The following is a 55,952-nucleotide window of genomic DNA, read 5'->3' on the forward strand; positions in this document are numbered from 1 at the left end:
CCGCAGCGGGGCCCGGCCCCTCGCCCGGGCGGGGGCGGGAGGGGGGGGGCGGGGGACGCCCCCCACAAGGCGCTGGAGGGGAAAACCGAGCCCCCGGGGGGGGGGGGGGGGGGGGGGCGGGGGGGAAGACCCCCCGGAAGCCCGGCGCAGCCGGGGCCGCTTGCGCGGCGGCGCCGCACCCGAAGCCCGTCCAGCCCCCGGCAGGGCCTGGCGGGACAGACCCCCGTCCAGTCCCGCCCGGCCCGGGCCGTACCGACCCTACGGCCGCGCAACACCCCCGGATGTGCCTGGTGCGCACGGCCCGTTGACGTTGCGCGCAAGCGAAAGGGCCTCCCGAACCGCCCGGTGCCGGAACTCGGTGGGGCTCGTCCCGTACGCCTCCCGGAACGCCCTGCTGAACACGGACGCGTTGGTGAACCCCCACCGCCGCGCCACGGTGTGGACGGGTTCGTCGACCAGCCCGGGGTTCCCGAGATCCGCCCGGCACCGCTCCAGCCGGCGCCGCCGGATCCCGGCCGCCACCGTTTCGCCCCGGTCCCGGAAGAGCTGCTGGAGACGGCGCAGCGAGATGCCGTGCCGGGCGGCCACGGCCGACGGAGTCAGCTCCGGATCGCCGAGGTTGTGGTCGACGAAGACCTCGATGCGCTCCAGCAGGGCGCGGGTGCGGGCTTCGGGCGAGAGCTTGTCCTGCACGCCGAGTTGCCCGGCCAGACAGGCGCCGACCAGGTCGTGGGCGACCGTTCCCAGCCGGTTCAGCTCCGCCGGCCCGCAGTCGGCCGCGTGCGCCGCCAGCGACTTCATGTACTGGGCGAGGATGGCCCCCATGCCGTGCCCGCCCGCGATCCGGTGGGCCAGCAGCCGTTCGACCCGGGCGCCGCGCAGCGGCATCGCCTCGCGGGGGAAGGACAGGATGATCGCCCGGACCCGGCCCCCCTCCCCGTCGGGGACGGCGTCCGACTCCATCGGCAGCGAGGTGTCCCAGAGCACCAGGTCCCCGGTGAACAGGCCCGATTCGCCCCGGTTCTGCGCGAGCGACATGGCCCCGGTGGTCACGAGCCCCAGCTGGTACTGCTCGGGATCGCTGCGCCGCACGTGGGCCGCGGTGCGCTGCGAGCGCAGCGAGCTGAACTCGAACGACGACACCTGCACGCCGCCGAGATCCAGGACGGAGGCCTCGGCCCAGAAGTCCCGGACGCGTTCACTGCGGATCGCCGTGGGCACGAGCTCCTGCGCGATCACGTCGGTGAACCAGTCGAGCCGCTCCGGCGCCGGTACCGCGGCAGCCGACATCCTTGCCCACACCCCGAGTACCCCCTTCTCCTGCTCTGCGTTGGCCCGCCCATGACAGGGACGTGACATCGACAGGAGCGGTTCTCGGCCGCAGTGAGGGACGAGCGGGGCGAGCGGGGAGGGGGCGTGGACCGCGCCTAGGGGGTGACGGCGAAGTTGGCCAGGATGGCCGCGGCCAGCTCCGGGTCGCCCTCCGTCTTGACCCGGTCGGCCACGGCGTGGGGCCGGACCCGCCCCGCCGCGAGGCGTACGTACGTCTCCCAGTCCGTCGTCAACGTCACCGCCGGGCCCAGCGACGGCGTCCCGTCCACCGTCCCGCGCCCCTCCGCGTCCACCCGTACCGTCCGCATGAACTCCACCGGACCGTGCACGTCGATCACCACCGCCGAGTTCGCCGGCGCCCCCGCCAGCTTCGCGACCACCTTCGGCAGCCCCGCCAGCAGGATGTCCCGCGCCACGTACGCCCCCGGGGAGTCCCAGTTCCCCGGCACGCCCAGCGCCGCCCGCAGGTCCTGCTCGTGGATCCACACGTCGAATGCCCGCAGCCGCAGCGCGAGCTCCAGCGTCACCTGATCGCCCAGCGGCCCCCGCACCATGGTGTCCGGATCCCGCTTCTCGTTGCGCAGCTGCCGCGACCGCCGGATGATCGTGTACTCGAGCTCCGAGGTCATCTCCGGCGCGGTGTGGTGGCGCCGGACGTCAACCTGGACCTCCATGTACCGGCTGAACTCGTCGACCACGTGCCGCAGGTCCCTCGCGACGGTGTGGATCGGCCGCGGATCCCCCAGCTGCTCGCACTCGATGCCGATGATGTGTGACACCACATCACGGACGGACCAGCCGGGGCACGGTGTCGCCCGGTTCCACTCGCCCTCCGTCAGCGGGAGGACCAGCTCGGATATCGCCTCGATGGAGTGGGTCCACGCGTCGGCATAGGGCTGGAGGCTGGGATGCGGCTGGACGGTCAACGGGACCCCTCGCGTGCTGTTCAGTGGCGCGTTTTCTGGAAGCGTGTGGACTGCTTCCAAAACTACGCTGCCGGTGTGCACCCCGGCAGTGCTTTCGTGTGACGATCGTAGGCCCGAGTTGACGGCTTGAATGCCAGGACGGTGGTACTGTGCGCGCCTCGCTGATCCAAATCGCGGTGACCGACGGGGAGTCGGTCGCCTCCCGACGTGCCCGGGTGGCCGATCTCGTACGGGATCAGGCCGGCTCGGATCTGGTCGTCCTGCCCGAACTGTGGACGGTGGGTGCCTTCGCCTACGAGCAGTTCGAGACCGAAGCCGAGCCGCTGGACGGCCCGACGTACGAGGTCATGTCCAAGGCGGCGAGCGACGCCGGGGTCTGGCTGCACGCCGGCTCGGTCGTGGAGCGCGCGGGCGACGGCTCGCTGTACAACACCGCCCTCGTCCTCTCCCCGTCCGGCGAGCTGGCCGCCACGTACCGCAAGATCCACCGCTTCGGCTTCGACCAGGGCGAGGCCGTGCTGATGACGCCCGGCGACTCCCTGACCACCGTGACGCTGCCGGAGCAGACCCTCGGCATCGCCACCTGCTACGACCTGCGCTTCCCCGAGCTGTTCCGCGGCCTCGTCGACGCCGGGGCCACGACGATGGTCGTGGCCGCGGGCTGGCCGGCCCGCCGCCGGGCCCACTGGACCCTGCTGAACCGGGCACGGGCCGTCGAGGACCAGTCGTACGTCCTGGCCTGCGGGCTGGCCGGTACGCACGCGGGCGTCGAGCAGGCCGGACACAGCCTGGTGGTGGACCCCTGGGGCGAGGTCCTGGCCGAGGCGGGCCCCGCCGAGGACGTCCTCACCGTCGACCTCGACCCGGCGAAGGTCGCCGAGACCCGCGACCAGTTCCCGGCCCTGAAGGACCGCCGGCTGCGCTGATCGTCGCCCCGAGGCACCGCGGGCACCGCAGGCCCCGCAGCCCCGGCGTCCCGGGAGGACCCGGTTGACGCCGGGGTTCGCGGGCAGAGGGGGAGGAGCGGGCGGAGCCGGACGCCGGTTCCGCGACGAGGAGACGAGGGGGCGGGTGCGCCGTGACGGATGACGCAGAGGACGTGCTGGAGGCCGCCCTGGAGCCGCACGAGCCCGCCGCCGCGGAGATCGAGGCCCGCCGGCGCGTCCGTGACCGGGCCACCGACATGACCCACCACGAGGCGCAGGCCGCCCTCGAGGCCGTGGTCGCCGAGGCCGGCGACCTGGAGTGCGCCGACGCGGCCGTCCGCGCCGAGGCCGCCGAGTGGCAGCGCATCACCGACCTCCTGTACGACCACGGAGGCCCCTACACGCCGGACACCGACGCCTACGTCCAGGGCCAGCTCACGGCCCGGGATCACCATCGGGACCGGCCCCGCCCTCCCGCTGCCTGTCCGCCAGCCGGATGACGCACACCGCGACCGCGATCAGCAGCGCCGCGTCCGCGTCCTCGCGGATCACGTCGACGGCGTACGTCTCGCGGATCCGGTACCACTGGCGCGAGATCAGCGTGAGGAGCTCCCCCTCGTACTCGATCTTGAACTCCCGGTCCAGGGGCCGCCCGCTCACGTCCAGTTCGGTGCCCTCGACCAGCGTCACGACGTAGTGGTTGCGCAGCAGGGAGAGCCGCTTGCGGCGGATCACGGCGAGCCGGCGCTCGTCCCGTTCCAGCGTCATCGCGTCGCGCAGGCTGAACAGCTTCTCCCGCAGCGTGATCAGGATCTGCCCGTCCGGGTCCTTCAGCTCCAGCGTGTCCCGGAAGCGCAACGCCTTCCCGTCGACGAGGAACGCGTGCCTCCCGTCCTCGTCCTCGATCCAGTAGTCGTCCCCGACGGCCAGCATTTTGTCGCGAACCAGGTATTTCATGCCCGCATCGATGCCCGCGATAGGTTGCCGTCATGCCTCTGCTCTACGTGACCGACCTGGCGTACCCGGCGCGCGGCCGCCGCTACTGCGACGAGGACATCCTCCTCACCTCCCGCCTGCGCGAGCACTTCCCGCTGGCCCTGTGCCATCCGCTCGACGCGGCGCGCATGATGGCGGGCTTCGACGCGGTGATCGTCCGCAACAGCGGGCCGGTCCTGCACTACCAGGAGGCGTACGACTCCTTCCGCGCGGCCGCCCTCGCCGCCGGCACCCGTGTCTACAACCCGCTCACCGGCCGCGGCGACATGGCCGGCAAGCAGTACCTCCTCGACCTCACGGCCGCCGGCCACCCGGTGATCCCCACGATCGACGACCCCGCGGACCTCGCGCTGCTCCCCTCGGTGCCCTCGTACGCGGTGAAGCCCAAGCAGGGGGCGGACTCCATAGGCCTGACCTTCACCCCGACGCCGGCCGGCCCGGCGGGCGAGAACCTCATCCAGCCGCGCATCGACTTCGCGTACGAGGTCTCCTTCTACTTCGTCGACGACGCCTTCCAGTACGCCCTCTACGCCCCGGACCCGGACCGCCGCTGGGAGCTGAAGCCGTACGACGCCACGCCGGCGGACCTCGACTTCGCCCGCAGCTTCATCGAGTGGAACACCCTCTCGCACGGCATCCAGCGGGTGGACGCCTGCCGCGCCCCCTCGGGCGAGCTGCTCCTGGTCGAGCTCGAGGACCTGAACCCGTACCTCTCGCTGGACCTGTTGCCCCCGGCGACCCAGGAGGCCTTCATCACCGCTCTCACAGAATCCCTTCACTCGTTCCTCACCGTCTGATGTCAGAGGCAGATGCCACGCTTCCCCCATGGACAAGCAGACGTTCTGGAAGCTGATCGAGACGGCCCGGTCCGAGGCCGAAGCGGACCAGGTGGCGGCGCGCGCCGCGGAGTTGCTGGCGCGCTGCCCCGAGGCAGAGATAGCCGCCGCCCAGCAGGTCCTGTGGGACCTGCTGGCGGAGTCGTACCGCAGCCCCCTCTGGGCCGCGGCCTACGTGATCAACGGCGGCTGCTCGGACGACGGCTTCGACTACTTCCGGGGCTGGCTCCTGACCCAGGGCGAGGCGGCCTTCGCCCGCGCCCTGGCCGACCCCGACTCCCTCGCGGAGCACCCCGCGGTCCGCGAGGCGGCGGCGGAGGGCCTGGAGCTGTGGGACGAGGAGGCCCTCTCGATCGCCTGGACGGCGTACGAATCGGCCACGGGCCGCGAACTCCCGTCGGACTCCTTCACGATCAGCTACCCGCCGCTGGACCCGGCCTGGGACTTCGACTTCGACGACCCGGCCCAAACCGCCCCCCGCCTGCCCCGCCTGAGCGCCCTCTTCGACTAGAGCCCGCTGGTGTCGAGGTCGAAGGGCGCCGGCAGGCGGACCGTCTCTCCGAACGGTGCGGCCCGTCGACCGTCGTGTAGCCGAGCCGCCCGGGCCCGGCGAACAGAGGGCGGGATGGCAAGCTTGAAGCATGAACGATCCCGTCCCGGCGCCCACCCCCGCGCCTGCGCCCCGCCGTGCCCGTCTCCGTGCCCCCGAGCTGATCGGCAAGGGGGGCTGGCTGAACACAGGCGGGAAGGAGCTGACCCTCGCCGACCTGCGGGGACGGATTGCGATTCTCGATTTTTGGACCTTCTGCTGCATCAACTGCCTGCACGTCCTCGACGAGCTGCGGGAACTGGAGGAGAAGCACCGCGACACCGTCGTGATCATCGGGGTGCACTCGCCGAAGTTCGTGCACGAGGCCGAGCACGCGGCCGTCGTCGACGCCGTCGAGCGGTACGAGGTGCACCACCCCGTGCTGGACGATCCCGAGCTGGCCACCTGGAAGCAGTACGCCGTACGGGCCTGGCCCACGCTCGTCGTGATCGACCCCGAGGGGTACATCGTCGCGCAGCACGCCGGTGAAGGGCATGCGCACGCCATTGCGCGGCTCGTGGAGGAGCTCGAGGCCGAGCACGAGGCCAAGGGGACGCTGCGGCGCGGCGACGGGCCGTACGTGGCGCCCGAGCCGGTGGCGACCGACCTGCGGTTCCCCGGGAAGGCGCTCGTGCTGCCGTCCGGGAACCTCCTCGTGTCGGACTCGACGCGGCACCAGCTCGTGGAGCTCGCCGCCGACGGCGAGAGCGTCGTACGGCGCATCGGCAGCGGGGAGCGCGGGTTCGGACCGGGCGCCTTCAGCGAGCCCCAGGGGCTGGCCCTGCTGCCCGACGGCTCCGTCGTCGTCGCCGACACCGTCAACCACGCGCTGCGCCGCTTCGATCCCGCGACGGGCGCCGTCGAGACCGTCGCCGGTACCGGACGGCAGTGGTGGCAGGGGTCCCCGACCTCCGGGCCGGCCCTGGAGGTGGACCTGTCCTCGCCGTGGGACGTGGCCTGGTGGCAGGGCAAGGTGTGGATCGCCATGGCGGGCGTGCACCAGCTGTGGACCTGGGACCCGGAGACGGGGACCGTGGCCGTCGCCGCCGGCACGACCAGCGAGGGCCTGCACGACGGACCCGCCCTCGAGGCCTGGCTCGCGCAGCCGTCCGGGCTCGCGGCCGCCGGGGACCGGCTGTGGATCGCCGACTCCGAGAACAGCGCCCTGCGGTACGTCGAGCCCGAGGGCGACGGGTACGCCGTACGGACCGCCGTCGGGACCGGCCTGTTCGACTTCGGGCACCGGGACGGCGACGCCGGCCAGGCCCTGCTCCAGCACCCGCTCGGGGTGACCGCACTGCCCGACGGCTCGGTCGCGGTGTGCGACACGTACAACCACGCCCTGCGCCGCTTCGACCCGGCGACCGGCCAGGTCTCCACGCTGGCCACCGACCTGCGCGAGCCCAGCGACGCCGTGCTGGCCGGCGAGGACATCGTGGTCGTCGAGTCGGCGCGGCACCGGCTGACCCGGCTGCGGCTGCCGGAAGAGGCCGTACGGGTCGACGCCGTCGCGCACCGCACCCAGCGGGCCGCCACCGAGGTCGCCCCGGGCACGCTCCGGCTCGACGTGGTGTTCCAGGCGCCGACCGGGCAGAAGCTCGACACCCGCTACGGGCCCTCGACGCGGCTGCTGGTCTCCTCGACCCCGCCGGAGCTCCTGGTGGCGGGCGAAGGGGCCGGGACGGACCTGTTCCGGGAGCTGGCGCTGAACCCGGACGTCACCGAGGGCGTCCTGCACGTCTCCGCGATGGCGGCGTCGTGCGACGACGACCCGGCGAACGAGTACCCGGCCTGCCACGTGCACCAGCAGGACTGGGGCGTGCCGGTGACCGTCACGGCGAACGGCACGAGCCGCCTCCCGCTCGTCCTGGCCGGCATGGACGCCTAGGGGGTGCCCGGCTCGGGTCCCGCTGCGGGGCCCGAGTCGAGCCCGCCCGCCCGAGCCCGCGGCCCCGGGCCCCCGCCCCGAACCCGCGCCGCCTCCCGGAGATCCCGGCAGGCGGCGCAGCGCGCGCTCCGTACGCGGTGCGGTGGCGTCAGCCCTCGAGGAAGGCCACCAGCGCGTTCGCGAGCAGGTACGGGTCGTCCGCACCGCACAGCTCGCGGGCGCTGTGCATCGAGAGGATCGCGACGCCGATGTCCACCGTCTGGATCCCGTGGCGGGCGGCCGTGATCGGGCCGATCGTCGTGCCGCAGGGCATCGAGTTGTTCGAGACGAAGGTCTGCCACGGCACGCCGGCCCGCTCGCACGCCGCCGCGAACACCGCGCGCCCGCTGCCGTCCGTCGCGTACCGCTGGTTGACGTTGACCTTCAGGATCGGGCCGCCGTTGGCGCGCGGGTGGTGCGAGGGGTCGTGCCGCTCCGCGTAGTTGGGGTGCACGGCGTGGCCGGTGTCCGCGGACAGGCATACGGTGCTCGCGAAGGCCCGCGCGCGGTCCTCGTACGTGCCCCCGCGCGAGAAGACGGAACGTTCCAGCACGTTCCCCAGCAGCGGGCCGTCCGCGCCCGTGTCCGACTGCGAGCCGGTTTCCTCGTGGTCGAACGCGGCCAGCACCGGGATGTGGTCCAGCTTGTCGGCGGTCGAGGCGGCGGCGAGCGCGGCGACGCCGGCGTGCACCGAGAGCAGGTTGTCCATCCGCGGGCCGGCGAGGAGCTCCCGGTCGCGCCCCAGGTACGACGGCGGCTCGATCGAGTGGACCATCAGGTCCCAGCCGGCCACCGAGCCCTGCGGCAGGCCCTCTTCCTCCTCCAGGAAGGCGATGAGGTCGCCCTCCCGGACCTCGCCCAGGCCCCAGATCGGCTGCATGTGACGCTGCTTGTCGAGCTTGAGGCCGTCGCTGTTGACCGACCGGTCCAGGTGGACGGCCAGTTGCGGGACGCGCAGCAGTGCGCGGTCCACGTTCACCAGCCGCTCGCCGCCGTCGCGCAGGCTCAGCCGGCCCGCCAGACCCAGGTCCCGGTCCAGCCAGGTGTTGAGCAGGGGGCCGCCGTAGATCTCGACGGCGATCTGCCGCCAGCCCTGTGATCCCGTGTCAGGCAGCGGCTTGACGCGGAGGTTGGGGGAGTCGGTGTGCGCGCCGACGATCCGGAACGGGGTGTGCGCGGCCGCGCCCTCCGGGACGAACCAGGCGATGAGCGCTCCGCCGCGGAGGACGAACCGGCCCCCGCTGCCCGAGTCCCAGGCGTCCGTTTCCGACAACTGCCTGAAGCCTGCCTTTTCCAGCCGCTCGGCCGCGTTGGCCACGGCGTGGTACGGCGACGGACTGGCCGTCAGAAAGGTCATCAGGTCGTCGGTGTGTCCGCGGTCGAAGCGGGCGGGAGAGCTCATGTGGTTCACCTTAACGACGGTCGTGTTCGCCATGGTCGGACTGCGGCGGATAGCCGGAACGCCGGGGCCGCGGGTCGTGTGGTCCACTTCCCGGCGGCTTTCAGCCCGGCGGGCGCTCGAATCGGCGCTGCAGCTGCCTGCGCTCGCCCCGGCGGATGCGCGGGAGCATCTCCGGGGCCGTCGCGGAGCGCTGCGCGCGTCTCTTGCGTCCGGCGCAGAAGATACAGGCCTCACCGGGCGGCGCGTCCGGATCGATGGGTGCGCCGGGGTGCTCGGAGCAGCCGGAGGCGTTGCGGGGCCGGGACAGTTCGCGGGCCACGATGAACGCCCGGTGGAGATCGTCCGCGATCCGTACGAACTCCTCGGCGGGGGAGGAGAAGCCCAGGTGGAAGCGGCGGTCCTCGACGGTGCGGAGGTGGTCGCGCAGGGCTTGCAGGGTGTACGGGGGGTCGGGCACGGGGTAGCCCAGCCGGCGCTGTTCCCCGGCGGGCGGGGCGGCGGTGGCCGCGCGGGCGCCCTGGGCGCGCAGCCCGAGGCGGCGCCGGTCGTTGCAGATCAGGCAGCGGCCCCAGCCGTCGGGTGCCTCGGGGTCGAGGGCGCCGTTGGGGTGCTCGGAGCAGCCGGTGTAGCTCTTGGCGGGGGCGAGCCCGGCGGCGGTCTGGAAGGCGGTGTAGAGGGCGTCGGCGACGGCCTCGTACTCGGCGGGGTGGGCGCCGTCGTACAGCTCCCGCAGATGGTCGCCGAGACTGCCCAGGGCAGCCTGCAGCTCCTTGAGGGCGTACGGCCGCCCGGTCGGGACGGAGTACCCCCTGCTGTTGCCGTGCTGCTCTGCTGGGCTCATGCCTACGAGCGTCCCATGAACCACCGACAACCTGTGAATGCCGCCGGTGGACAGCCTGTGGGCAGCCCGTGGACAGCCTGTGGGCCGCCGGTACGCCGCCCGTGCGCGGCCGGTACGCCGACGGCCGGACCCCCCTGCAGAAGGGGTCCGGCCGCCGGTGTGTGACTGCCGGTGCGGCGCAGCCGGGTGACTAGAAGGCGGCCTCGTCGAGCTCCATCAGGGAGTTGTCGACGACCTCGGCCAGCGCGCGGGCGACCGAGACGTTCGGCAGGACCTGCGAGGCGAAGAACTTCGCGGCCGCGATCTTGCCGGTGTAGAACGGGACGTCCTTCGCGGAGGCGCCCGCGAGCTTCTCGGCGGCCACGGCGGCGCCCTTGAGCAGCAGGTATCCGACGACCACGTCACCGGACGCCATCAGCAGGCGGGTGGTGTTCTGGCCGACCTTGTAGATGTTCTTGACGTCCTCGCCGGTGGCGGTGAGGTCGACGATCATCTGGCCGACGATGGCCTCCAGGTCGACCGCGGCCTTGGCGAGCGCGTCGCGGGCGCCGGCCAGCTCCTCGCCGCCGGCGGCCTCGGCCAGGAACTTCTTGATCGTCTCGGAGAGGACGTTCAGCGAGGCACCCTGGTCGCGGACGATCTTCCGGAAGAAGAAGTCCTGGCCCTGGATCGCCGTGGTGCCCTCGTAGAGGGTGTCGATCTTGGCGTCCCGGATGTACTGCTCGATCGGGTATTCCTGGAGGTAACCGGAACCGCCGAAGGTCTGCAGCGACTGGGCGAGCTGCTCGTACGAGCGCTCCGAGCCGTAGCCCTTCACGATCGGCAGGAGCAGGTCGTTCAGGCCGATCTCGGCGGAGGCGTCCTCGCCCGCGGCCTGCTTGAGCTGGATCGCGTCCTGGACGGAGGCGGTGTACAGGACGAGGGCGCGCATGCCCTCGGCGTACGCCTTCTGCGTCATGAGCGAGCGGCGCACGTCGGGGTGGTGCGTGATGCTGACCTTGGGCGCGGTCTTGTCCATGAAGTTGGCCAGGTCCGGACCCTGCACGCGCTCCTTGGCGTACTCCAGGGCGTTCAGGTAGCCGGTGGAGAGCGTCGCGATGGCCTTCGTGCCGACCATCATGCGGGCGAACTCGATGATCATGAACATCTGGCGGATGCCGTCGTGCTTGTCACCGATCAGCCAGCCCTTGGCGGGGTGCTGGTCGCCGAAGGTCATCTCGCACGTGTTGGAGGCCTTGAGGCCCATCTTGTGCTCGACGTTCGTCGCGTACACGCCGTTGCGCTCGCCCAGCTCGCCGGTCTCCCAGTCGAAGTGGAACTTCGGGACGAGGAAGAGGGACAGGCCCTTGGTGCCGGGGCCGTGGCCCTCGGGGCGGGCGAGGACGTAGTGGAGGATGTTCTCCTCCATGTCGTGCTCACCGGACGTGATGAAGCGCTTGACGCCCTCGATGTGCCAGGAGCCGTCCGCCTGCTGAACGGCCTTGGTGCGGCCGGCGCCGACGTCCGAACCGGCGTCCGGCTCGGTGAGGACCATGGTGGAGCCCCAGCGCTTCTCGACCGCTATCTGCGCGACCTTCTTCTGCGCCTCGTTGCCCTCTTCGAAGAGGATGCCGGCGAACGCCGGGCCGGAGGAGTACATCCAGATGGCCGGGTTCGAGCCGAGCAGCAGCTCCGCGTAGGCCCAGATCAGGGAGCGGGGCGAGGTGGTGCCGCCGATCTCCTCGGGCAGGCCCAGACGCCAGTACTCGGAGTCCATGAAGGCTTCGTAGCTCTTCTTGAAGGACGCCGGGACGGGCGCGGTGTTGGTGGCCGGGTCGAAGACCGGCGGGTTGCGGTCGGCGTCCGCGAAGGATTCGGCCAGCTCGTTCTCGGCGAGGCGGGCGATCTCGGACAGGACGCTCTTGGCGGTGTCGGTGTCCATCTCACCGAACGGTCCGGTGCCGTACAGCTTGTCGCGGCCGAGCACCTCGAAGAGGTTGAACTCGATGTCGCGGAGATTCGACTTGTAGTGCCCCATGGCGACGGCTCCGTTAAGGCTCGGGAAGACAGGTTCCTCGTACATACCAATCGGTAATGTCATGATGCTACCCGCGGGTAATAAGACGCAACCCTTGCCGGTCGACTGTGACCAGGGTCAAGCCCGGCAACCCTGGCGGGAATGCGCGTCCACGGGGCGCGGGGCTCTCGGTAGGCTTCGCCCCATGTACGGCTACGACCAGAACGTGAGCGCAGGGCAGCAGCAGTACGCCGCCCCGCAGCAGATGGCCGGCGGGTACGGCGAGCAGCCGCTGTACCCCGAGCCCTCGCCGCCGTCGCTCGCCGACGCGGTGCGGGCCTTCACCACCGGGTCGCTGTCCGCCGAGGACTTCCAGCAGATCTTCGCCACGTCGAAGGTCTACTGCCCGCGCGGCGAGACCCCGGGCTTCCTGGCGCTGCACAACACGCAGCAGCCGGTGATCCCCATGTTCACCACGCTCAAGGAGCTCCGCCGGTACGCCGGCAAGGAGTCCAAGTACTTCGTCATCACCGGCGCCGAGGTGATCGACCTGCTGCCGACCGGGTACGGCTTCGTCCTCGACATGGAGGGCGACCACCGGATGGTCTTCGACGCGAAGGCCGTGGAGCAGATGGTCGACTTCGCGATGCGCCGCATGTACGGCTAGACGCCGTAGGCGCAGGTGACGGCTTCGGGCCCCGGGGAAATAACCCCGGGGCCCCTTCTGTTCTGTGGGGTGTGGCAGAAAGTTCGAGTTTCAACTAAACTCGACGCAGAAGGAGGTTCCGACCATGCCTGCAGTGACTGTGGAGAACCCGTTGACGCTCCCCCGCGTCGCCGAGCCCGCCCAGGAGACCGCCGCCCGCAAGGTGCTGGCCGTCACGACCGCTCCCGGTGGGTTCGAGGGCGAGGGGTTCCCGGTGCGCCGCGCGTTCGCCGGGATCAACTACCAGCACCTCGACCCGTTCATCATGATGGACCAGATGGGCGAGGTGGAGTACGCACCGGGCGAGCCCAAGGGCACCCCGTGGCACCCCCACCGCGGCTTCGAGACCGTCACGTACCTGATCGACGGAACCTTCGTCCACCAGGACAGCAACGGCGGCGGCGGAGTCATCAACGGCGGTGACACCCAGTGGATGACCGCCGGCTCGGGCCTGCTGCACATCGAGGCCCCGCCGGAGTCCCTCGTCGTGTCCGGCGGCCTCTTCCACGGCCTCCAGCTGTGGGTGAACCTCCCCGCCTCCGACAAGATGATGCCGCCGCGCTACCAGGACATCGGCGGCGGCCAGGTCCAGCTGCTGTCCACCCCCGACGGCGGTGCCCTGCTCCGCGTGATCGCCGGTGACCTGGACGGCCACGCCGGCCCCGGCATCACCCACACCCCGATCACGATGATCCACGCGACCGTCACCCCGGGCGCGCAGGTCACCCTCCCCTGGCGCGAGGACTTCAACGCCCTCGCGTACGTCATGGCCGGGCGCGGCAGCGTCGGCACCGACCGGCGGCCCGTCCACACCGGGCAGACGGCGGTCTTCGGCGACGGCGGCTCGATCACGGTGCGGGCGGACGAGTCCCAGGACTCGAACACCCCGGACCTGGAGGTCATCATCCTCGGCGGGCGCCCGATCCGGGAGCCGATGGCGCACTACGGGCCGTTCGTCATGAACAGCCGGCAGGAGCTCCAGCAGGCCTTCGACGACTTCCAGGCGGGCCGGCTGGGGACCATCCCCACCACCGCCCGGGAGCGCACGAAGTCGGCGGACCAGCACTCCTGACCCCGGCTGACCGCGCCCGGCGGCGCCGGACACCCCCTAGCGGCGCAGGGCCTCCGCCGGCTGCGTCCGGGAGGCCCGCCAGGCCGGGTACAGGCCGGCCAGCACCCCGGTGACCAGTCCGATCAGCGGCGCCACGGCGACGGTGAGCGGCGACATCACCGGGGTCCAGTCGCGCAGCGCCGACACCCCGACCACGGTCAGGGTGCCGAGCGTCGTGCCCACCAGGCCGCCCACCGCGCCCTGCGCGGCGGACTCGGCCAGGAACTGGGCGGTGATGTGCCGCCCGCGCGCGCCCAGGGCCCGGCGCAGCCCGATCTCCCCGGTCCGCTCCAGCACCGCGACGAGCGTGGTGTTGGCGATCCCGACCGCCCCGATGACCAGGCAGATCGCCGCCAGCAGCAGGAACAGCTGGTCGAGGTCGGAGGTCACCCCCGCCCGCAGCGTCTTCGGGTCCGGCGGCGGCGCGGGCGTCAGCCAGTCGGGATGGTCCGGGCGCAGTGCGAGCGGGAGTTCCGCGGCCACCTGCCGGGCCGCGCCGAGCTCGGTCACCACCAGCATCCGGGCCCGCTGGGCGTTGTCCGGCGGCCCCCACAGCTTCTCTGCGGTGCCCCGGGGCACGATCACCGACAGCAGCAGGTCCGGCTTGCGGTCCGCCCCGCTCGCGATGCCGATCACGGTGAACGGGTGCTCGCCGATGAACACCGCCGGGCGGCTCTCCAGCGTGGTGATGCCCAGGCGCGCCGCCATGGCCGAGCCCACCACCGCGACCTGTTCGGTGCGCCCGTCGTGGAAGGCGTCGTACGCCCGTCCGGAGCCCAGCGTGAGTCCGGCCGCGCGCAGCATCCCCGGGGAGGCCGCGACCACCGGGATCCGCTCGCCGGCCGCCCCCGCGACGGGGGCCGACCGTACGGTCGTCTCGCCCAGCGGCACCGGCCAGAACACCCCTGCGGCGCGTACCCCGTTGAGCGTGCCCGCCCGGGCGTCCGCGTCGCGGGGGAAGGCGAGGGGTACCTGCCGGGCGAGCTGGGGATCGCCGCCGCCCGCGGTGTCCTGGACGCCGACCTCGGTGGCCGTCAGCGCGTTGAAGCGGCTGTCGATCTGCGAGGAGGCGGTGGCCGTGAGGCCCAGGATCGCCACGAAGGTGCCCACGCCCAGGACGGTGCCGAGGCCGGTCAGGGCCGAGCGGGCGGGTCGCTGGAGCATCCCGGCCAGGGCCTCGGAGAGCAGGTCGCGCAGGGACAGCCGGGAGGGCGTGATCCCGGTGTCCGGCTGCCGGCGTCGCCTGATGCCCCTCATGCCGTGACGACCTCGCTCAGGACCCCGTCGCGGATGGACACCGTCCGCCGGCCGCGGGCGGCCACGTGGGGGTCGTGCGTGATGACCAGCAGGGTCAGCCCCTCGGCGTGCAGCGCGTCCAGCAGGGCCAGTACGGCGTCCGCCGTGGCGGTGTCCAGGTTCCCGGTGGGCTCGTCGCACAGCAACAGCGAAGGTTCGGCGACCAGGGCGCGGGCGATGGCCACGCGCTGGCGCTCCCCGCCCGACATGCGGGTCGGGAGATGGCCGGTGCGGTGGCCGAGGCCGACCCGCTCCAGCGCCGTACGGGCCCGGTCGGCGCGTTCCGCGCGCGGGACCCCGTTGTAGACCATGGCGAGGCGGACGTTCTCCAGGGCGCTGCGGTGCGGCAGGAGATGGAAGGACTGGAAGACGAAGCCGATGCGCTGCCCGCGCAGGGCGGTCCGGTCGCGGTCGCGCAGGGCGCCGGTGTCGATGCCGTCGAGCAGGTAACGGCCGGTGGTCGGGGCGTCGATGAGTCCGGCGACGTTCAGGAACGTGGACTTCCCGGAGCCGGAGGGGCCGACCACGGTGACGTACTCGCCGCGCTCCACGGTCAGTTCGCAGGGCCGCAGCGCCTGGACGGGCGGCGGTCCGGGGTAGGTGAGGCCGACGCCCTCGAACCGGACGACCGGGGCGGGGCCGGGCGCGGGGCCGGGCGCGGCGTCCGGCGCGGCTTCCGAGGGGGCCTCCGCGGCCGGGTGGGCGGCGGTCACGGCTTCGCCTGCGCGACGAGCACCCGGTCGCCGTCGGCGAGCGTGCCACCGCCGACCGGCTCGACCTGGACCATCCCGTCGGCGGACATCCCGGCCCGGACCTCGACCCGGCGCCGGGCGTCCGCGGCGGCGGGGTCCTTGCCCAGCACCGTGACGGTGGTCCGGCCGTCGGCGCCCGCCGAGACGGCGGAGAGCGGTACGACGAGCACCGGCTCCCCGGAGGAGGCGGCGGTCACGGTGAGCCGTACGCCCTGGCCGGAGAGCCGGGGGTCGAGGCTCTGGTCGGGCTTGACGGTCAGCGCGTACCCGCCGGAGTCCTGCGCGGCGGCCGGCGCGTTCTCCCCGGAGCCCGCGCCGGAACCGGAGCCGCCTGCGCCGCCCGTCGGGGAACCGGCCGAGGCGGGCGTCGGGTCGGTGGCGACCGAGCCGACGGTCCCCGTGGCGGTGAGCCCGGTGGCCTCGGACAGCACCTCGACCTTCATGCCGGCCTTGACCAGGTCCTTCTGGTGCGCCGGGAGCGAGGCGCGGATCACCGGAGCGCCCGCCGAGAGGGTCAGCAACCCGTCCGGGACGGCTTCGCCGACCGCGGCCTTGACCGCGTCCACGCGGGCCGGGAAGCCCTTGACGAAGACGAGCTCGTCCGCCGGGACCATCGGGCCGGCCGCCGCCCGGGCCGCCTCCAGGCGGGAGGCGGCCTTGGCCAGGTCCTGCTGGGCGAAGGTGAGTTGCTGCTGCGCCTCGGCGGTGTCGCCGCCGCCGACCGCCTTGGCCTTGGCGAGCGCGGACTTGGCGGTGGTGACCTGCCGCTGGGCGGTGTCGGCGGCGTACTCCGCGGCCTGGAGCTTCTCGGCGTCGCCGGGGTCGGCCGGCCGCGGGGTGTAGCCGAGCGCGGCGTAGAGCGCGGTGACGGCGGCCTTCGTACCCGTGCCGTACGTGCCCGCCGGATCCTTGCCGGTGGCGTGGCCCAGCGCCTTGAGCCCGTCCTGGAGCTGCCCGACGTCCTTGCCGGTGGCCCCGGGCTTCAGGTCCCGGTACACGGGCAGGGCCCCGGCCAGCGCGAACACCGGCCGCCCCGACACCTCGACCAGTACCTCACCGGCCCGTACGGCGGCCCCGGGCTGTTTGTTGACCCGCGTGACCACGGGTTTCCCGCCCGTCCCGGTGGCAGCGGCGGCCCCGGCCCCCGGGGACACCGTCAGCGACTGCTCGGCGGTGACCGTGCCCCGTACGACCACGGAGGAGGTGAGTACCCGCCGTTCGACCCGGTCGGCGAGGACGGACGCGGGCGGCGCCGCGGCATCGGCCGCGACCTGGGCGGGGGAGCGGATGGCGCCGGCGAGGACCACCCCGGCCCCGGTGAGGGCGACGGCGCCCGCGACGACCCAGACCAGGATCCGGCGGCGCCGGCCGAGCGAGGCCCGTACGTCCTCGGTCCCGCCTGCGGCGTCGGGCTTCTCGGCGGCGTCCTTCTCGGCGGCGTCCGACTCCTCGGTGGCGGTGGCTTCTTGATGTTTCACGTGAAACCCACTTCTTCGTTCAGCAGTTCTCGCTGAGCACCTCGAGGGAACTCACCTTCCAGGGCGCGCCCTCCTTCTCGCGGGTCAGCGTGAAGGCGCCCATCTGGGTCGGCTTGTCCTGGAGTTGGTCGACGGGCTGACCGGTCTTGGCGTCATGGATGAGCCAGCGGTCCAGATCGACGCAGTCGTGCAGGATCCGGGTCTGTGCGCCGGGGGTCTCCACGCCGGCGACGCGGTGGCCGACCTCGCCGAGCAGCACCTGGCCGCCGGTCTTCGAGTGGGCGAGGTTCTCGCGGAGCTCCTGCAACTGCTGCCCGGTGGCCACCCGTTCGACGGCCGGATCCTGGGGATCGGGTGCCCGGTTCGCGGCGAGCCAGGTGGCCCAGTACGTGTCGTACGCCTGCTGTACGTCCGGGCTCGGCGGCTCCAGCGCCGCCGGGGTGCTCGCACCGGCCGGGGAGGCGGCGGAATCCGCGGAATCCGCGGAATCCGCGGTGCACCCCGTCGCCAGGAGGAGAGCCAGAGCCGCCGCGACGGCCGGCAGCAGGCCGGAAACCGCGGCCCGCGGGCCGGCCGGCCGCGCGGGGCGGGCCCTCACGCCGAGCCGTCCTTCAGGACCTTCTCCGCGTATGTGACCTGCTCGTCCAGGCGCTTCTTCTCCTGGTCCAGATCCTGCTTGCGCCGTTCGATCAGGCCCTTCTGGTAGGCCGTCAGGACCGCGCTCCAGGTGTCCGTGAGCTTCGTCTTCTGCTTGCAGGACACGTCCGTGGTCGCGGCGGTGATCTCCTCGGAGGTGACGGGCCCGGTCCACCGGGTGCCCTCCATCTGCTGGAGCTCCCAGGGCGTCTTCACCTGGAACCCCGCGTCGCGCATGCAGGTGCTCCACTGCGTGATGCCCGCGACGATCCGGCTGTCGCCGCGCGCCCGGTCACCGGCCTGCTGCGTGAGCTGGTCGACCAGGCTGTTGCCGGCCGGGGCGGCGGACGGGCCGGTGGTGCTCCTCGGGTACAGCTTGCGGTCGGCCTCGCCCGCGCAGCCGCCTTCCGGGGCACCCGGATGGGCCGGTCCGCCGTCCTGCGGGCCGAACAGGGCGGCGGTCTCGTTCGGGTCGCGCTTCTTCTCGCCGGCCGCGTCGCGGTCCGGCAATGCGCCGGTCCGGTACCCGTACTTCTGGGCGGATTCGGCGTCGACCAGGCCGATTCCGGTGGTGGCCCGGTGCGCACCGGCGCTGGTGACGTAGGTGCTCGCGTTCTTGAAGGAGGCGAATCCGATGCGGTGCATACAGGACTCGGTGAGCAGGTCCTGGGCCTGCCGGAGCACCTTCGCCTGGTTCTGGTCGAAGGCGTAGGCATCGAGCGGGAGCACGGCGTTAGCCGGGTCCGCCTGCGGCGTGACGCTCACCTGTGGTTCGGCCGTGGGACCGTCGGGTCCCCCCTGTTGCGCCGCCGGTTCGGCGGTGCAGGCGCCGAGCGCCGCGGCCGCGACGGCACCGGCCAGCAGCAGGGGCAGCCGTGGGCGTGGGTGGAGCACGATCAGCCTTTCCGTGGTGGTCTGGTGGTCGTACACTGCCCGGCACGCCCGGGGCCGGGACCGATTCCAGCGGTCCCGGCCCCGGGCGGCTGCGAGCGCCCGATCAGCAGGGATTGGCCGCCCACTTGGTGAGCAGGGTCATCGAGCTGTACCCGGTGACACCGGTGTTGTTGTTCTTGTGCCGGTCCCACCAACGGTTGCCGTTGATCACGGTGCCCGACTTGTAGCAGATGGGCGTGATGGTGTGGCTCTTGTAGCCGAGGCCGTTGACGGAGGCCGAGGTGGTGGAGTTGGAACGGATCCGGACCCCGTCCTCGGTGTAGTCGCCGGCGTGGGCCACGCTCACGGAGCCCATGACGATCGTCGCGGCGGAGAGTGCCACTGCGGTGAACCTTGCTGCCTTGCGCACGCTGTCTCCTCTTGGATATCGGACACGTCGTGGTGCAGCCGAGAGGAATGCTCCGCGGCACAAGCGCTGCAGCGGCCCCCCGGTCCGGTGAATGACGATGGCACGAAGACGAATGCCGTACCAGGGGGATCCGGGCGTGCGGCGGAGACCGGCTTGAATGCTGCGTTTCGGGGCGCCTGGCCGGTTACACGGACTCTTCAGATCCTTTTGCGCATTTCCGCAGGAGGGGGCGGCGGGCGGAAAACGGACCCCTTGGGTTCTCCGCGAACGGATGATCGGGGACCGCTTGTCGGTTGTCCTGAAACCCTTGTTACTGCGGATCCTCGTGTTCCTCGGGGCGCTCGGCCCCCGCGTAGCGCCCCCGAAGCTCCGACCCCACGCCGAACGCGGCCGCCGTCAGCGGCACGGCCAGCAGCATGCCCAGGATCCCGGCGACGCTGGCGCCGGCGGTGATGGCGAGCAGGACCACGGCCGGGTGCATCTGCACGGTGCGGCTCTGGATCGCCGGCTGGAGGATGTGCCCCTCCAGCACCTGTACGGCGACCACCACGCCCACGGCCCACAGGCCGATGATCCAGCCCCGCTCGGCGAACGCGACGAGGACGGCCACCGCGCCGGAGATGAAGGCGCCGAGGTACGGGATGTAGGCGCCGACGAACACCAGGGCGCCGAGGCCGACGGCCCCGGGGACGCGGAGCACGAGCAGGCCGACCGTGATGCAGACGGCGTCGATCAGGGCGATGAAGGTGGTTCCGCGCATGAAGCCCTCGACGGCCGTGAAGGCGCGGCGGGCCATGGCCACGACGGTGTCGCCGGCGGCGTGCGGCGCGAGCGAGCGCAGCGCTCCGGCGGCGCGCTGGGAGTCGCGGAGGAAGAAGAACATCAGCAGCAGCGCGAGGACGGCGGTGGCGAGCATCTCGCCGACGACGCTGATGCCGGTGATGACGCCGGAGGCGGCCGTACCGCCGAACTTGGCCAGCAGCTCCTTGGCGTGGGAGGCCAGGTCGTCGAGGGAGGTCCCGGCGGCCCCGAAGTGCCGGGCGAGGCCCTGCCCGGCCTGCTTGAGGGAGCCGACGATCTGGTCGCCGGTGCTGATCAGGGCGTGGACGACGACGTAGATGGCGCCGCCGAACACCACGAGGACGGTGAGGCAGGTGAGCGCGGCGGCGAGGGAGCGGGGCACGCCCGCCCTCACGAGCCGCCGGTGCATCGGCCCGAGCAGGGCCGTTCCGAGCAGCGCGAGCAGGACCGGCGTGACGGCGGTCTTGAAGGTGATGCACAGCCACACGCCGACGGCGACCACGCCGGTGACCAGCAGCGCGACCGCGCACCAGGCGGCCAGCCGCCTGACCGGCGGGGGAAGCAGAGTCAGCACGGGGAGCCGTCCTTCGCCTGTTCGTACATCTCGAACTTCGCCTGTTCGTACATCTCGAACCAGATCGACTTGCCCTCGCCGCGCGGGTCCACGCCCCAGGTGTCCGCCAGCATTTCCATGAGCAGGACGCCCCGCCCGCTCGACGACATCTCGCCCGGATGCCGCTTGTGCGGCAGCTCGTCGCTGGCGTCCGCCACCTCGATGCGCAGCTTCCGCGTCCCCAGCTCGCCGACCGCCTCCGCGACCAGCAGGGCGTCGCCGTCGGTGTGCATCAGGACGTTCGTGACCATCTCGGAGACCATGAGCACCGCGGAGTCCACCTGTTCCTCGTCCGCCCAGTCGTGCAGCAGCTCCCGGATCTGCCGGCGGGCGCCCGCGATCCGCTCCGGCTCCGCCTGCGCCACGGTCAGCACCGTGCGGCGCGCCGGCCGGGTCGGCTGCGCCGCCGGGGTGCCGCAGCCGAAGTCCGCGTCGTCCCGGCACAGCAGGACAACGGCTATGTCGTCCTCGCGCCGGTCGGCCAGCGGGCCGGTGGTGTGGTGCGAGGAGGGCCCGTGCACAGCCTGGACCAGCAGGTCGGCGAGCTTCTCCAGGCCGTCGGACCCAAGGGTCCCGGGATCGTGCGTCTCGGATTCGAGGATCGCCCGCAGCCGCGCCCAGCCCGTGTCCAGGTCGTGCCCGCCGGTCTCGATGAGCCCGTCGGTGCACAGCATCATCGTCTCGCCGGGCTCCAGCGTGAACCGCGTCGTCGGGTAGTCCGTGTCGGGGACGATGCCGAGCGGGAGGCCGCCGGCGGTCGGGCGCATCAGCACCGTGCCGTCCGTCATCCGGACCACGGGGTCGGGATGGCCGGCGCGGGCCACCTCCAGCAGCCCGGTCTCCGGGTCGCACTCCACGTACAGGCAGGTCGCGAAGCGCGGGCTGCCGAAGTCGGAGTCCTCGTACGAGTTCGGCCCCTGCGAGGAGCACAGCCCCGCCAGGAAGCGGGAGGCGCGGGAGAGCACCGCATCCGGCCGGTGGCCCTCGGAGGCGTACGCGCGCACCGCGATCCGCAGCTGCCCCATCAGCCCGGCGGCCCGCACGTCGTGCCCCTGCACATCCCCGATGACCAGGGCGAACCGTCCCGAGGGCAGCGGGATCATGTCGTACCAGTCGCCGCCGACCTCGAGCCCGCCGCCGGTGGGGACGTACCGGGCGGCGATCTGCATGCCCGGGATGTCGGGGCCGAGCGTCGGCATCATCGACCGTTGCAGGCCGGTGGTGAGTTCCCGCTCGGATTCGGCCACGCCCGCCCGCTGGAGGGCCTGGGCCAGCATCCGGGCCACCGTCGTCAGGACGGACCGCTCGTCGGGGGAGAAGGACACCGGGTGTTTGAACGCGGCCATCCAGGCGCCCATGGTGCGCCCGGCGACGATGAGGGGGAGGAAGGCCCAGGAGATCCGGCCGAATCGCTGGGCGAGCGGCCAGGTGGCCGGAAAGCGCCGCTTGTAGTCCTCGGGGGAGGGCAGGTAGATCGCCCGGCCGGTCCGGACGACCTCGGCGGCCGGGTAGTCCGTGTCCAGCCGCATGTCCGTGAAGGGGTCCTCGTCCCCGGGACCGTGCCCGTGGTGCCCGATGATCGACAGCCGGTCCCCGGCCACCCCGAAGACCGCCAGCCCGTCGGGGCTGAAGCCGGGCATCGAGAGCGACGCCGCGACGCGCAGCACCTCGGCCGTGGACCGGGCCTCGGCGAGCGCCCGCCCCGCGTCCAGCAGGAAGGCCTCGCGCGAGCGCCGCCAGTCGCCCGTGATCGGGGTGTGCACGGCGGTGGTGCCGGGCTGCGGCTCGGCGATCTCCTGGATGGTGCCGATCAGCTCGTAGTCGACGCGGCCGTCGACGCAGCGGTTCTCGACGGGCTTGGAGCGGCTGCGTACGGTGCGCAGCACCCGACCGTCCTCGTCCATGATCCGCAGCCGGGCCTCCGCGAGGGTGCCCTCGGCCACCGCGAGATTGACGATCCCGTTGATCTCGTTCCAGTCCACCGGGTGAAACCGCGACCGTACGGCGACCTCCGGCAGGACGACGGGCGCCGCGGGCAGCCCGAGGAGCCGGGCGGCCTCGCTGTCGAGAGTGACCGTCCCGGAGGCGTTGTCCCACCGCCACAGGCCCGTCGCGATGGCGGCCAGCACGTCCTCGGTGCGCACCCGGTCATCTTTACAGGTCATCCCCCCGGCGTGCCTGTTCACAGGGGCCGCCGGGCACTCCCGCACGGTCCCCGGCCCGGACGGTAACCTTGTGAGGGTTGAATCCACCCTGGTATCGCGAAGAACTGGATGACTGATGCATCGGTACAGGTCCCACACCTGCGGCGAGCTCCGCGCCTCTGACGTCAACGCCGACGTCCGGCTGAGCGGCTGGCTGCACAACCGTCGAGACCTGGGCGGCATCCTCTTCATCGATCTGCGCGACCACTACGGCATCACGCAGCTCGTCGCCCGCCCCGGCACCGCCGCGGCCGCCGTCCTGGACAAGCTCTCCAAGGAGACCGTCGTCCGCGTCGACGGCAAGGTCGTCTCGCGCGGCGCCGAGAACGTCAACGCCGACCTGCCCACCGGCGAGATCGAGATCGAGGCCGCCGAGGTCGAGGTGCTCGGCGCGGCCGCCCCGCTGCCCTTCACGATCAACACCGACGACGGTGTGAACGAGGAGCGGCGCCTGGAGTACCGCTTCCTCGACCTGCGCCGCGAGCGCATGCACCGCAACATCATGCTGCGCTCGGCCGTCATCGCGTCGATCCGCTCCAAGATGGTGGCCCTCGGCTTCAACGAGATGGCGACCCCGATCCTCACCGCGACCTCGCCCGAGGGCGCGCGTGACTTCGTCGTCCCGTCCCGCCTGAACCCGGGCAAGTTCTACGCCCTGCCGCAGGCCCCGCAGCAGTTCAAGCAGCTGCTGATGATCTCGGGCTTCGACCGGTACTTCCAGATCGCGCCGTGCTTCCGCGACGAGGACGCCCGCGCCGACCGCTCGCCGGGCGAGTTCTACCAGCTCGACGTCGAGATGTCGTTCGTCGAGCAGGAGGACGTCTTCCAGCCGATCGAGCGCCTGATGACCGAGCTCTTCACCGAGTTCGGCAACGGCCGCGAGGTCACCTCGCCGTTCCCGCGGATCCCGTTCCGCGAGTCGATGCTGAAGTACGGCAACGACAAGCCCGACCTGCGCGCCAAGCTGGAGCTCGTCGACATCACCGACGTCTTCGAGGGCTCGGAGTTCAAGGCGTTCGCCGGCAAGCACGTGCGTGCGCTGGCCGTCCCGGACACCGCCGCGCAGCCGCGCAAGTTCTTCGACGGCCTCGGCGAGTACGCGATCTCGCTGGGCGCCAAGGGCCTGGCGTGGGTCCGCGTGGGCGAGGACGGTTCGCTGACCGGCCCGATCGCCAAGTTCCTCACCGAGGAGAACGTCAAGGTCCTCACCGAGCGCCTGGGCCTGGTCCCCGGCCACGCCGTGTTCTTCGGCGCGGGCGAGTTCGACGAGGTCTCCAAGATCATGTCCGGCGTCCGCGTCGAGGCGGCCAAGCGCGCGGGCCAGTTCGAGGAGAACGTCTTCCGGTTCTGCTGGATCGTCGACTTCCCGATGTACGAGGCGGACGAGGAGACCGGCCGGATCGACTTCTCGCACAACCCCTTCTCCATGCCGCAGGGCGGGATGAAGGACCTCGAGGAGAAGGACCCGCTCGACATCCTGGCCTGGCAGTACGACATCGTCTGCAACGGCATCGAGCTGTCCTCCGGCGCCATCCGCAACCACGAGCCCGAGGTCATGCTCAAGGCCTTCGAGATCGCCGGTTACGAGGCCGAGACCGTCGAGCGCGAGTTCGCCGGCATGCTGCGTGCCTTCCGCCTCGGCGCCCCGCCGCACGGTGGCATCGCCCCGGGCGTGGACCGCATCGTGATGCTGCTCGCCGACGAGCCGAACATCCGCGAGACCATCGCCTTCCCGCTGAACGGCAACGCGCAGGACCTGATGATGGGCGCGCCCACCGTCCTCGAGGAGTCCCGCCTGCGCGAGCTGAACATCGCGCTCCGCAAGCCGGTGGAGACGAAGCCGGCGGAGGCCAAGCCGGTCTCCGAGGCCGTCCACCCGGACGCCGCGCGGTAACCGCCCGTACGTACGACGGAGGGCCCGGGATCCCATCGGATCCCGGGCCCTCCGTCGTACGTGGCCACCACCTGGCTACGGGGCTCAGAAGCTCTGGAGCAGGCCCTTGACCAGTGCGGTGGAGGTCAGCTCGGCCGGGGCGGGGCCGGCGTGGAAGAAGCCGGCGTTCTCGGCGTCCAGCTTGCGCAGGAAGTCGAAGGCCTTGGCGTCGTGGTCGCCGAAGGCGACGAACTGCCAGTGGACACCGGGCGCGGAGGCGGCGGCGTCGGCCAGGGCCTGCTTGGCGGGCCGGACGCTGTCCGGGGCACCGTCCGTCTGGAACACCACGAGGGCGGGGTGGTCGCCGCCGTCCTTCTGGTAGCGCTCGATGACCTGCTCCACGGCGCGGTGGTAGCTGGTGCGGCCCATGTGCCCGAGTTCGGCGTGGCGGGCCTCGACCCAGGCGCCGTCGTGGGCGTCGAGGGTCAGGTCGGCGGTGCCGTCCACGTCCGTGGAGAAGAACACGGTGTGCACGGTCGCCTCGTCGTCGAGGTGGGCGGCGAGGGCGAGGGCGTGGTCCGCGAGGTGCTGGGCGCTGCCGTCCTTGTAGAACGGCCGCATCGACCCGGACCGGTCCAGGACCAGGTACACCTTGGCCCGCGCACCGGCCTTGCCCTTGCCCCGGAGCACCTGACCGGCGGCCTTGTAGGCCCCGGCCACCCCGGGCGCCTGCCGCTTCACGACAGCCAGGGCATGGGCGGGCCCGTCCACGCCGACCTCGGCGACCGGCTCGGCCACGATGTCCTCGACGTCGGCCACCGGCTCGGCTACGACCTCGACCGCCGGCTCGGCCTCGGCTGCGACGACCTCGGGCTCGGGCTCGGCTGCGACGACCTCGGACTCGGGCTCGGGCTCGGCCACGGGGGTCTCGGCCTCGGCTGCGACGACCTCGACCTCGGGCTCGGCTGCGGGGGCTTCGGCCTCGGCCGCGACGACCTCGACCTCGGGCTCGGATGCGGCCGCGGGGGCTTCGGCCTCGGCCTCGGGCTGTACCTCGGCCACCGGCTCGGCGACGACCTCGACAACGGCCTCCGGCGCGGGCGCCTCTGCCTCGGCCGCCACCGGCTCGGCCACGGCCCCTTCGGTTGCCTCCGCGGCCGCAACGACCTCGGTGACGGCCTCTTCCGACTCGGGCTCGACGACCGGCTCCGCCTCGGGGGCCTCGGCCTCGGCTGCGACGGCTTCGGCCTCGGGGGCCTCGGCCTCGGGGGCCTCGCCCTCGGGCTGTACCTCGGCGACCGGCTCGGCGGTGACTTCCTCCGGCTCGGCCTCGGCCTCGACCTCGGCCTCGGCCACGACGGGCGCGGCCTCGGGCTCGGCTGCCGGCTCGGCGACCGGCTTCGCCGCAGCCGGGGGGTCCTGCTGAACCGACCCCGGCATGGGGCGGCGGGCCTCCGGGACCGTGGGGTCCGGCGCCGGGGCGGTGAGAAGGGTCCCCGGTTCGCGGTCCCGCGGAGCGGACTGCGGGGGAACCGTCGGATTGTCGAAGGACGCCGCGACCAGTTCGGCCGCCACGTCCAGGGGGGTGCGTTCCGCCTGGTTCGGGACGGCTGCCGAAGTGCCGTCCGTCGTCTCCGGAACCGCCTCGGCAGACCGTCCGAACACCTTGCGCAACAAGCTCCGAATACCCATGGGCCAGGCCTTTCGCATGAGTGCGTGCGTCATTTGTCCGTGCTGCGCGGTTGATCCCTGCCCAGAGTGGACACGTAAGGTTATCGGCCGCTTGGCTGGAACTTCGGCAGGGGCGCCCTTCGTGGCGCCCGGCCCGCCCAGCACACACCCCATCTTGCCGAACTCCCGCACCGACGTGCCCGGTTCACCGGGCGTTCATCCCGCCGCCGCCGCCTCGGCGCAACCCGCGCCTACCGTCACCGCTGGATTCGACCGACATGACGTCGGCGCCCGTGCATCTACGGAGGACATTCGTGCGCAAGCTTCTGCCGCTCATAGGCAACCCGCATGGGGGCGGCCGTTCCGCCCTCACCTGCCGCTACCGCTGTGGTGACGCCTGCTTCCACGAGGTGCCGAACAAGAGCGACAACGAGTACGTCGGCGACGTCATCGCCCGCGCCTACTCCCGCCGCTCGATGCTGCGCTCCGCCGCCGTCGTCACGGTCGCCACCGCTGCCGGTACCGCCGTCACCCTCAGCGGCAACGGCTCCTCGGCCACCGCCGCCCCGGCCGCCGACGCCCAGGGCGCCGGCGCGGACGCCGCCGGTGCCCGCGGCCTGCGCTTCAAGGCCGTCGCGCCGAACACCGACGACCGGGTCACCGTCCCCGAGGGCTACGAGCAGAACGTGGTCATCCGCTGGGGCGAGCCGATCGTCAAGGGTGCTCCGGGGTTCAACGCCGACAAGCAGACCGCCGCCGCCCAGGCCGGCCAGTTCGGCTACAACAACGACTTCCTCTCGCTGCTCCCGCTCGGCAGCGACTACGAGCGCCGGCAGCTCCTCGTGGCCAACCACGAGTACACCGACGAGATCCTCATGTTCAAGGGCTACGACCCGGCGAACCCGACCCGCGAGCAGGTCGAGATCGCCTGGGCCGCGCACGGTCTCGGCGTCGTCGTCGTCCAGGAGGACCACCGCAGCGGCAAGCTGACCGCGGTCAACCGCCACCAGCTCAACCGCCGCCTCACCGCGACCAGCGAGTTCAAGCTCACCGGCCCGGCCGCGGGCAGCGCCCTGGTGAAGACCTCCGTCGACGCGACCGGCACCAAGGTCCTCGGCACGCTCAACAACTGCTCCGGCGGCACCACCCCCTGGGGCACCACGCTGCACGGCGAGGAGAACTTCAACCAGTACTTCGCCAACGCCGGCCAGGTCACCGAGCCCGTCCAGGCCGCCCGCCTGAAGCGCTACGGCGTCACCACCGGCGCCACCGAGCGCAAGTGGGAGCGCTTCGACAAGCGCTTCGACGTGCTCCAGGAGCCCAACGAGTCGCACCGCTTCGGCTGGGTCGTCGAGCTCGACCCGTACGACCCGAACTCCACCCCGCGCAAGCGCACCGCGCTGGGCCGCTTCAAGCACGAGGGCGCCCAGCCCCGCCTGACCGAGGACGGCCGCCCGGTCGTCTACATGGGCGACGACGAGAAGTTCGACTACTTCTACAAGTTCGTCTCGTCGAAGCAGATGAAGAAGGGCAACTCGCGCGCGGCGAAGGAGCACAACCTCACGCTGCTCGACGAGGGCACCCTGTACGTCGCCAAGCTGACCGGTGACTCCCCGGCCGCGGAGATCGACGGCTCCGGCAAGCTCCCCTCCGACGGCCAGTTCGACGGCTCCGGCGTGTGGATCAAGCTCCTCACCTCCGCCCCCTCCGGCAACGTCTCGCACGTCGAGGGCATGACCGCCGAAGAGGTGGCCGTCTTCACGCGTGAGGCCGGAGACAAGGTGGGCGCGACCAAGATGGACCGCCCCGAGGACATCGAGCCCTCGCCGCGCACCGGCCGCGTGTACGTGGTCCTCACCAACAACAGCGACCGCGGCAAGGCCGGCAAGGCCGGTGCGGACGAGGCCAACCCGCGCAACCTGAACAAGCACGGCCAGATCCTGGAGCTCGCCGAGAACTTCGACGACCCGGCCGGTGACGGTTTCGCCTGGCGCCTGTTCCTGGTCGCCGGTGACCCGAAGGACCCGTCCACCTTCTTCGCCGGCTTCCCGAAGGAGAAGGTCAGCCCGATCTCCTGCCCGGACAACGTGACCTTCGACCCGCACGGCAACCTGTGGATCTCCACGGACGGCAACCAGCTCGGCTCGCACGACGGCCTGTTCGGTGTCGCCACCGCGGGTGAGCGCCGCGGTGAGCTGAAGCAGTTCCTGACCGTGCCCCGCGGCGCCGAGACCTGCGGCCCGCTGGTCCAGGACAAGCGCGTCCTCGTGTCCGTCCAGCACCCGGGCGAGATCGACGGTGCGTCCGTCGAGAAGCCCCAGTCGGTGTGGCCCGACGGCCCCGGCAAGATCGTCCGTCCGGCGGTCGTGTCCGTCTGGCGCAAGGACGGCAAGAACGTCGGCGTCTGATCCGGCCGGTGGGCAGGGTCAGTTGACCGGTTGAATCCACCCCGGGTGGGCGGTGTTTCTCCCCCAGCCACCGCTGGGAGGTGCCCCAGTGAAACACCGCCCACCCGGTGGCGTTTCAGTCGACATGTCCGTCTGTCAGGCGGCCCACGGGAAGCCTGAGCGTGGTCACCGCCCCGCCGTCGGGTGCGTTGGCGAAGCTCAGGGCGATCTCCAGGACCGCCGCCTGGCCGGCCGCGATCGTCAGGCCCAGCCCGTGGCCCCGGCCGCGGCCCGGGTCCCCGGTGCGGAACCGCTGCGGGCCCTCCTCGATCAGCTCGGGCGGGTAGCCGGGCCCGTGGTCGCGCACGACCACCACCGGGCCCTCGACGGTGACCTCGACCGGCGGCTCCCCGTGCTTGTCGGCGTTGACCAGCAGATTGGCCAGGATCCGGTCCAGCCGCCGCCGGTCGGTGAGCACCACCGCGTCCCGGACCACCCGTACCGAGGCCTCCAGACGGGTCGCCGTGACGGCCCGCTGCACCGCCTGCCCGAGCTCCACCCGGGCCAGGTCGGCCTGCTCGACGCCGGACTCCAGCCGAGAGATCTCCAGCAGGTCCTCGGTGAGCAGGTGCAGGGCCTTGAGCCGGTCGTTGATCATCTCTTTGGGGCGGCCGTCCGGCAGCAGGGCGGCCGCCGCCAGCGAGCCGGTGAGCGGGGTGCGCAGTTCGTGCGCGACGTCCGCGGTGAAGCGCTTCTCCGCCTCGATCCGCTTCTGGAGGGACGCGGCCATCGAGTCGAGCGCCTGCGCCACGTCCCCCACCTCGTCGCGGTGGCGCGGCCGACGCCGGCCGCTGCTGTCGTACGCGCCGTGCGGACCGTCCTCCTCGGCAGGGAACCCCACGCGTGCGTCCAGGTCGCCGGCGCTGATGCGGCGGGCCACGGCGGCCGTGGTCGTCAGCCGCCGGCTGATCCGGTGGGCGAGGAACACGCCGGCCAGCGCGACCACTCCGGCTGCGAGCGCCGACGAGGCGAGGATCGCGGTGTCGATGTCCCGCAGCCGGTGGCGGGTGCTCTCGTACGGGATCCAGATCGTGAGGGCCTTGCCGTCGGCGGGTGCGGCGGCCCACATGACGGGTACGTCGTCGTGCTCGCCGACCATGCTGCCGGTCAGGCCGCGTGCCACCAGTTTCCGCAGCGGCCCCGGCAGCCCGGGCGGGTCGAGGGCGAGGTTCACGTCACCGTGCGCGGTGCCGTACTGGTAGTGGGCGAGGGCGTGGTCCAGCTCCCGGTCCGCGTCCTTGCGCACCTCCCCGACGATCTGCCGGGCGACCACGTTGTGCACGAGGATCCCGAGCGCCGCCGCGACCGCGCAGCACACGGCCGCGATGGTCAGGGCGATCTTCCAGCGCAGGCTGCTCATGACCCGCATCGAGGCCCGGCCCCCTCAGACCCTGCTCGTCGAGCACGGGGCGCTGTCCTTCGTGCCGGCGCATTCGTCGAGGGTGAGCTGGGAGAGGTTCATGATCCCGGCCTTCGGGTCCCACACGTAGTCGGAGACGGAGACCTTGTCCGGGTTCGAGGTGGGCTCGCGGACCGCCAGGTGTTCGGCGGCCACCTCCACGCCCTCGAGCACTCCGCGCCGGGACAGGATCCGCGCGATCGACCCGTCGTCGCGGACGGTGTAGACGCGCAGTTCGCTGATCCGGCCGTCGACGTCCAGGGCGGTGATCAGCTCTTCCCGGCCGTTGCCCGTCACGTCGCGCAGGACCGCGGGCCGCACCGGGCAGTACGGACCGCCGTCCACAGCCTGTGTACACAGCTCGAGCCGCTGCACCGCCCGGGGGTCGACGAGGCGTCCGGTCCCGCCGTCCTCGGCGGTGGCGGCCGTGATGTCGGCCCGTACGACGTCCACCGCGTTCACGCCCCGCATGCTGAGGTTCGCGACCTTGGGCAGTCCCGGCACCACGGCGGCCTTGCCGGGCTGCTGGCCCGGGCCGGGCGGGTCCGGGTGGATGTTCTCCCACAGGGTCTCCGGGGCGTGCACCGTGCCCAGGTCGCCGTCGCTCTGCAAGCCCTCCACATCGGCGCACCCGGCCGTCGCCGCGAGGACGGCGGCGAGGACCGGGGCCGCTGCGCGGCCGCGCGGGAAGAGGCGCCTCATGCACCGATGCTCTCCCGCCCGGGCCGTGCGGGCCCGGCCCCGGGGCCATTCGGGCGACGGACCCGAGGCCGGGGCCCTGTGGACCGTCCGGCGTCAGTGGTCCGTGGAGGCGATCGCGCGGGCCGCCGCCACCTCGTGGCGCACCGGGGCCAGGACGGAGGACTCGTCCCCGGGCCGCGGGGCCGCGGGGCTCAGCTGGGCAGGGGTCCGGGCGCTGCGGACCCCCTCGGCGAGGGCGCGCAGGTCGGTGATGACGCTCGCCACCTCCTCGTCGCCGGGGGCCTGGGCGCCGTGGTTGACCCGGACCCGGGCGGCGGTGGTCGCGTCCACGATCCGCTCGACGGCGACGACCAGCGGCCACCAGGCGGCGGCCCGGGCCCCCGTCGGCGGTGGCTCGGTCAGAGCCCGCTGGAACTCGTTCCGTACGCCCGACATGTCGCGGTAGATCCGCCGCCGAGCCTGGAGCCGGGCGGTCCGGGCGGCCTGACGCCCGGCCTCCGTCTCCGGATGGCCCCCGAAGGCCCGCTCCACGTACCGGGCCGCATCGTCCACGGTGTCGGCGAGCCGGTCGCCGATGCGGGTGTGCCAGCTCTCGGGCCACAGCAGATAGCCGAAGACGAGGGCGATGGCGCATCCGATCAGGCTGTCCAGCAGCCGGGGCCTGATCAGGTCGAAGCCCTGGTGGTTGAGGAGGTCCGAGAGCAGGAGGATCACCGGGGTGATCGCGGCGGTCTGGAAGGCGTACCCCTTGACGGAGAACACGGGGATCAGCGCGGCGAGCACCACCATCACCGGCACGTCCCACCAGCCGCGCGGCACCTCGGCGAGCACGGCGGCGGCCACGACCAGCCCGGCCGCCGTTCCCAGGGCGCGCAGCAGGGCCCGGGAGAACACCGAGCCGAAGTCGGGCTTGAGGACGAAGGTGACGGTCAGCGCGATCCAGTAGGACCGCTCGACCGGCACCAGGGAGACCAGCGACTGGGCCAGCCCGATGCACAGGGCGAGGCGCAGCCCGTACCGCCAGGAGGTGCCGGACAGCATCATGTCGCGTACGGCCCGCCGGGCCCGGACCGTCAGCGCGGCGGGCCGGCCGAGCCGGTCGTCGACGTTGTGCAGGTCCGGGTCGGGCAGGTGCACGATGGCCGCCGCATGCCGCAGGGCCGCGTCGAGGGCCCGTTCGGCGGGGGTTTGCGGTGCGGGCAGCTTCAGTACGGGTTTTCCGGTGCGGCCTTGTTCCACGGCCCGTGCCAGGTCCCGTACGGCCGCCGGGATCTCGGGCGGCAGCGCTCTGCCGCGCAGGTGCATGGCGGGTGCCGCCTCGACCAGCGGGATCACGACGTTCAGCTGGGCCAGCATCCGTACGAGGGAGGGGCTGCGCCCGTGCACCCGGGCGCGGCGGCCCAGCACCAGGTCGTAGGCCTGGTTCAGGGCGTGTGTGACCTCCCGGCGGCGTTCGTCGTAGTCCGGTCCGCCCGCGGCTTCCAGGGCGTCGGCGAGGGCCTGGTAGGTGGCCGCCACGGCGGCGCGCTCCGGTTGCCGACCGCGCAGCGGCCAGCCCAGCAGGGTCAGCAGGAGGACGAACAGCCCGCCCGCGGCGAGCAGCAGCGGGGCCGTCCACCAGGGCCGGGGGAGCGGCAGGCCGGCGCCGACCACGGCGTTGAGGAGCAGCAGCAGTCCGGAGACGGAGGCGACCGTGCCGATCGAGGAGATCATCCCGGAGACGAGGGCGACCAGGGTGAGGGCGCCGACGGCGAGCCAGCCGTGGCCGAAGACCAGGGTGCCCAGGGCGACTCCGACCGCGCCGAAGAGCTGCGGCACGGCGATGTTGAGGATCCGCATCCGGTAGGCGTCGGCGGTGTCGCCGATGACCCCGGACAGGGCGCCCATCGAGACGAGGGCCCCGTACTCGGGCTCGTTCAGGGCGAAGCCGACGGCGAGTGGGGCGGCCATCGCGACGCCGGCGCGCGCGGCCGCGGCCCAGGGGATCGGGGCGGTGCTCGGCCGCAGTCCCTTGAGCAGCCAGGCGGGCGGAGCCAGCGGACGGTGCCGGGGTCGCCCGGACGGTATCTGTTCGGTGCGTTCGGTGCTCATTCAGCTTCCGTGCGGCCGCTCGTGAATCGGTTCTTCTGCGCTGTTCCGTGGTCTTGCGTTCTTCTTGCGTTCTTCTGGGGCGGTCTGCGTGCGTTGGTACCTTCCGAGCTTATGGGGTGCGGCGTAGTCGGCCCGTCAGCCAGGCGGCGAGAGCGGCGGCGAGCCCGATCGCCAGGATCACCCAGGCGGTGGTGCGCAGGAAGGCGGTGAGCGCGTCGTACACCGCCGCGGCGGCCGCCCGGTCGATGTCGGCCGGCAGATCGTCCAGCGTGAGCCGGCGGCAGACGGCCACCGCGATCCACAGCAGGACGGCGCCGACGGCGACCCCGAGACCGGTGGCGATCACGGCGCGGCGCCGGCGGACGGCGACGGCGATCGCCGCCGCGGCCAGCACCACGGTCAGCACGGGAAGCCAGATGCCGGCGATCTGCAGCATGCGGAAGCCCTTCCGGAGCGCGCCGAGGTTGTCGTACTCCATGACCTTCACCGATACGTGGGTCACGGGGATGCGGTCGGCGAACGGCACCCCGTCGGCGACGAGTTCCCCTTTGATCTGCCCGATGACGGGCGCGAGGTCGATGGTGACGGCATTGCCGTCGCCGGTGGTGAGTGCCTGGAGGAAGGCGGCGTGCGCGGCGCGGTTGGCCGCGTCCCAGGCCGTGCGGTAGGCGGGGGTGCCGGTGAAGGAGCGCAGGGCCTCGCCGAGCAGGGCGTCGACCCCGCCCTGGAAGGGGCCGGCGTCGATCTGCCCGGCGAGGGCGCGGCTCGCCTGGGTGACGACGACGCCCTGGACGGCCGCGTTCTCGGCCAGCGGGGACATGGCGGCGGTGTACCGGTCGGCGTTGCCCAGTTCGCGGTCGGCCCAGTACGCGACGGCGCCGGCGGGCACGAGGACGGTCACGAGGACGACGAGTACCGCCGAGAGGAAGGTGCGCACGTCACCAGGGAAAGCCGGGACGGTGCGCGGCGCGAGCGGTGCTGCTGCGGGCGGGTGGCGGGTGCCGAACGGGGGGTGGAGGGCGTTCAGGCGGGGGCCGGTGGGGTGCCGCGGCGCGTGGCGCCCTTGGGCGGGCACCGTGACCTCCACGTCCGGGCCCCGGGGAGGCTTCCGGCCGGCCCGCCCGCTCGCCGAGATCACGCTCATGGACGTGGTCGCCGCCGCCGAAGGCACCGAGGAGGCCTTCCGGTGCACGGAGATCCGGCAGCAGGGGCCGGGCGCCGCCCCGGTGGCGGACGACGGCCCCGCGTGCGCGATCGCGCACGCCATGACCCGGGCCGAACGGGCCTGACGCCAGGCCCTCGCCGCGGAAGACCTCGACGGGATCCGGCGCCGGGCCGAGCAGCAAGCACCACAGGCCGCGTCCCGGCTGCGCGCCTGGCTCGCGGCCGGGGACCGGCCCACCGCACGACCGACCGGCCAGGACGAGCGACGGCCGACCCACCCGGACAACTGACTCGGGAGCTCGGAATGACGCGCAGCATGACCAACCCGGCAGGACTCCACGACCCCACCGGCTTCGGCTACAGCCACATCGTCTCGGCCCCCGGCGAGCAGGTCTTCGACGTCGTGGCGGTACGCGGCAGCTGATCCCCCGATCCACCGATCCCCCGCTCGATCCACTGATCCACTTGCCGGTCGCGGGTGGCGGGTGTGCCCTGGATGATGGGAGAGAGGAGCCCTGTCATGGCACATGCGGCACCCACCGCCCAGAGGCGGCACTTGCAGGCGAGCGGCATGGACGAAGCGAGCAAGGGCCAGCTGACGCGGGCGCTGCTCCTCGGACTGGTCTACGGCGTCTGGGCGGCCTTCATGCAGCGCCAGACGGGACCGGTCGATGCGGGCAACGTCTTCTACGGAATCCTGTGCGGCGCCCTCTTCGCCGGCATCATGTTCGCCCTCGCCCGCGTCGGCCCCCGGCTGAAGCGGGAGGTGCACGCCGCGGCGTACGGCGTCTTCGCCGGCATCGCCGTGGGCTACCTGAACAGCCTCACCGACCACTCGGTCCTCCGCTCGAGCTGGATCGGCCTGATCACCGGCGTCGGTGTCGGGCTGGTGGCGTTCTACCGCTTCCACCAACGCGAGGCCTGAGCCGCAAGCCGCGGCAGGCGCCGGTCCCCGCACGGGAACCGGCGCCTGCCCGTATCCCGGGGCTCAGTCCTCGGGCGAGGAATCGGACCCGGTGGCGGAGGTGGCCACCGCGGCCACGGAGGCGGCGGGGGCAGCGGTGTCCTCGCCGGCGGCGGTTCCGCGGCCCGGCGGCTTCGGGGCCGGCGGGGTGTAGCGGGTGACCTCGGCGCGGAGCATGGCGTTCAGGGCGGCGTACGGGTCGATGGGCATGCCGGAAACCTCACGGTGTTCGGGGGTGTGGGGGGACGCGCTGCTGCTCGGCCCGCTCAGCAGCGCAGGACCACACTCCGCACCGTCCACGCGGACGGCGTCGGCCCGACCGCCCCGTACGAGTCGGCGCGCATCGTCTGACCGGCGTGTTTCACGTGAAACACCGGCCGCGGCAGCTGCCGTACACCCGGCAGTCCGCGCACGACGAGGCGTACGGCGGGCCGTACTTCGGGATCCGTGGCCGGATCGGACTCACCCTCGACGGGGGCGCCCGGCTCGCTCGGCGCGCCGGACCCGGTGCGCTCTACGGCGGTCGCCGCTGCGGCCGCCGCGCCGGCGGGACCGGCCGCGAACAGGCACAGCAGCACGACGCAGGCCGCCGAAAGGGCCCTGGCCAGTGCCGTGCGTGCATGCCGTGTCCCGCTCATGCGAGGGGTCTGCCCCGACACGCCGGAAGGCTCCCCGACCGGACCGCAGAAGCCCCCGACCGGGGGACGAAGACACCCCCCTCGGATGACAGGAACCCGAGGGGCTGCGGCTGCGCGGGGCGGTCGGGGGCGGTCAGGGGCGTTCGGAGGCCGCGCCGGCGGGAGTCAGCGGGTGCGGTGCCGGCCGGTCAGCCGCGCCAGGACCGTGGTCTCACCGCTGGCCAGCCGCAGTTGGGCCCGCCCGGGCCGCTGCCCGCGACCGCTGACCCCGCCCGGCGAGACCCGGTCGACGGTGAAGACGGCGGTACGGCCGTCCGCCCGCGCGATCTCCACGGTCAGACCGCGTCGCAGCTCGGCGAGGCGCAGGTCGGCGGCCGTGACCACGGCGGTGCCGGCCGAGCCCGGGGGCGGCGTGTCGTGGTCCCAGGAGGCCTCGTCCCCGTCCCCGCCCAGCGGCAGGTCGACTCCCAGACTCGGGATGTGGAGCCGCAGCGGCCGTGCGGCCCGCAGCGGTGTGATGGCAGCGGCCCGCCCAGGTCGGGGCCCCTTGGCGGCGGCGTGCTGCCCGGAGTGCTCCAGCTGCTCGACGAGCCGGCGGTGGCCGGACAGGCCCAGCGCCCGCGAGGGCAGCGCGTCGGCGGCAGTCGCCGCGGCGGGCCGCGCGCCCTCGGTGCTCCGCAACATCCCTATGCCGGTGCCCAGCAGAGCCACTGTCAGCACGCCGACCACCCACTTGGCGCGGGGCATGGAATTCCCTCCTGGTCCGATCCCCGGCTCCGGCGGCCGGGGCTCCTGAGAGCAGTGGAACCCCTCGCTGCCCGTCAGTACCGGTTACAACGCGGGAGATTGACGCCGCGTCACAGGCGTGTCGACAGCCCGCTCCGGACGTCTTCCCAGCTGGTGCCGGGTGCACCGCCCCTGTCCCGAGGATTGGGCAAGATACGGCCGAACGAGTGCACCGCGCCGCGCGCGGGGGTGGACGGCCGCCCGACGTCCCTCGGGGCCGGGCGAGCGGGGCCCCGGGCGTGGAACGTCAGACGAGGACGAAAACGACCGCCGCCGCCCCCATGAGGGCGGCGGCGAGGTGGATGGCCGGGTGGCCGTGGTCGCCGAACCAGAGGTGGCGGGCCAGGCCGCCGAGGGCGGCCAGGGCCGTGATGATGCCGACCTGGGCCAGCAGCGTGGCGGCGGTGAAAGGGGCCAGGAGCAGCAGAACGGTGTTGAGCCAGAACGGGACGGCGCCCGTCCAGCCGCGCCATTCCCAGATCGCCGTCTGCATGTACTGCCGGCCCCCTCATCGTCAGCTCGCGGGCTGTACAGCCTCCTGGGGTGCGGCGGCCGGGGCAAGGGCCCGTTCGGCAAGAAAACCGAAGACCAGGCCGAAAGTCGTCCACATCGCGACCTGGATGGCCACGGTCGCGAGGCGGAACTGCCAGATCAGGGCGGCCGGGAAGTCCGCCGGGACCTCGTTGATGCCGGGCAGGGCCGCGTAGGCGACGGCGACCACCACGACGAAGCCGACCGAGGCGACGATCGAGGCGTTCCAGTTCCCGAGCTGGGGCGCCAGGCGCCGGCCCAGGATGAGCGCGCCCGCGGCCAGCAGCGCGCTCAACGCGATCATCAGGATGTAGAGGGTGGTCCTCCGGACGACGGTGTCGGGGTCCCCGACGGCCGGCGGGTTGGACGGGTACTTGAGGAACGGCACCAGGTTGAAGGCGACGAACAGGCCGCCCGAGACCAGCAGGGCCGTGGCCCGCGGGCCGAAGCGGCCGATCCGGCCCAGGGCGTAGCAGAAGACGAGCGCGGCGATGCCGCCGAGCGCGACCCCGTACAGGAGCGTGCCGGTGCCGAGGCCGGCCGTGGCCTGGAGGGCCCGGCTGACCGGGGCCGCCTCCTCGCCGTGCTCGTGGGCGGCGTGACCCGCCTCCTCGATGGCGATCGCCGCGTCGACCTTCGACTCACCGAGGACGTACGCGACGAGGAACGCGGCCAGGCCGGCGAGCAGACCTGCCAGCATGCCCCGGACCAGCAGGACGCGGGGGGAAATGGAGTTCATGATTCGGTTCTTCCCTTGCCGAGGTGGAGATCAGTGGCAGGGGAAGCCGAGGAGGTGGCGGCCGTCGTGCATCCACTCGTGGACGGTGTCGCCCTCGAAGAGCGCGGTGGCGCCCTGCTCGGCACCGACGAGGTAGAGCAGGACCAGCATCAGAACGCCGACGAACAGGGCCCAGGGGGCCAGCGCGGAGAGCGAGATCGGGGTGACGGCAGGGGCCGTCGTGGGCACGGCGGAGTGAGCCATGGCAGAACCTCCAGAGGGAACACGCGTCCCGGTCAGTGGTGCTCGCGACGACATGGCGGGTCTGACTTCTCCCCCTCCGGGAGGATTCACAGTGGCGCGACCGTGCCGGATTTTCACCGGTACTTCCGTCATACCGTCGTCTTTTTTTGGTTGTCGTCCGAGACCGTACCGCGTTTACGCTCCGCTTATGAAGAGCGCCGTAGTACGAGTTCAGTTCGTGAGACGTCCGTTCGACGACGTTTCGCGGCAGGTCCGCTTCGGCCACGGCGATCCCTGCCCGGGGTACGCGGGCCTGCAGGGCCCGGACTCGGGGGAGTGGGCCGGGCGGACCCTGGACGAGGTCGCCGCCGAGGATCCGGCCGCCGTCCGGAGCTGGCTGACGGACCCCGACTACGCGCCCCCCGGCGGGGAGTCCGTCACCGCGCTGATCGCCCGCGTCGGCGCCGCCCTCGCCGCGCTGCCCACCGGCACGCATCGAGCCGTCGTCGACCAGGCCGTCGTACGGGCGGCCGTCGTCTCCGCGCTGGAGCTGCCGGCCACCGCGTTCTGGCGCCTCGACGTACGCCCTGACACGGTGACCAGCCTCACCGGACGGCTCGGCCGGTGGAACCTCCAGCTCGGGCAACCGGTCGAGAAGTAGCGGCCTACGCGACGATCCAGTCGCTCGTCGCGATCACCGGCTGTACGCCGTCGCGGTGCACGGTGCCCTCGATCAGGCCGTACATCCGGTCCGCCGCGAAGTAGACCTCGTTGTCGTTCTTGAGGCCGAAGGGCTCCAAGTCGACGAGGAAATGGTGCTTGTTGGGGAGGTTCAGGCGTACCTCGTTGACCCGCGGGCAGTGGTCGAGCACCCGCTCGGCCATCTGGTTGAGGGTCTGCTGCAGCGAGTACGAGTAGGTCTCGGCGAACGCTTCCAGCATGTTCTTGCGGACCTTCTTGTACGACTGGTCCCAGTCGTAGGAGGCGTCGTCGGCGGCCAGCGCCGAGTGCGCCCAGCGCGCGGTGACCTTCGTCGCCAGGATGCGGTCGTACGCCTCCTTGAGCGTCGTGTACTTGTCCTTGATGTAGCCGTGGAACTCGGAGTTCGTCGAGTTCATCACCGTCAGGTCCTTCAGACCCGAGATGACCTGCAGACCGGTCGTCTCGCTGTACGTGATCTGCGCGGTGCGCACCTCCTGGCCCTTGAGGACGAAGGAGTGCTGCTCCTTGCGCGTCGGTACCGGGATCCGCTCCCAGGCGTACTCCTCGATCCGGATCTGCGCCTCGCGGATCGGCGACTGGGAGGAGACGAAGTGCTTCGCGAGCAGGATGCCGAAGGCCTCGGGGGAGGCGATGCCGTGCTCCTTGCCGAAGGCGTACACCGTGTTCTTGGTGGTGTCCGTCGGCAGGCAGTTGGCGTTGTCGCCGGTCAGGTGGACGTCGCGGAACTCGCCGCGGAGCGCGACCGAGACGTTGAGGTCGCGGATCTCGTGCCACGACCCGTCGCCGCCCTTGCGGGTGACCTTGACGATGCGGTTCTCGGCCTTGCCGTACTGGTTCTGCGCCAGGACGTGCTTGCTCATGGTGTCTTCCTTCGGTGCCTCGGGAACACGGAGTCCGGTGGTCTGGATCCCGTACGCCCGGCGTCCAGCGCCCGCCCCCGACCGCAGGACGTCCCGCTCCCCGCCGTTCGGCCCCGAGGGGCCGCCCCGGGACTGACGTGCATCCCGGTCCGTAGGTGCTGCTTCGGATTGCAACATGCGCGAAGGGCGTTGTTACCCGTACAGATCATCCGAACACCGGCACCCACGGCTTGGGCGACCGCACAGCGCAGCAGGTCAGACGGTGTGCGTGTCCGCGACCGACAGCGCCTCGTCCAGGATGGCGAGGCCCTTGGCCACGTCCTGCGGGCCGATGTTGCAGGGCGGGGCGACGTGGATGCGGTTCCCGGCGGTCAGCGGCCACAGCCCGCCCTTCTTGCAGGCGGCCGCGAACTCGGCCATCGGCGCGTTGTCCGCCCCGGAGGCGTTGTACGGGACGAGCGGCTCGCGCGTCTGCCGGTCCCGTACGAGCTCCAGGGCCCAGAAGGTGCCCAGACCGCGGACCTCCCCGACCGACGGGTGCTTCTCGGCGAGGGCGCGTAGACCCGGCCCCAGCAGCTCCGCGCCGGTGCGGGCGGACTGCTCGACGATGCCCTCCTCCTCCATGACGTTGATCGTCGCCACGGCGGCCCCACAGGCCAGCACGTGCCCGGAGTACGTCAGCCCGCCCGGGTAGGGGCGGCGGGCGAAGGTCTCGGCGATGGCGGCCGAGATGGCGACCCCGCCGAGCGGGACGTATCCGCTGGTCACGCCCTTGGCGAAGCAGATCAGATCGGGGGTGACGTCCCAGTGCTCGGAGGCGAACCACCGCCCGGTGCGACCGAAGCCGACCATGATCTCGTCGAGGATGAACATGATGCCGAAGCGGTCGCAGAGCTCGCGCACGCCCGCCAGGTAGCCGTCGGGGTGCACGAGCACGCCCGGGGCTCCGCCGACGGTCTCCAGGATGATCGCGGCGATGGACTGCGGGCCTTCGAAGACGATGGTGTCCTCGAGGTGGCGCAGGGCGCGCTCGCACTCCTCGGCCTCGGTGGCCGCGTAGAAGGGCGAGCGGTAGGCGAAGGGCCCCCAGAAGTGCACGACACCGGCGGTCGCGGTGTCGTTGCCGAAGCGGCGGGCGTCACCGGTCAGGTTGATCGCGGTGGAGGTGGCCCCGTGGTACGAGCGGTACGCGGACAGCACCTTGGGCCGGCCGGTGTGCAGCCGGGCCATCCGTACGGCGTTCTCGACCGCCTCGGCGCCCGCGTTGGTGAAGAAGATCTTGTCGAGGTCGCCCGGGGTGCGCTCGGCGATCAGCCGGGCCGCCTCCGAGCGGACGTCGACGGCGAAGCCGGGCGCGACGGTGCAGAGCTTGGCCGCCTGCTCCTGGATGGCCGCCGTCACCTTCGGGTGCTGGTAGCCGATGTTGGTGTAGACGAGGGCGCTCGAGAAGTCGAGGTAGCGGTTGCCCTGGTAGTCCCAGAAGTACGAGCCCTCGGCCCCGGCCACGGCGAGCGGGTCGATGAGCTCCTGCGCCGACCAGGAATGGAAAACGTGCTTCCGGTCGGCGTCTTTCACGGCGGCGAGCGCGTGGGCAGCTTCTGCGTTCATGTCCCGAGCGTAGTTGTCCACGATGCGGACCCCGGGGAGGGTCGGGACCCCGCCGCCGTGCCGTGCGGGCGGTGTTTCACGTGAAACACCGCCCCGGTCCGGGCTGTCAGCAGGTTGTCAGCGGGTGTCAGCGGTCGCTCAAGGGGCTGTCAGCGGGGGCGTTCATGGTGACGGCGTCAGAAGGACGCGACCACGAAACGAGCGAGCGACATGACCTCACACTCTGGCCGGCCGGCCATCACGGCCACCGGGCTGCGCAAGGCGTACGGGGACAAGACCGTCCTCGACGGAATCGACCTGCACGTCCCGGCAGGGACGATCTTCTCGCTGCTCGGTCCGAACGGGGCCGGCAAGACCACCACCGTGCAGATCCTGTCCACCCTGATCGGCACCGACTCCGGCCACGTACGGATCGCCGGGTACGACCTGGCCACGCACCCCGACGCCGTACGGGCGGCCATCGGAGTCACCGGGCAGTTCTCGGCGGTGGACAAGCTGCTCACCGCCGAGGAGAACCTGCTCCTGATGGCCGACCTGCGCCACCTCGGCAAGGCCGAGGGCCGCCGGCGGGCCGCCGAACTGCTGGAGGCCTTCGACCTCGCCGACGTGGCCCGCAAGGTGGCGCTCACCTTCTCCGGCGGCATGCTGCGGCGCCTCGACCTGGCGATGACCCTGATGGGCAGCCCGCAGGTCATCTTCCTCGACGAGCCGACCACCGGCCTCGACCCCCGCAGCCGCCGCGCGATGTGGCAGATCATCCGCGAGCTCGTCGCCGACGGCGTCACCCTCTTCCTCACCACCCAGTACCTGGAAGAGGCCGACCAGCTGGCCGACCGCATCGCCGTCCTCGACCACGGAAAGCTGGTCGCCGAGGGCACCGCGCACGAGCTCAAGCGGCTGGTTCCCGGCGGGAACATCAACCTCCGGTTCGCCGAGCCCGGCGGGTACGAGCGGGCCGCCCGCGTCTTCGGCGAGGCGTCCCGAGACGCGGAGGCCCTCACCCTCCAGGTCCCGAGCGACGGCGGCGTGCAGTCGCTGCGGGCGCTGCTCGACCGGCTCGATGCCGAGTCCATCGAGGTCAGCGGCCTGACCGTGCACACCCCCGACCTCGACGACGTCTTCCTCGCCCTGACCGGGCGGCCCGTCACGCCCGTCGCCCCCGGCACCTCCCTCGCCCCTGTCGCCCCCGTTCAGACCGCCAAGGAGTCCGTACGATGAGCACCTCCACCGCCCCCGCGCCGGCCCCCGCCGCCACCCCCGCCCCGCTGCGCGACGCGGCGACGATGCTGCGCCGCAACCTCAAGCACGCGCTGCGCTATCCCGGGCTCTCCCTCGGCACCATGGCCGTGCCCGTCATCTTCCTGCTGCTCTTCGTCTACGTCCTCGGCCGGCCGCTCGCCGCCGGCATCGGAACCGGCACCGCCTACATCAACTACCTGGTCCCCGGCATCCTCCTGATGACCGTGACCGCCGCCTCCACCTCCACCGCGGTGTCCGTCTGCACCGACCTCACCGAAGGGATCGTGGCCCGCTTCCGGACCATGGCCATCTCCCGCCCGTCGATCCTCGTCGGCCGCGTGATCAGCAGCGTGCTCCAGACCCTGGTCAGCGTCGGCCTCGTCATCGGGATCGCCCTGCTGATGGGCTTCCGGCCCTCCGCCGGGCTCACCGAAGGGCTCGCCGCCCTCGGCCTGATCACCCTGCTCACCTTCGCCGTGACCTGGCTGGCCGTCGCCCTCGGCACCGTCAGCAAGACCCCGGAGGGCGCCAGCAACATCGTGCTGCCGCTGGCCTTCCTGCCCTTCATCGGCAGCGCGTTCGTCCCCACCGACTCGATGCCCACCGCGGTCCGCGTCTTCGCCGAACACCAGCCCTTCACCCCGATCATCGAGACCGTCCGGGGCCTGCTGACGGGCACCCCGATCGGCGACAACGGGATCGTCGCCGTCGCCTGGTGCCTCGGGCTCACGGTGGCCGGGTACTTCTGGGCCACCAGGGTGTTCAACCGCCAGGCCGGCTGAGGGTGGGCGCCGCGAGCTCCCGCACGGCCTCCACGCTCGACGCCACGCCCGACCCCACACCCGACGCCACCCCTGACTCCGCACCGCATCGCGCCGCCTCGGTGAACCCCTCACCGAGCGCGGCGCGCGCCGCGTTCTCCACCCGCGCCGCGTCCGGACGCCCGTGGTCCGGCCCGCCCCGTACCGCCAGCGCGGCCGCCAGCAGCCGGGCCGCCTGCTCCGGCCGGTCCTCGCGTACGGCCTGGTCCGCGACGCCGACCAGCACCTGGGCGACCGTCGGCGCGTGCCCGGAACCGAGCGCCAGGTCCAGCGCCTCCGCGCGGTGGGCCCGGGCCGCGTCGAGCTCGCCCTCCGCCGCGTCCAGGTGGCCGCGCGTGTCGAGGGCCATCGCGCGGAACACCGGATGGGCGGAGATCCCGGCGATCGCCGCCTCGGCCCGTGCCAGTTCGGCCCTCGCCTCCGGGAACCTCCCGGTCCACCAGGCCAGTTCGGCCTTGCCGTGCGCCAGTACCGCGATCGACTCCGGCCAGCCCGCCGCGGCGGCGTCCTGCTCCGCCCGCGCCAGGGCCGCGGCGCTGCCCGCCGGGTCGCCGGCCAGCCAGGACAGCTGCGCCTGCCGGATCAGGGCGTGCAGCCGGTCCTCCAGCCCCCCGATCTCTCCGACGACCTCGACGGCCTGCTCGTAGTGGCCGAGCGCCGCCGTGAAGTCCCCGCGCCGGGCCACCAGGTCCGCCAGCACGGTCAGCGCGAAGGAGGCGCCCCACCGCTCCCCGAGCGCCCGGAACCCGGCCAGCGCCTCCTCGATGGCCTGCTCGGCCTGAGCAGGCGGGCCGCCGGCGCCGAGCAGGGTCCGGGCGCCCTCCAGCCGTCCCTGCGCCCGTACCCACGGATCCGCGTCGGCCAGCAGCTCCTCCCAGGTGTCCGCCGGCGCAGGCGTGCCCGCGGCGGCACTGCGCAGCATCCGGTCGACCGGCCCGAGGAACCGCACCACCGGATGCCGGCTGTCCGTCCGCTCCGCGAGCCGCAGCGCCTCGCCGAGCAGCGCCGCCAGCTTCTTCTCGTCGCCGACCCCGGCCGTCGCGAACAGGACGGAGAGCGCGTACGCGACGACCAGGTCTTCTTCTGCTGCCCCGCCCGGCAGTGCCAGCGCGGCCGCCGCCAGTTCGGCGCCCTCCGCCTTGTGGCCGCTGAGCCACCAGTACCAGCCGGCCGCCGAGACCAGGCCCACGGCGGCCCGCGCGTCGCCCGCCGCGATCGTGCCGCGCAGCGCCGCCTTGAGGTTGTCGTGCTCGACGGCCAGCCGCGCGAGCCACTCCAGCTGGTCCGCCCGGCGCAGGTGCGGATCAGCGGTCCGGGCCAGCCCGGTGAAGTACGCGGTCTGCGCCCGGCGGACCGGCTCCTGTTCGCCGGCCTCGGCCAGCCGCTCCAGGCCGTACGCCCTGATGGTCTGGAGCATCCGGTAGCGGCCGTCTCCGGCGGTCACCAGCAGCGATTTCTCGGTCAGCGAGGTCATGAGATCGAGTACGTCCCGTACGCCCACCGCCTCGGCCGCCGCGGCCATGTCCCGTACGCCGACGGTCGCTTCGAGGCCGTCGGCCCCGCCCGGCGGGGTGTCCGCGCACACGCGCTCCGCCGCCTCCAGCGTCACGCCGCCCGGGAACGCGGCCAGTCGGCGCAGCAGGGCCCGTTCCGGGCCGGTCAGCAGCTCCCAGCTCCAGTCCACGACCGCCCGCAGCGTCCGGTGCTGGCGCGGGGCCGTCCGGGCGCCGCCGGTCAGCAGCCGGAACCGGTCGTCGAGCCCCGCCGCCAGCTGCTCGGCGCTCATCGTGCGCAGCCGCGCCGCGGCCAGTTCGATCGCCAGGGGCATCCCGTCCAGGGCGCGGACGATCCGGGTCACGGCTGCTGCCGTCTCCCCGCCGACGGCGAAGCCCGGCCGGGCCGCGGCCGCCCGGTCGCCGAGCAGCCGGACCGCCGCGTACGACATGGCTTCGGCGGCTCCCGCGTCCTGCGGCGGGAGGGCCAGCGGCTCCACCGGCCACAGCGCCTCGCCGGTGAGGCCGAGCGGCTCCCGGCTCGTCGCGAGGATCCGCATCCCGGGGCAGGCGCCGAGCAGCCGGTCGGCCAGGGTCGCGGCCGCCTCGATCAGGTGCTCGCAGTTGTCGAGGACCAGCAGGGCGGTCCGGGTGCGCAGCGCCGCGACGAGCCGGTCCAGGGGCTCGCCCGGCGCCGAAGCCTGCTCCCGCAGGCCGAGTGCGGACAGCACGGCCTGCGGTACGTCGGCCTCCGCGCCCAGCGGTGCGAGCTCGACCTGCCAGACGCCGTCGGGGAACCGGCCGAGCAGCGGACGGGCCGCTTCGACCGACAGCCGGGTCTTGCCGGCGCCGCCGGGTCCGGTGAGGGTGGTGAGCCGGTGCTCGCCGATCAGCGCGGCGACCCGGGCGAGGTCGGCGTCGCGGCCGACGAAACTGGCCAGCGGGGCGCGGAGGTTGGTCGCGGGCGGGAGATCGGCGGGGGCGCCGGCCGCCGCCCCCGCCGGAGCGGGCTGCGGAGCGGGCTGCGGAGCGGGCCGTGCGGGCTGTGCGGGCCGTGCGGGCTGTTCCGGACGTACGCGCTCCTGCCCGGGCTGTTCTGCACGAACGGGCTCGACGGGCGGCCGGGACCGTACGGGCGGCACGGGCCCGGGGCCGCCGGCGACCTCGCCCCGCAGTACCGCGGTGTGCAGCGCGGCCAGCTCCGGCGACGGGTCGGCGCCGAGTTCCTCGGCGAGGGCCTCGCGGGCCCGACCGTACGCGGCGAGCGCCTCGGCGGGCCGGCCGGCCGCGACGAGCGCCCGCATCAGTGCCCCGACCAGCCGTTCCCGCAGCGGGTGTTCCGCGACGAGGGAGGCCAGCTCCCCGGTCAGCTCCCGACCGAGTCCCAGTCGTAGATCCGCCTCGATGCGGTCCTCGAGCGCGGCCGCCCGCAGCTCCGTCAGCCGGGTCACCGGAGCCCGGAAGAAGTCGGAGCCCGCCACGTCCAGCAGGGCCGGTCCGCGCCACAGCTCCAGCGCCTCGCGCAGGGTCCCGGCGGCGGTGGCCGGCTCGCGCTCCAGCGCCGCCCGCCCGGCCGCGGCGAGCCGCTCGAAGCGGACCGCGTCGACGGCGTCGGGCTCGACGAGGAGCCGGTACCCGGCCGGATGCGACGCGATCTCCACCCCCGGCAGCGCCCGGCGCAGCCGCGACACCAGTGCCTGGAGGGCGTTCGGCGCGCCCATCGGCGGGTCCTGGTCCCAGATCCCGTCGATCAGCAGCTCGGAGGGGACCACCCGGCCCGGCTCGAGCGCGAGCAGCACCAGCAGCGCACGCAGTCGCGCCCCGCCGACCCCGACGACGACGTCGTGCCCGCCCCCGTCCCCGTCCCCGTCCCCGGTCCGAACCTCCAGGGGCCCCAATATCGCGATCCGCATGATCGCCATTGTGCGGCCGTACGCGGCTCACATCGAGCCCTGTGTGACGGTCACCGGGAACGGCACCGGGACGGCATCCGGCCGGAATCCATGCGCACATGACGCATCATCCGGTTACCGTCCATGCGTGGACTTACGATCAACGACGCGAGGACGTGACAGGTGAGCGAGCAGGACGCCCTGGCCCGGCGCTTCGAGGAGTACCGCCCCCATCTGCGGGCCGTGGCCTACCGGATGCTGGGCTCGATCAGCGAGTCCGAGGACGCCGTGCAGGAGGCCTGGCTGAAACTGAGCCGCTCGGACGTCACGGCCGTGGAGAACCTGGGCGGCTGGCTGACCACCGTCGTCGGCCGGGTGTGCCTGGACATGCTGCGCTCGCGCACCACGCGGCGCGAGGATCCGCTGCAGGACCAGGACGGGTACGTGCGGCTGCCCGATCCGGTCGTCACGGGGCTCGCAGCCATCGATCCGGAGCACGAGGTCCTCGTCGCCGACTCGGTGGGCATCGCGCTGCTGGTGGTCCTGGAGACCCTGGCTCCCGCCGAGCGGCTCGCCTTCGTCCTGCACGACCTGTTCGCGGTCCCGTTCGACGAGATCGCCCCGGTCCTCGGCCGAACCACCGCCTCCACCCGGCAGCTCGCCAGCCGCGCCCGCCGCCGGGTCCAGGGGGCCGCCCCCGCTCCCGACACCGACCTGGTGCGCACCCGGGAGGTCGTGGAAGCCTTCCTCACCGCCTCGCGCGGCGGGAACCTCGACGCGCTCGTCGACCTCCTCGACCCCGATGTCGTGGCCCGCTCCGACGGCGGCGCGCTGCGCCCCGGCGCGGTCCGGCGCGGTGCGGGCAACGTCGCCTCGAACGCCATCATGTTCGCCCGGTTCGCCGCGGCGGCCCACCCGGTCTTCGTCAACGGTTTTCCCGGGGTACTCGCCGTGGCGGAAGGCAAGCCGCTGTCGCTGATGGCGTTCACCGTCAAGGACGGAAAGATCGTCGCGCTCGACATCCTCACGGACCCGGAGCGCCTCGCGCGGATCGACCTGGGGTCCGTCCTGGGCGGCTGACCCGCACCCGCCGAACCGCCCGGCCCGGTTCCGGTCTTGCCGAGGATCACCAGCGAATCCTCGGTGGACCGGGAAAGCTTGCATTGATTCGAATATCAATAACCGGGTCGATCGGCGGAATCTTCGCTCGAACCCTTGCGCTTCCTGGGCGGTTTGGGCAGGATCTGGTTCCTGTTCAGCCGCCCGGTCGTGCGAACCGCGACCGGGCCGGCTCAGGAAGGGCCGGGAACGCCACCGCGAAGCCGCCCGGATTTCCGACGTGCCGGGAATCCCCAGGAGTTTTCCCCGGCCCCCTTTCCCCTCTCCGTTTCCCGCCTCCCCTTTCCCACCTCTCCCTCCCTCCCCCTTTCTTCCCTCATTCCCTCCCCCTTTCCCTTGGTACGCCCCCAGGAAAGACGTGATCGTGAGCAAGCACTCTGGTGCCGGAGGGAGTCTGCGGGCCGACGCGCTGGGCACGTTCGACTCCGTCGTGATGGCCGTGGCGGGCTGCGGCCCGGCCTACACCATCGCGGGCACCTTCCCCGCACTGATAGCCGCCGTCGGTGTCGCCGGCCCGGCCGTCCTCCTGTACTGCGCCCTCCCCGTCCTCGGGATCGCCCTCGCCTTCCGCCACCTGGGCCGCCTCGACCCGAACGCCGGCGCCTCGTACGCCTGGACGGGCCGGTCGCTGCATCCCTTCCTCGGCTTCCTCAGCGGCTGGGCTCTCGTCGTCTCCGCCACCGTGTTCATGGCCTCCACCGCCCTGCCCGCCGGCGCCGCGACGCTGTCCCTCTTCGGGACCCCGGCCGCCGGCCACACCGCCCTGGCCACCGCCGTCGGCGCCGGCTGGTTCCTGCTCATGGCCGGCGTCGTGATGTACGGCGCCCGGATCAGCGCCCACGCCCAGACCGCCGTCACCGGGACGCAGCTCGTCCTGCTCGTGGCCTTTGCCGTCGCCGCCCTGTCCACGGACGGCAACGTGGCGGACTTCTCCCTCTCCTGGTTCGGTTTCGGCCACTTCGACGGCCAACACCACTTCGTGACCGGGGCGTTGATCGCCGTCTTCGCCTACTGGGGCTGGGACGTGACGAGCAACCTCGGCGAGGAGACCCGCGGCGGGCGCCGCAGCTCGGGGTTCGGCGGGGTGATCGGCGTCGTGACGTGCTTCGCCCTGTTCGTCGTCTTCACGATCTCCGTCAACATCCTCGTCGGCACCGACGTCGTACGGCAGAACCCCGAGTCCTTCCTGACCGTCCTCGGGGACGCGGTCTGGCCCGGCTGGGGCGGCCGGCTGCTCGTCCTCGCGGTGCTGCTCTCCACCGTCGCCACGCTGGAGACCTCGCTCCTGCAGGCCACCCGCACCCTCTTCGCCATGGGCCGCGACCGCACCCTCCCCCCGGCGTTCGGCCGCATCCACTCCGTCCGGCAGACGCCGTGGACCGCCACCGCGGTCGTCGCGGGCGTCGCGCTCGCCTTCACCGTCGCGGTCAACCTGGGCTCCGGCGCGGGCTCCGGCGCGCGGCTGCTCGCCGACGCGGTCAGCGGCGTGGGCCTGCTGATCTGCTTCTACTACGGCCTCGCCGCGTTCTCCGCCGTCGTGGTCCACCGCCGGCAGCTGTTCGCGTCCGTGGGGAACCTGCTCCTCATCGGCCTGTGGCCGCTGGGCGGCGGGCTGTTCATGGCGTGGATCTTCGTACGGTCGCTGACCGAGCTGAACGCCCTCGCCCTCGGCATCGGGCTCGGCACGCTCGTGCTGGGCGTCGTGCCGATGCTGAGGTACCGGCAGCACGGCCGCTCGTACTACGAGGCGGTCCCGCTGGACCCCGAACGCGCCCGGGCCGTCGACGCCTCGTACGGGGTCACCGACTTCGACCCCTCCTCCCGGGGCGGCACGGGCCGGCCCGACGAACTCCTCACCGACTTCTGAGCCGCCGGCCCGTACGTCCGCAGGTCCGCAGGTCCGCAGTGCCGCAGGTCCCCAGATGGTTGGTCCGTCGATCCGAGGAGGGTCCTGTCCGCATGGCCATGGCCTGGAAACGCCGTCGCTCCCCGGCGGCACCGCAGTACGATCCCGCGTTCGGCGACAAGGCCCTGTCGGAGGCCTGCCAGGACGTCGCCGCCGGCCGCTGGCAGGGCCTGCGCGACCTGCTCGCGGCCGGTGCGCCCCGCGACTGGGACCGGCGCAGCCACCGGATCCGGCTGCTGGCCGACGCCGCCGCGGACCGGCGGGTCGCCGAGGCCTGGCAGGCCTCCGAGCCCGACAGCCCCGACGCGCTCGTGCTGCGCGCGGACATCGAGGTGATGCGGATGTTCGCGGTCGCCCGCCGCGGGACCATGCCGGCCGTGAACCGCCTCGACTGGACCGCGCGGATCTGCCTGCAGGCCTCCGAGGCCGCCCCGGAGGACCCCCATCCGTGGGTCTCGCTGGTGACCCTGGCGCGGCTGTACGAGGGCGGGCACGCCGCCATGGGCCGGTGGTGGCAGGAACTCTGCGCCCGCGACCCGTACCACCGGGAGGCGCACCACCAGGGGCTGCGCTACATGTCCGCCCGCTGGCACGGCTCGCACGGCCAGGCGTACAACTTCGCGCGGGACCGCGCGGCCGCCGCCCCGCTCGGTTCGCCCCTCGCGGTCCTGCCGCAGGTGGCCCGGGCCGAGCAGTACCGGCACCGGGCGGAGAGCGAGGGCAGGAACAGCCTGGACCTGTTGCACCACTGGAGCGGCGACGCGGGGCGGTGGGACCTGCGGACGACGATGGAGCGCTGGATCGGATCCCGTACGGCCCCGCAGGCCCAGGACGTGGCCGACCTCAATTACCTGGCCCACGGCCTGGTCCACGCCGACATGCTCGCGGAGGCGGCCACGGTCTTCGACCTCCTGGAGGGCCGCGCCACCCGCATCCCCTGGGCCTACACCGGCGACCCGGAGCAGCAGTACGTCCGCTGGCGGGCCCGCACCCGCCCCGCCGCCCGCTGACCGGGCGGCGGGCGGCCTGCGGTGCGTTCGCGTAGACAGTGGTGCCGGTGCCGGTGGTCGGGTCGCCGGTACGGGCTCAGGACACCCAGGCGGCCGCCCCGGAGTGGGCGTCGGCGTCGGACTCGGCGTCCGTCAGGATCGCCTTGCCCATCTCGGCCGAGATCGCGGCGAGCAGGGCAGCCTTGCGGGCGGCGAAAAAGCCGTCGAAGTCGTCGGCCCGCATGAGGGCGGGACCGGCGACGTGGGTGAGGACGTGCGCGTCCAGCTCTTCCGGGCCGATCTCGGCGGTCTTGGCCAGCTGCGCCAGGTAGCCGGAGGGGGCCTGGCTGCCGATGATCCGGTTCGTTCGCGCGGTCAGGGGGGTCTTGTTGACGATGGAGTTGTAGATCTCCGGCTTGAACCCGTTCTGCTCGCACCACGCCTTCGGGAAGACGTGGTGGATGTCGACGGCCTCGTCGAAGTAGTCGGTCACCTTCACCGGCTCGCCCGTCCGCCAGTCGGCCGCCCCGGCCTTGAGCAGCAGCGCGTAGATGCCCTTGTACGCGGCGCTCTGGCGGGTGCGCAGCGTCAGCAGCCGGCCGGGTGCGAACTGGGCGGCCGTCACCGTGCGCGGCTCTTGGTCGCTGCCGCGGATCCACTCCACGACGTCCGGCAGGTCCTGGCTGAACCGGGTCTCGGTCGAGCCGCCGTACAGCTCCCCGAACACTCCGCACCAGTACCAGCGGGCCAGCTTGCGCTGCGCGCCGGCCGGCTCCGCCCCGTTCCCGGCGGCGGCCAGGACGGCGGCGAGGGGGATCAGCTGGGTGCCGTAGGGCAGAAACTTCGTGTCGAAGAAGTGCTGCTGGTGCAGGAACTTCGCGGCCTTCTTGAAGCCCTCGACGACGGCCGGGGCGTGCTCCTCGTAGTCCTTCAGGGAGAGCGCGAGCATGTCCTTGCGCTTGCAGCCGACCCGGGGAAGGCGGTCCTCCTCGGTGACGTGCGCGGCTTCCGCCACGCGCCGCCGGTAGGTGGCCAGCAGGGTGACGGCCTGGAGGAAGTCGGTGTTGGAGACCTCGCGCAGGATGCGGTACTCCGGTGCCTGCCAGGCGGCGCGGCACACGCGCTCCCAGTGGTCGCGGAGGTCGAACTCGTCCGCCGCGTAGGTGGCGGTCAGCAGCTCGAAGACGGTGAGGGTGACACCGCCGGTGTTGACCTTCTCGAAGACCTGGCAGACGGCCTGGCGCTCGGTCGCCTTGCCGAGCTCGATGACGGGGACGTGGTAGAGGATGAAGGGCTTGATGAACGCCTTCTCGAAGTCCTTCCACAGCCGCCACTTGGCTTTGTCGTCCCAGTGCTCCGAGAAGCCGTCCTCCCATTCGTCGGAGTCCAGCACGGAGTTGAGGGGGAAGAGGAGCGCCTCGTACTCCTTCTCCCGGCTGGAGAGGTCGATCTGCACCTCACCACGGAAGTTGACCACCTTGCGGGATGCGGGCAGGAAGCGGATGGCGTCCTCGCGGTCGGTGAAACCGTCCAGGACCTTGCGCATGTCGACGTAGAACCAGCCGGACACCGCCTGCTTGCGGACGTCCTGGGTGGCGACGGGCCGGTCGAGCTTGAGCGACTGGAAGAGGGAGGTCAGCCGCTGCTGACCGTCCAGGACCAGTGACTCCGGCTCACGAGGCCCCGGCAGCGTGGCGCCTTCGATCGGGCGGTACTTGAAGCGGACGTCGCCTCCGGCGCGGAGCGTCATGAGGGTGCCGAGGGGATAGCCGAGGGAAATCGAAGCCAGCAGACTCGCGATGTTGGGGTACGGCCAGACCCAGCCGCGCTGGAACTCGGGCAGCTGCGCCCGGCCGTCCTCGACCTGCTGCAACAGATCGCGCAGCGGTCGCTTGTCGATGCTGAATGCTTCCTCGGCCACATCGGCTCCTTCGGGCACGGCGCTCGCGCGTCTCACGGCATGACGCGCCCGACAGTACTGGGAGCGTGCCGGCGCGGGGCGGGCATTGCCGCAGCTGCCCGCCCTGCAGGCACGCGGCCCGGCCGCAGACCGTCCTGAGCCGGACCGGCCTCGGCCCGCCTCGGCCCGACGTCAGCCCGCCGCCTTCTCGACGAGCGCGCCGATGCGTGCCTCGGCGGCGGCGGTGAGCTCCGTCAGGGCGTAGCTGGTGGGCCACATGGTGCCGTCGTCGAGACCCGCCTGGTCGCTGAAGCCGAGCGTCGCGTACCTCGACTTGAACTTCTGCGCGCTCTGGAAGAAGCAGACGACCTTGCCGTCCCTGGCGTACGCGGGCATCCCGTACCAGAGCTTCGGCGAGAGGCCCGGTGCGCTGGCCCTGACGATGGCGTGGACGCGCTCGGCGAGGACGCGGTCCGCGTCCGGCATCTCGGCGATCTTCGCGAGGACGTCGCCCTCCGCGTCCGCCTTGGCCGCGCGCGAACCGCGGCGCGCGGTGGTCTTCAGCTCCTGGGCGCGGTCCTTCATCGCGTCGCGTTCCTCGGCCGTGAACCCGTCGTACTTCTTGTCGGCCGCGCCGGTGCTCTGGGTGGACGTCTGCGCGTTCTTCATTGCAGGTTTCCTCTCGCGGGTACTCGGAAGCTGATCGGTGGTGGCCCGGGCGGGAGCCGCGGGGGCGGCGGGGGCGGCGCGGCGGTCAGCCGAGCCAGCGGCCGTCGCGCATGAGGGTGCGCCCCTGCAGTTCGTCGGCCTCGCGCCAGGCCTGGATGCGCTGCGGCCGGATCAGGAAGTACTGGTAGGGCTCGTCGAGTTCGCGCGGGTCGAAGCCGGTCTTGGCCGCGAACGCGTCGCCCGTCTCCGGGTCGAGGCCGGCGAGGTCCACCGGCTCGGCGGTGCCGTCGACGAGGACGACGTCGCGCGTCGGCCCGAGGCCGAGCCGCACCCGGCCGTCCGCCAGCAGGTTGCGGCCGGTGACGGAGGAACGCGGCGTCGAGATGAGGAACGCGGTCCCGTCCCAGAGGTACGAGAGGGGGATCAGGTGGACGCCCGGGGAGCCGGGCGTCGCGACCCAGAGATCGACGTCGGTCTCCAGGCGCGCGCGCGGGTGTCCCGCAGCCTCTCCTCGAGCCCACGCGGCGGCGCGCTTGCCATGTTTCCTCCAGTCGTACGGTGCTCGTCGGTCGGCGGTGCCGGATTCTGCGGTGCCGGATCCCGCGGTGCCGGATCGGCGGATCTGCGGTGCCGGATCAGGGCGTGGGCGCCATCGATGCGGCCTCCCAGGCGAACCCGTCCGGGTCGGTGAAGGAGCCGGCGCCGCTGCCCAGCACGAGCCGGTGGGATCCGCCGCCGTCGGCGGGGACGCCGAGGTCCTTAGCGAGGGCGCGGCGCCCGTACAGCGCCAGCTTGATGCCGCCCGAAGGGGCGTCGAACTGGACGTACTTGCTGCCGAAGCTCTTTTCGACGGCGAGGCCGTGGCCGACGTAGAACCGCTTGCTCGCGGACACGTCCGCCGACCCCAGCAGGAGCACGATCTCGTCGATCTGCCGGGTGTCCGCGCCGGTGTCCTTCTTCGCCGAGGTGGCGACCTTCCAGAGCGTCCCGTCGGGGGCCCGTACGACGCCGCCGTAGCCCCAGAAGGACTTCGAGGCGGGCTTCACCGTCGTGGCGCCGGCGTCGAGGGCGGCGCCGATGAACGCGTTGACGGTGGCGGGCCGGGACACCGTGAGCGCCAGGGCGAAGCCGCGGAAGCCGGATGTGGGTGCCTCCGAGGCCTGCAGGCGCACCTGGGCGCTCAGGCCGAAGGCGGTGTAGAAGCGGTCGGCGGCCGTGTGGTCGGCCACCTCGAGGGTGACGGATGCGAGGGAGTTCATGCAGATCACGCTAGTTCCGGCTCGGGCGCCGGTGCTTCTCGATTCCTGACGGGTCTGGTGACCTGCTTCGCCACGCACGACGGTATGCCCGCCGCCCCGTCCGCCGCGCGGCGCCGGTAGACGCTGGGCGGCATGCCGACCAGCTCGGCGAAGCGGGTGCTGAAGGTGCCCAGCGACGAGCAGCCGACCGCGAAGCAGACCTCGGTGACGCTGAGGTCGCCGCGGCGCAGCAGTGCCATGGCGCGCTCGATGCGCCGCGTCATCAGGTACGAGTACGGCGACTCGCCGTAGGCCAGCCGGAACTGGCGGCTGAGGTGCCCGGCCGACATGTTCACGCCGCGGGCGAGCGCCTCGACGTCGAGGGGCTGCTCGTACTCCCGGTCGATCCGGTCGCGAACGCGGCGCAGCCGGGTGAGATCGCTCAGGCGCTGCGCGGCGGTAAGTGCGCTCATCCACGCAGGATGGCACATGGGGAACTCCGTTCATCGATGTTCGCGATCACCGGCCCGGTCTGCAACTGGCAGGCGGGGGTGGGGTGTTCGCCGGTGAGGAGGAGTGAGGCGGGCGGCCGGGGTCAGCGCAGCTCCTGGATGCGGACCAGGTTGCCCGCGGGGTCGCGGAAGGCGCAGTCGCGCACGCCGTACGGCTGCTCGGTCGGCTCCTGGACGACCTCGGCGTCGGTGGCCTGCACCTTTTCGAAGGTGCCGTCGAGGTCCCGGGTGGCCAGCAGGATCCAGCCGTAGGTGCCCTTGGCCATCATCTCGACGATGGTGCGGCGCTCGTCCTCGGTGATCCCGGGGTCGGCGGCCGGCGGCGCCAGGAGGATGGACGTGCCGGGCTGGTCGACGGGGCCGACCGTGATCCAGCGCATCTTGCCCTGGCCGACGTCGCTGCGGACCTCGAAGCCGAGGGCGTCGCGGTAGAAGGCGACGGCTGCGTCGGGGTCGTCGTGCGGGAGGGCGGTCGTGTGAATGGTGATGTCCATGACCATCACGCTAGCCGCGGCCCGCCCAGCGGGCTTCTCGATTCCTGATGTGTCAGGCCACGAGGTCGGCCACGAGGGCGGGGCACGGGTCGACCCTCGGCCACCACCTCGAGGGGATCGACCGGCGCATCGCCGAACTGCGCACGACCCGGACCGCTTTGCGCGACCTCGCCCGCCGCGCCGCCGCGACCGACCCGGAAAACCTGCACCGAGGACGGCATCTGCACCATCTTCACCCCCCAGAGTCCGACTCCCCGACTACCCGGCCCGCCACCGCAAGCGGCTGAGCGCCGGGTACGGTCACCGGCCGATCGCGTGGGCCGCCGCCGCCAGGGCCGCCTCGGCTTCCCGTACCGTCCGGCGGACGATCTCGCCGGCCGGCAGGACCTCGTGCACGAGGGCGGTCGACTGGCCGGTGAACGGCAGGTACTCCTCGCCCCCGCCGGCGCGGATCGCGGCCATCACGCGGGGCACGATCTCCTCGGGGTCGACCTGTTCGGGGTGCTCGCGCAGGGCGTCCAGCAGCGGAGTGCGCAGGCAGCGCGGTACCCCGGCACTGCCCGGGCGGTTGAACGGCGGCAGGATCCGCTC

51 protein-coding genes and 1 pseudogene (1 of these 52 running past the window's edge) are annotated in these 55,952 nt (G+C 72.6%); 17 read left to right on the plus strand and 35 right to left on the minus strand.

The genetic code is table 11. The features are described 5' to 3' along the window. Positions 1-258: 258 nt before the first annotated feature. The gene (locus tag ACZ49B_RS33955; RefSeq protein ID WP_468313691.1) at positions 259-1,290 is read right to left on the minus strand and encodes an AraC-like ligand-binding domain-containing protein; all 1,032 of its coding nucleotides are present in this window, start codon (positions 1,288-1,290) and stop codon (positions 259-261) included. A gap of 137 nt (positions 1,291-1,427) precedes the next feature. Next, a complete protein-coding gene (locus ACZ49B_RS33960; RefSeq protein WP_468313693.1) occupies positions 1,428-2,258 on the minus strand; it encodes a maleylpyruvate isomerase family mycothiol-dependent enzyme in 831 nt (276 codons plus the stop codon). Between the two features lie 149 nt (positions 2,259-2,407). Here ACZ49B_RS33960 and ACZ49B_RS33965 point away from each other — a divergent pair, with 149 nt between their 5' ends. Then, positions 2,408-3,184, plus strand: a complete 777-nt coding sequence (locus tag ACZ49B_RS33965; protein WP_468313696.1) for a carbon-nitrogen family hydrolase — start codon at positions 2,408-2,410, stop codon at positions 3,182-3,184. 152 nt (positions 3,185-3,336) lie between these two features. After that, positions 3,337-3,684 carry a hypothetical protein gene (locus tag ACZ49B_RS33970; RefSeq protein ID WP_468313698.1) on the plus strand — a complete coding sequence of 116 codons (348 nt, stop codon included), beginning with the start codon at positions 3,337-3,339 and terminating at the stop codon, positions 3,682-3,684. Here the strand turns inward: ACZ49B_RS33970 and ACZ49B_RS33975 are convergent. Next, positions 3,620-4,141 (minus strand): LURP-one-related/scramblase family protein, encoded by a 522-nt coding sequence (locus ACZ49B_RS33975; RefSeq protein ID WP_468313700.1) that lies wholly within the window; start codon positions 4,139-4,141, stop codon positions 3,620-3,622. The two genes, ACZ49B_RS33970 and ACZ49B_RS33975, sit on opposite strands and share 65 nt — an antisense overlap. Positions 4,142-4,173: 32 nt before the next feature. Here ACZ49B_RS33975 and ACZ49B_RS33980 point away from each other — a divergent pair, with 32 nt between their 5' ends. The 3 genes from ACZ49B_RS33980 (at position 4,174) to ACZ49B_RS33990 (ending at position 7,493) form a co-directional block, all read left to right on the plus strand. Continuing rightward, positions 4,174-4,977 carry an ATP-grasp domain-containing protein gene (locus ACZ49B_RS33980; protein WP_468313703.1) on the plus strand — a complete coding sequence of 268 codons (804 nt, stop codon included), beginning with the start codon at positions 4,174-4,176 and terminating at the stop codon, positions 4,975-4,977. A 28-nt stretch (positions 4,978-5,005) separates the two neighbouring features. Then, positions 5,006-5,527, plus strand: coding sequence for a DUF4240 domain-containing protein (locus tag ACZ49B_RS33985; RefSeq protein ID WP_468313706.1), 522 nt, complete (start codon positions 5,006-5,008; stop codon positions 5,525-5,527). Positions 5,528-5,657: 130 nt separating this feature from the next. Then, positions 5,658-7,493, plus strand: a complete 1,836-nt coding sequence (locus ACZ49B_RS33990; RefSeq protein WP_468313708.1) for an NHL domain-containing thioredoxin family protein — start codon at positions 5,658-5,660, stop codon at positions 7,491-7,493. A gap of 148 nt (positions 7,494-7,641) precedes the next feature. Here the strand turns inward: ACZ49B_RS33990 and ACZ49B_RS33995 are convergent, their stop codons facing one another. The 3 genes from ACZ49B_RS33995 to ACZ49B_RS34005 all read right to left on the minus strand — a co-directional run bounded on the left by ACZ49B_RS33995 (position 7,642) and on the right by ACZ49B_RS34005 (position 11,792). Continuing rightward, positions 7,642-8,934 (minus strand): M18 family aminopeptidase, encoded by a 1,293-nt coding sequence (locus ACZ49B_RS33995; RefSeq protein ID WP_468313711.1) that lies wholly within the window; start codon positions 8,932-8,934, stop codon positions 7,642-7,644. A 100-nt stretch (positions 8,935-9,034) separates the two neighbouring features. After that, positions 9,035-9,775, minus strand: coding sequence for a hypothetical protein (locus ACZ49B_RS34000; RefSeq protein ID WP_468313714.1), 741 nt, complete (start codon positions 9,773-9,775; stop codon positions 9,035-9,037). A 190-nt stretch (positions 9,776-9,965) separates the two neighbouring features. Then, positions 9,966-11,792, minus strand: coding sequence for an acyl-CoA dehydrogenase (locus tag ACZ49B_RS34005; RefSeq protein WP_468313809.1), 1,827 nt, complete (start codon positions 11,790-11,792; stop codon positions 9,966-9,968). Positions 11,793-11,976: 184 nt separating this feature from the next. Here ACZ49B_RS34005 and ACZ49B_RS34010 point away from each other — a divergent pair, with 184 nt between their 5' ends. After that, the gene (locus ACZ49B_RS34010) at positions 11,977-12,438 is read left to right on the plus strand and encodes an SseB family protein (protein ID WP_042815576.1); all 462 of its coding nucleotides are present in this window, start codon (positions 11,977-11,979) and stop codon (positions 12,436-12,438) included. 124 nt (positions 12,439-12,562) lie between these two features. After that, positions 12,563-13,549, plus strand: a complete 987-nt coding sequence (locus ACZ49B_RS34015; RefSeq protein ID WP_468313717.1) for a pirin family protein — start codon at positions 12,563-12,565, stop codon at positions 13,547-13,549. A gap of 36 nt (positions 13,550-13,585) precedes the next feature. Here the strand turns inward: ACZ49B_RS34015 and ACZ49B_RS34020 are convergent, their stop codons facing one another. The 8 genes from ACZ49B_RS34020 to ACZ49B_RS34055 all read right to left on the minus strand — a co-directional run bounded on the left by ACZ49B_RS34020 (position 13,586) and on the right by ACZ49B_RS34055 (position 22,611). After that, positions 13,586-14,845 carry an ABC transporter permease gene (locus ACZ49B_RS34020; protein ID WP_468313719.1) on the minus strand — a complete coding sequence of 420 codons (1,260 nt, stop codon included), beginning with the start codon at positions 14,843-14,845 and terminating at the stop codon, positions 13,586-13,588. Continuing rightward, a complete protein-coding gene (locus ACZ49B_RS34025; protein ID WP_468313722.1) occupies positions 14,842-15,597 on the minus strand; it encodes an ABC transporter ATP-binding protein in 756 nt (251 codons plus the stop codon). Before ACZ49B_RS34025 ends, ACZ49B_RS34020 begins: the two co-directional genes overlap by 4 nt. Then, a complete protein-coding gene (locus tag ACZ49B_RS34030; protein WP_468313724.1) occupies positions 15,594-17,114 on the minus strand; it encodes an efflux RND transporter periplasmic adaptor subunit in 1,521 nt (506 codons plus the stop codon). Before ACZ49B_RS34030 ends, ACZ49B_RS34025 begins: the two co-directional genes overlap by 4 nt. Before the next feature lie 19 nt (positions 17,115-17,133). Continuing rightward, positions 17,134-17,712, minus strand: coding sequence for a hypothetical protein (locus tag ACZ49B_RS34035; protein WP_468313727.1), 579 nt, complete (start codon positions 17,710-17,712; stop codon positions 17,134-17,136). Further along, the gene (locus ACZ49B_RS34040) at positions 17,709-18,644 is read right to left on the minus strand and encodes a hypothetical protein (RefSeq protein ID WP_468313729.1); all 936 of its coding nucleotides are present in this window, start codon (positions 18,642-18,644) and stop codon (positions 17,709-17,711) included. The genes ACZ49B_RS34035 and ACZ49B_RS34040 overlap by 4 nt, the downstream gene beginning before the upstream one ends. Positions 18,645-18,747: 103 nt before the next feature. Then, positions 18,748-19,053: a hypothetical protein gene (locus ACZ49B_RS34045; protein WP_468313732.1), complete on the minus strand. Its 306-nt coding sequence runs from the start codon at positions 19,051-19,053 to the stop codon at positions 18,748-18,750. A 310-nt stretch (positions 19,054-19,363) separates the two neighbouring features. Beyond that, complete coding sequence (locus tag ACZ49B_RS34050; protein ID WP_468313812.1) at positions 19,364-20,425, minus strand: AI-2E family transporter; 1,062 nt, start codon at positions 20,423-20,425, stop codon at positions 19,364-19,366. Further along, on the minus strand, positions 20,422-22,611 hold the full coding sequence (locus tag ACZ49B_RS34055) for a SpoIIE family protein phosphatase (protein WP_468313815.1): 2,190 nt from the start codon (positions 22,609-22,611) through the stop codon (positions 20,422-20,424). Before ACZ49B_RS34055 ends, ACZ49B_RS34050 begins: the two co-directional genes overlap by 4 nt. 136 nt (positions 22,612-22,747) lie before the next feature. Here ACZ49B_RS34055 and aspS point away from each other — a divergent pair, with 136 nt between their 5' ends. Continuing rightward, a complete protein-coding gene (gene aspS, locus ACZ49B_RS34060) occupies positions 22,748-24,565 on the plus strand; it encodes an aspartate--tRNA ligase (RefSeq protein ID WP_468313734.1) in 1,818 nt (605 codons plus the stop codon). Positions 24,566-24,649: 84 nt separating this feature from the next. Here the strand turns inward: aspS and ACZ49B_RS34065 are convergent, their stop codons facing one another. After that, positions 24,650-26,236, minus strand: coding sequence for a VWA domain-containing protein (locus ACZ49B_RS34065; RefSeq protein ID WP_468313737.1), 1,587 nt, complete (start codon positions 26,234-26,236; stop codon positions 24,650-24,652). A gap of 293 nt (positions 26,237-26,529) precedes the next feature. Here ACZ49B_RS34065 and ACZ49B_RS34070 point away from each other — a divergent pair, with 293 nt between their 5' ends. After that, positions 26,530-28,623, plus strand: a complete 2,094-nt coding sequence (locus tag ACZ49B_RS34070; RefSeq protein ID WP_468313739.1) for a PhoX family protein — start codon at positions 26,530-26,532, stop codon at positions 28,621-28,623. 115 nt (positions 28,624-28,738) lie between these two features. On the opposite strand, the gene ACZ49B_RS34075 is transcribed toward ACZ49B_RS34070, so the two are convergent. The 4 genes from ACZ49B_RS34075 to ACZ49B_RS34090 form a co-directional block, all read right to left on the minus strand. Further along, positions 28,739-30,022 (minus strand): sensor histidine kinase, encoded by a 1,284-nt coding sequence (locus ACZ49B_RS34075; RefSeq protein ID WP_468313741.1) that lies wholly within the window; start codon positions 30,020-30,022, stop codon positions 28,739-28,741. Positions 30,023-30,046: 24 nt separating this feature from the next. Continuing rightward, positions 30,047-30,763 carry a hypothetical protein gene (locus tag ACZ49B_RS34080; protein WP_468313744.1) on the minus strand — a complete coding sequence of 239 codons (717 nt, stop codon included), beginning with the start codon at positions 30,761-30,763 and terminating at the stop codon, positions 30,047-30,049. Positions 30,764-30,856: 93 nt separating this feature from the next. Beyond that, entirely contained in the window at positions 30,857-32,854 is a 1,998-nt protein-coding gene (locus ACZ49B_RS34085) for an FUSC family protein (protein WP_468313746.1), read from the minus strand. A gap of 109 nt (positions 32,855-32,963) precedes the next feature. Beyond that, positions 32,964-33,791, minus strand: a complete 828-nt coding sequence (locus tag ACZ49B_RS34090; protein WP_468313749.1) for a hypothetical protein — start codon at positions 33,789-33,791, stop codon at positions 32,964-32,966. A gap of 139 nt (positions 33,792-33,930) precedes the next feature. Here ACZ49B_RS34090 and ACZ49B_RS34095 point away from each other — a divergent pair, with 139 nt between their 5' ends. Both ACZ49B_RS34095 and ACZ49B_RS34100 read left to right on the plus strand, forming a co-directional pair. Continuing rightward, on the plus strand, positions 33,931-34,143 hold the full coding sequence (locus ACZ49B_RS34095) for an Rrf2 family transcriptional regulator (RefSeq protein ID WP_468313751.1): 213 nt from the start codon (positions 33,931-33,933) through the stop codon (positions 34,141-34,143). A 395-nt stretch (positions 34,144-34,538) separates the two neighbouring features. Further along, positions 34,539-34,943: a hypothetical protein gene (locus ACZ49B_RS34100; protein WP_468313753.1), complete on the plus strand. Its 405-nt coding sequence runs from the start codon at positions 34,539-34,541 to the stop codon at positions 34,941-34,943. A gap of 63 nt (positions 34,944-35,006) precedes the next feature. Here the strand turns inward: ACZ49B_RS34100 and ACZ49B_RS34105 are convergent, their stop codons facing one another. The 6 genes from ACZ49B_RS34105 to ACZ49B_RS34130 all read right to left on the minus strand — a co-directional run bounded on the left by ACZ49B_RS34105 (position 35,007) and on the right by ACZ49B_RS34130 (position 37,919). Beyond that, complete coding sequence (locus tag ACZ49B_RS34105; RefSeq protein WP_468313756.1) at positions 35,007-35,192, minus strand: hypothetical protein; 186 nt, start codon at positions 35,190-35,192, stop codon at positions 35,007-35,009. A gap of 56 nt (positions 35,193-35,248) precedes the next feature. Beyond that, a complete protein-coding gene (locus tag ACZ49B_RS34110) occupies positions 35,249-35,620 on the minus strand; it encodes a hypothetical protein (RefSeq protein ID WP_468313758.1) in 372 nt (123 codons plus the stop codon). 165 nt (positions 35,621-35,785) lie between these two features. Further along, on the minus strand, positions 35,786-36,367 hold the full coding sequence (locus tag ACZ49B_RS34115) for a class F sortase (RefSeq protein ID WP_468313760.1): 582 nt from the start codon (positions 36,365-36,367) through the stop codon (positions 35,786-35,788). A 286-nt stretch (positions 36,368-36,653) separates the two neighbouring features. Further along, positions 36,654-36,899: a hypothetical protein gene (locus ACZ49B_RS34120; protein WP_468313762.1), complete on the minus strand. Its 246-nt coding sequence runs from the start codon at positions 36,897-36,899 to the stop codon at positions 36,654-36,656. Positions 36,900-36,920: 21 nt separating this feature from the next. Continuing rightward, entirely contained in the window at positions 36,921-37,676 is a 756-nt protein-coding gene (locus ACZ49B_RS34125; RefSeq protein WP_468313764.1) for a CbtA family protein, read from the minus strand. Positions 37,677-37,706: 30 nt separating this feature from the next. After that, positions 37,707-37,919 carry a CbtB domain-containing protein gene (locus tag ACZ49B_RS34130; RefSeq protein WP_365951090.1) on the minus strand — a complete coding sequence of 71 codons (213 nt, stop codon included), beginning with the start codon at positions 37,917-37,919 and terminating at the stop codon, positions 37,707-37,709. Between the two features lie 187 nt (positions 37,920-38,106). On the opposite strand from ACZ49B_RS34130, the gene ACZ49B_RS34135 reads away from it, so the two are divergent. Next, positions 38,107-38,559 (plus strand): histidine phosphatase family protein, encoded by a 453-nt coding sequence (locus ACZ49B_RS34135; RefSeq protein ID WP_468313765.1) that lies wholly within the window; start codon positions 38,107-38,109, stop codon positions 38,557-38,559. A gap of 4 nt (positions 38,560-38,563) precedes the next feature. Here ACZ49B_RS34135 and pucL read toward each other — a convergent pair whose 3' ends face one another. Continuing rightward, entirely contained in the window at positions 38,564-39,481 is a 918-nt protein-coding gene (pucL, locus tag ACZ49B_RS34140) for a factor-independent urate hydroxylase (RefSeq protein WP_468313767.1), read from the minus strand. A 255-nt stretch (positions 39,482-39,736) separates the two neighbouring features. Beyond that, positions 39,737-41,089, minus strand: coding sequence for an aminotransferase class III-fold pyridoxal phosphate-dependent enzyme (locus tag ACZ49B_RS34145; protein WP_468313769.1), 1,353 nt, complete (start codon positions 41,087-41,089; stop codon positions 39,737-39,739). A 210-nt stretch (positions 41,090-41,299) separates the two neighbouring features. Here ACZ49B_RS34145 and ACZ49B_RS34150 point away from each other — a divergent pair, with 210 nt between their 5' ends. Together ACZ49B_RS34150 and ACZ49B_RS34155 are read left to right on the plus strand one after the other, a co-directional pair. Then, positions 41,300-42,307 (plus strand): ATP-binding cassette domain-containing protein, encoded by a 1,008-nt coding sequence (locus ACZ49B_RS34150; protein WP_468313771.1) that lies wholly within the window; start codon positions 41,300-41,302, stop codon positions 42,305-42,307. Further along, positions 42,304-43,110 carry an ABC transporter permease gene (locus ACZ49B_RS34155; protein WP_468313774.1) on the plus strand — a complete coding sequence of 269 codons (807 nt, stop codon included), beginning with the start codon at positions 42,304-42,306 and terminating at the stop codon, positions 43,108-43,110. Before ACZ49B_RS34150 ends, ACZ49B_RS34155 begins: the two co-directional genes overlap by 4 nt. Here ACZ49B_RS34155 and ACZ49B_RS34160 read toward each other — a convergent pair. Further along, on the minus strand, positions 43,091-46,555 hold the full coding sequence (locus ACZ49B_RS34160) for an AfsR/SARP family transcriptional regulator (protein WP_468313777.1): 3,465 nt from the start codon (positions 46,553-46,555) through the stop codon (positions 43,091-43,093). The two genes, ACZ49B_RS34155 and ACZ49B_RS34160, sit on opposite strands and share 20 nt — an antisense overlap. Positions 46,556-46,717: 162 nt before the next feature. Here ACZ49B_RS34160 and ACZ49B_RS34165 point away from each other — a divergent pair, with 162 nt between their 5' ends. From ACZ49B_RS34165 to ACZ49B_RS34175, 3 genes are all read left to right on the plus strand, one after another. Beyond that, positions 46,718-47,614, plus strand: coding sequence for a sigma-70 family RNA polymerase sigma factor (locus ACZ49B_RS34165; protein WP_468313780.1), 897 nt, complete (start codon positions 46,718-46,720; stop codon positions 47,612-47,614). Positions 47,615-48,017: 403 nt separating this feature from the next. Then, on the plus strand, positions 48,018-49,520 hold the full coding sequence (locus tag ACZ49B_RS34170) for an APC family permease (protein WP_468313783.1): 1,503 nt from the start codon (positions 48,018-48,020) through the stop codon (positions 49,518-49,520). Positions 49,521-49,612: 92 nt separating this feature from the next. Further along, complete coding sequence (locus ACZ49B_RS34175; protein ID WP_468313786.1) at positions 49,613-50,569, plus strand: hypothetical protein; 957 nt, start codon at positions 49,613-49,615, stop codon at positions 50,567-50,569. A gap of 76 nt (positions 50,570-50,645) precedes the next feature. On the opposite strand, the gene ACZ49B_RS34180 is transcribed toward ACZ49B_RS34175, so the two are convergent. From ACZ49B_RS34180 to ACZ49B_RS34210, 7 genes and pseudogenes are all read right to left on the minus strand, one after another. Continuing rightward, a complete protein-coding gene (locus tag ACZ49B_RS34180; RefSeq protein ID WP_468313789.1) occupies positions 50,646-52,469 on the minus strand; it encodes a GmrSD restriction endonuclease domain-containing protein in 1,824 nt (607 codons plus the stop codon). Between the two features lie 171 nt (positions 52,470-52,640). Beyond that, positions 52,641-53,117, minus strand: a complete 477-nt coding sequence (locus ACZ49B_RS34185) for an iron chaperone (RefSeq protein WP_468313791.1) — start codon at positions 53,115-53,117, stop codon at positions 52,641-52,643. Between the two features lie 85 nt (positions 53,118-53,202). Further along, positions 53,203-53,657 (minus strand): annotated as a pseudogene (locus tag ACZ49B_RS34190) (pyridoxamine 5'-phosphate oxidase family protein). Positions 53,658-53,752: 95 nt separating this feature from the next. Further along, positions 53,753-54,376, minus strand: coding sequence for a glyoxalase (locus ACZ49B_RS34195; protein ID WP_468313794.1), 624 nt, complete (start codon positions 54,374-54,376; stop codon positions 53,753-53,755). Positions 54,377-54,381: 5 nt separating this feature from the next. Continuing rightward, positions 54,382-54,828, minus strand: a complete 447-nt coding sequence (locus ACZ49B_RS34200) for a helix-turn-helix transcriptional regulator (protein WP_468313797.1) — start codon at positions 54,826-54,828, stop codon at positions 54,382-54,384. A gap of 122 nt (positions 54,829-54,950) precedes the next feature. Then, entirely contained in the window at positions 54,951-55,361 is a 411-nt protein-coding gene (locus tag ACZ49B_RS34205; protein WP_053789636.1) for a VOC family protein, read from the minus strand. Positions 55,362-55,661: 300 nt separating this feature from the next. Next, positions 55,662-55,952, minus strand: partial view of an NAD(P)H-dependent flavin oxidoreductase gene (locus ACZ49B_RS34210; RefSeq protein ID WP_468313799.1) — the 3' end only. 729 nt of this gene lie beyond the right edge of the window; 291 of the gene's 1,020 nt are visible here — the last part of the coding sequence; the start codon falls outside the window, past its right edge — the gene reads right to left on this strand; it ends in the stop codon at positions 55,662-55,664.

It is taken from the genome of Streptomyces sp. NPDC031132 (genome assembly GCF_055570595.1).

Excerpts from the sequence above, each read along its gene's own strand:
- ACZ49B_RS33955 (WP_468313691.1), bottom strand. The coding sequence starts at position 1,290 with ATGTCGGCTGCCGCGGTACCGGCGCCGGAGCGGCTCGACTGGTTCACC.
- ACZ49B_RS33975 (WP_468313700.1), bottom strand. The coding sequence starts at position 4,141 with ATGAAATACCTGGTTCGCGACAAAATGCTGGCCGTCGGGGACGACTAC.
- ACZ49B_RS33980 (WP_468313703.1), top strand. The coding sequence starts at position 4,174 with ATGCCTCTGCTCTACGTGACCGACCTGGCGTACCCGGCGCGCGGCCGC.
- ACZ49B_RS33985 (WP_468313706.1), top strand. The coding sequence starts at position 5,006 with ATGGACAAGCAGACGTTCTGGAAGCTGATCGAGACGGCCCGGTCCGAG.
- ACZ49B_RS33990 (WP_468313708.1), top strand. The coding sequence starts at position 5,658 with ATGAACGATCCCGTCCCGGCGCCCACCCCCGCGCCTGCGCCCCGCCGT.
- ACZ49B_RS33995 (WP_468313711.1), bottom strand. The coding sequence starts at position 8,934 with ATGAGCTCTCCCGCCCGCTTCGACCGCGGACACACCGACGACCTGATG.
- ACZ49B_RS34000 (WP_468313714.1), bottom strand. The coding sequence starts at position 9,775 with ATGAGCCCAGCAGAGCAGCACGGCAACAGCAGGGGGTACTCCGTCCCG.
- ACZ49B_RS34005 (WP_468313809.1), bottom strand. The coding sequence starts at position 11,792 with ATGGGGCACTACAAGTCGAATCTCCGCGACATCGAGTTCAACCTCTTC.
- ACZ49B_RS34010 (WP_042815576.1), top strand. The coding sequence starts at position 11,977 with ATGTACGGCTACGACCAGAACGTGAGCGCAGGGCAGCAGCAGTACGCC.
- ACZ49B_RS34015 (WP_468313717.1), top strand. The coding sequence starts at position 12,563 with ATGCCTGCAGTGACTGTGGAGAACCCGTTGACGCTCCCCCGCGTCGCC.
- ACZ49B_RS34020 (WP_468313719.1), bottom strand. The coding sequence starts at position 14,845 with ATGAGGGGCATCAGGCGACGCCGGCAGCCGGACACCGGGATCACGCCC.
- aspS (WP_468313734.1), top strand. The coding sequence starts at position 22,748 with ATGCATCGGTACAGGTCCCACACCTGCGGCGAGCTCCGCGCCTCTGAC.
- ACZ49B_RS34065 (WP_468313737.1), bottom strand. The coding sequence starts at position 26,236 with ATGGGTATTCGGAGCTTGTTGCGCAAGGTGTTCGGACGGTCTGCCGAG.
- ACZ49B_RS34075 (WP_468313741.1), bottom strand. The coding sequence starts at position 30,022 with ATGAGCAGCCTGCGCTGGAAGATCGCCCTGACCATCGCGGCCGTGTGC.
- ACZ49B_RS34080 (WP_468313744.1), bottom strand. The coding sequence starts at position 30,763 with ATGAGGCGCCTCTTCCCGCGCGGCCGCGCAGCGGCCCCGGTCCTCGCC.
- ACZ49B_RS34085 (WP_468313746.1), bottom strand. The coding sequence starts at position 32,854 with ATGAGCACCGAACGCACCGAACAGATACCGTCCGGGCGACCCCGGCAC.
- ACZ49B_RS34100 (WP_468313753.1), top strand. The coding sequence starts at position 34,539 with ATGGCACATGCGGCACCCACCGCCCAGAGGCGGCACTTGCAGGCGAGC.
- ACZ49B_RS34105 (WP_468313756.1), bottom strand. The coding sequence starts at position 35,192 with ATGCCCATCGACCCGTACGCCGCCCTGAACGCCATGCTCCGCGCCGAG.
- ACZ49B_RS34110 (WP_468313758.1), bottom strand. The coding sequence starts at position 35,620 with ATGAGCGGGACACGGCATGCACGCACGGCACTGGCCAGGGCCCTTTCG.
- ACZ49B_RS34115 (WP_468313760.1), bottom strand. The coding sequence starts at position 36,367 with ATGCCCCGCGCCAAGTGGGTGGTCGGCGTGCTGACAGTGGCTCTGCTG.
- ACZ49B_RS34120 (WP_468313762.1), bottom strand. The coding sequence starts at position 36,899 with ATGCAGACGGCGATCTGGGAATGGCGCGGCTGGACGGGCGCCGTCCCG.
- ACZ49B_RS34125 (WP_468313764.1), bottom strand. The coding sequence starts at position 37,676 with ATGAACTCCATTTCCCCCCGCGTCCTGCTGGTCCGGGGCATGCTGGCA.
- ACZ49B_RS34130 (WP_365951090.1), bottom strand. The coding sequence starts at position 37,919 with ATGGCTCACTCCGCCGTGCCCACGACGGCCCCTGCCGTCACCCCGATC.
- ACZ49B_RS34135 (WP_468313765.1), top strand. The coding sequence starts at position 38,107 with ATGAAGAGCGCCGTAGTACGAGTTCAGTTCGTGAGACGTCCGTTCGAC.
- pucL (WP_468313767.1), bottom strand. The coding sequence starts at position 39,481 with ATGAGCAAGCACGTCCTGGCGCAGAACCAGTACGGCAAGGCCGAGAAC.
- ACZ49B_RS34145 (WP_468313769.1), bottom strand. The coding sequence starts at position 41,089 with ATGAACGCAGAAGCTGCCCACGCGCTCGCCGCCGTGAAAGACGCCGAC.
- ACZ49B_RS34150 (WP_468313771.1), top strand. The coding sequence starts at position 41,300 with ATGACCTCACACTCTGGCCGGCCGGCCATCACGGCCACCGGGCTGCGC.
- ACZ49B_RS34155 (WP_468313774.1), top strand. The coding sequence starts at position 42,304 with ATGAGCACCTCCACCGCCCCCGCGCCGGCCCCCGCCGCCACCCCCGCC.
- ACZ49B_RS34160 (WP_468313777.1), bottom strand. The coding sequence starts at position 46,555 with ATGCGGATCGCGATATTGGGGCCCCTGGAGGTTCGGACCGGGGACGGG.
- ACZ49B_RS34175 (WP_468313786.1), top strand. The coding sequence starts at position 49,613 with ATGGCCATGGCCTGGAAACGCCGTCGCTCCCCGGCGGCACCGCAGTAC.
- ACZ49B_RS34185 (WP_468313791.1), bottom strand. The coding sequence starts at position 53,117 with ATGAAGAACGCGCAGACGTCCACCCAGAGCACCGGCGCGGCCGACAAG.
- ACZ49B_RS34195 (WP_468313794.1), bottom strand. The coding sequence starts at position 54,376 with ATGAACTCCCTCGCATCCGTCACCCTCGAGGTGGCCGACCACACGGCC.
- ACZ49B_RS34200 (WP_468313797.1), bottom strand. The coding sequence starts at position 54,828 with ATGAGCGCACTTACCGCCGCGCAGCGCCTGAGCGATCTCACCCGGCTG.
- ACZ49B_RS34205 (WP_053789636.1), bottom strand. The coding sequence starts at position 55,361 with ATGGACATCACCATTCACACGACCGCCCTCCCGCACGACGACCCCGAC.